The organism is Arthrobacter sp. UYEF3 (assembly GCF_040546245.1).
Lineage (GTDB): Bacteria > Actinomycetota > Actinomycetes > Actinomycetales > Micrococcaceae > Arthrobacter.
The window spans coordinates 1-57,671 of the sequence record NZ_JBEPNK010000025.1; the positions used below are offsets into that span (position 1 = coordinate 1).

Annotated in this window: 47 protein-coding genes, 2 pseudogenes and 2 riboswitches (1 of these 51 running past the window's edge); of the genes and pseudogenes, 20 read left to right on the forward strand and 29 right to left on the reverse strand. The window is 64.4% G+C overall.

The genetic code is table 11. The features are described 5' to 3' along the window. Positions 1-226: 226 nt before the first annotated feature. Positions 227-329, forward strand: a riboswitch (TPP riboswitch). A gap of 56 nt (positions 330-385) precedes the next feature. Continuing rightward, positions 386-1,150 carry a 3-oxoacyl-ACP reductase gene (locus ABIB14_RS15170; protein WP_354236747.1) on the forward strand — a complete coding sequence of 255 codons (765 nt, stop codon included), beginning with the start codon at positions 386-388 and terminating at the stop codon, positions 1,148-1,150. A 29-nt stretch (positions 1,151-1,179) separates the two neighbouring features. Beyond that, positions 1,180-2,478: an LLM class flavin-dependent oxidoreductase gene (locus tag ABIB14_RS15175; protein WP_354236748.1), complete on the forward strand. Its 1,299-nt coding sequence runs from the start codon at positions 1,180-1,182 to the stop codon at positions 2,476-2,478. Between the two features lie 172 nt (positions 2,479-2,650). Here the strand turns inward: ABIB14_RS15175 and ABIB14_RS15180 are convergent, their stop codons facing one another. The 6 genes from ABIB14_RS15180 to ABIB14_RS15205 all read right to left on the reverse strand — a co-directional run bounded on the left by ABIB14_RS15180 (position 2,651) and on the right by ABIB14_RS15205 (position 7,390). Continuing rightward, complete coding sequence (locus tag ABIB14_RS15180) at positions 2,651-3,478, reverse strand: ABC transporter ATP-binding protein (RefSeq protein WP_354236749.1); 828 nt, start codon at positions 3,476-3,478, stop codon at positions 2,651-2,653. Next, the gene (locus ABIB14_RS15185; RefSeq protein ID WP_354236750.1) at positions 3,471-4,220 is read right to left on the reverse strand and encodes an ABC transporter permease; all 750 of its coding nucleotides are present in this window, start codon (positions 4,218-4,220) and stop codon (positions 3,471-3,473) included. The genes ABIB14_RS15180 and ABIB14_RS15185 overlap by 8 nt, the downstream gene beginning before the upstream one ends. A 162-nt stretch (positions 4,221-4,382) precedes the next feature. Beyond that, positions 4,383-5,432, reverse strand: coding sequence for an ABC transporter substrate-binding protein (locus ABIB14_RS15190; protein WP_354236751.1), 1,050 nt, complete (start codon positions 5,430-5,432; stop codon positions 4,383-4,385). 164 nt (positions 5,433-5,596) lie between these two features. Continuing rightward, positions 5,597-6,259 carry a thiamine phosphate synthase gene (gene thiE / locus ABIB14_RS15195; RefSeq protein ID WP_354236752.1) on the reverse strand — a complete coding sequence of 221 codons (663 nt, stop codon included), beginning with the start codon at positions 6,257-6,259 and terminating at the stop codon, positions 5,597-5,599. Beyond that, positions 6,256-7,059 carry a hydroxyethylthiazole kinase gene (gene thiM / locus ABIB14_RS15200; RefSeq protein ID WP_354236753.1) on the reverse strand — a complete coding sequence of 268 codons (804 nt, stop codon included), beginning with the start codon at positions 7,057-7,059 and terminating at the stop codon, positions 6,256-6,258. Before thiM ends, thiE begins: the two co-directional genes overlap by 4 nt. Continuing rightward, positions 7,051-7,147, reverse strand: a riboswitch (TPP riboswitch). (Overlaps the previous gene by 9 nt.) A 33-nt stretch (positions 7,148-7,180) precedes the next feature. Beyond that, positions 7,181-7,390 (reverse strand): hypothetical protein, encoded by a 210-nt coding sequence (locus ABIB14_RS15205; protein ID WP_354236754.1) that lies wholly within the window; start codon positions 7,388-7,390, stop codon positions 7,181-7,183. A 494-nt stretch (positions 7,391-7,884) separates the two neighbouring features. On the opposite strand from ABIB14_RS15205, the gene ABIB14_RS15210 reads away from it, so the two are divergent. Further along, a complete protein-coding gene (locus ABIB14_RS15210; protein WP_354236755.1) occupies positions 7,885-9,090 on the forward strand; it encodes an alanine racemase in 1,206 nt (401 codons plus the stop codon). Positions 9,091-9,431: 341 nt separating this feature from the next. Here ABIB14_RS15210 and ABIB14_RS15215 read toward each other — a convergent pair whose 3' ends face one another. The 3 genes from ABIB14_RS15215 to ABIB14_RS15225 all read right to left on the reverse strand — a co-directional run bounded on the left by ABIB14_RS15215 (position 9,432) and on the right by ABIB14_RS15225 (position 13,374). Next, on the reverse strand, positions 9,432-10,406 hold the full coding sequence (locus tag ABIB14_RS15215) for an aldo/keto reductase (RefSeq protein WP_354236756.1): 975 nt from the start codon (positions 10,404-10,406) through the stop codon (positions 9,432-9,434). A gap of 1,222 nt (positions 10,407-11,628) precedes the next feature. Continuing rightward, positions 11,629-12,570: a multidrug DMT transporter permease gene (locus tag ABIB14_RS15220; protein WP_354236757.1), complete on the reverse strand. Its 942-nt coding sequence runs from the start codon at positions 12,568-12,570 to the stop codon at positions 11,629-11,631. 276 nt (positions 12,571-12,846) lie between these two features. Next, positions 12,847-13,374: a YbhB/YbcL family Raf kinase inhibitor-like protein gene (locus ABIB14_RS15225; protein WP_354236758.1), complete on the reverse strand. Its 528-nt coding sequence runs from the start codon at positions 13,372-13,374 to the stop codon at positions 12,847-12,849. A gap of 711 nt (positions 13,375-14,085) precedes the next feature. On the opposite strand from ABIB14_RS15225, the gene ABIB14_RS15230 reads away from it, so the two are divergent. Both ABIB14_RS15230 and ABIB14_RS15235 read left to right on the forward strand, forming a co-directional pair. Next, positions 14,086-16,296, forward strand: a complete 2,211-nt coding sequence (locus ABIB14_RS15230) for a glycosyltransferase (RefSeq protein ID WP_354236759.1) — start codon at positions 14,086-14,088, stop codon at positions 16,294-16,296. Beyond that, complete coding sequence (locus tag ABIB14_RS15235) at positions 16,293-17,597, forward strand: glycosyltransferase (RefSeq protein ID WP_354236760.1); 1,305 nt, start codon at positions 16,293-16,295, stop codon at positions 17,595-17,597. Before ABIB14_RS15230 ends, ABIB14_RS15235 begins: the two co-directional genes overlap by 4 nt. A 643-nt stretch (positions 17,598-18,240) precedes the next feature. Here the strand turns inward: ABIB14_RS15235 and ABIB14_RS15240 are convergent. From ABIB14_RS15240 to ABIB14_RS15285, 10 genes are all read right to left on the reverse strand, one after another. Further along, positions 18,241-19,008 carry an SCO1664 family protein gene (locus ABIB14_RS15240; protein ID WP_354236761.1) on the reverse strand — a complete coding sequence of 256 codons (768 nt, stop codon included), beginning with the start codon at positions 19,006-19,008 and terminating at the stop codon, positions 18,241-18,243. Continuing rightward, entirely contained in the window at positions 19,008-19,562 is a 555-nt protein-coding gene (locus tag ABIB14_RS15245) for a DUF3090 domain-containing protein (RefSeq protein ID WP_354236762.1), read from the reverse strand. Before ABIB14_RS15245 ends, ABIB14_RS15240 begins: the two co-directional genes overlap by 1 nt. 24 nt (positions 19,563-19,586) lie before the next feature. Further along, positions 19,587-20,279 carry an MSMEG_4193 family putative phosphomutase gene (locus ABIB14_RS15250; RefSeq protein ID WP_354236763.1) on the reverse strand — a complete coding sequence of 231 codons (693 nt, stop codon included), beginning with the start codon at positions 20,277-20,279 and terminating at the stop codon, positions 19,587-19,589. Positions 20,280-22,403: 2,124 nt separating this feature from the next. Continuing rightward, the gene (locus ABIB14_RS15255) at positions 22,404-23,957 is read right to left on the reverse strand and encodes an amino acid permease (RefSeq protein ID WP_354236764.1); all 1,554 of its coding nucleotides are present in this window, start codon (positions 23,955-23,957) and stop codon (positions 22,404-22,406) included. Between the two features lie 59 nt (positions 23,958-24,016). Next, positions 24,017-25,456: an aspartate ammonia-lyase gene (locus ABIB14_RS15260; protein ID WP_354236765.1), complete on the reverse strand. Its 1,440-nt coding sequence runs from the start codon at positions 25,454-25,456 to the stop codon at positions 24,017-24,019. An 8-nt stretch (positions 25,457-25,464) separates the two neighbouring features. Further along, positions 25,465-26,562: an asparaginase gene (locus tag ABIB14_RS15265; RefSeq protein WP_354236766.1), complete on the reverse strand. Its 1,098-nt coding sequence runs from the start codon at positions 26,560-26,562 to the stop codon at positions 25,465-25,467. Positions 26,563-26,579: 17 nt separating this feature from the next. Continuing rightward, entirely contained in the window at positions 26,580-27,332 is a 753-nt protein-coding gene (locus ABIB14_RS15270) for a FadR/GntR family transcriptional regulator (RefSeq protein WP_502909682.1), read from the reverse strand. 700 nt (positions 27,333-28,032) lie between these two features. Further along, a complete protein-coding gene (locus tag ABIB14_RS15275; RefSeq protein ID WP_354236767.1) occupies positions 28,033-29,139 on the reverse strand; it encodes an ABC transporter substrate-binding protein in 1,107 nt (368 codons plus the stop codon). 68 nt (positions 29,140-29,207) lie between these two features. Further along, positions 29,208-30,080: an ABC transporter permease gene (locus ABIB14_RS15280; RefSeq protein WP_354236768.1), complete on the reverse strand. Its 873-nt coding sequence runs from the start codon at positions 30,078-30,080 to the stop codon at positions 29,208-29,210. Next, positions 30,077-30,934: an ABC transporter ATP-binding protein gene (locus ABIB14_RS15285; RefSeq protein WP_354236769.1), complete on the reverse strand. Its 858-nt coding sequence runs from the start codon at positions 30,932-30,934 to the stop codon at positions 30,077-30,079. The genes ABIB14_RS15280 and ABIB14_RS15285 overlap by 4 nt, the downstream gene beginning before the upstream one ends. Positions 30,935-31,310: 376 nt before the next feature. On the opposite strand from ABIB14_RS15285, the gene ABIB14_RS15290 reads away from it, so the two are divergent. Together ABIB14_RS15290 and ABIB14_RS15295 are read left to right on the forward strand one after the other, a co-directional pair. Further along, positions 31,311-32,966 (forward strand): ATP-binding protein, encoded by a 1,656-nt coding sequence (locus ABIB14_RS15290; RefSeq protein ID WP_354236770.1) that lies wholly within the window; start codon positions 31,311-31,313, stop codon positions 32,964-32,966. Continuing rightward, complete coding sequence (locus ABIB14_RS15295) at positions 32,944-33,618, forward strand: response regulator (RefSeq protein WP_354236771.1); 675 nt, start codon at positions 32,944-32,946, stop codon at positions 33,616-33,618. The genes ABIB14_RS15290 and ABIB14_RS15295 overlap by 23 nt, the downstream gene beginning before the upstream one ends. Before the next feature lie 372 nt (positions 33,619-33,990). On the opposite strand, the gene ABIB14_RS15300 is transcribed toward ABIB14_RS15295, so the two are convergent. The 3 genes from ABIB14_RS15300 to ligD all read right to left on the reverse strand — a co-directional run bounded on the left by ABIB14_RS15300 (position 33,991) and on the right by ligD (position 37,969). After that, positions 33,991-35,703, reverse strand: a complete 1,713-nt coding sequence (locus tag ABIB14_RS15300; RefSeq protein WP_354236772.1) for an ABC1 kinase family protein — start codon at positions 35,701-35,703, stop codon at positions 33,991-33,993. Positions 35,704-35,708: 5 nt separating this feature from the next. Next, positions 35,709-36,251, reverse strand: coding sequence for a PadR family transcriptional regulator (locus ABIB14_RS15305; protein WP_354236773.1), 543 nt, complete (start codon positions 36,249-36,251; stop codon positions 35,709-35,711). A gap of 494 nt (positions 36,252-36,745) precedes the next feature. Further along, the gene (gene ligD / locus ABIB14_RS15310) at positions 36,746-37,969 is read right to left on the reverse strand and encodes a non-homologous end-joining DNA ligase (protein ID WP_354236774.1); all 1,224 of its coding nucleotides are present in this window, start codon (positions 37,967-37,969) and stop codon (positions 36,746-36,748) included. A gap of 204 nt (positions 37,970-38,173) precedes the next feature. On the opposite strand from ligD, the gene ABIB14_RS15315 reads away from it, so the two are divergent. After that, entirely contained in the window at positions 38,174-39,355 is a 1,182-nt protein-coding gene (locus ABIB14_RS15315; protein ID WP_354236775.1) for a cytochrome P450, read from the forward strand. Positions 39,356-39,362: 7 nt separating this feature from the next. Here ABIB14_RS15315 and ABIB14_RS15320 read toward each other — a convergent pair whose 3' ends face one another. After that, positions 39,363-40,619, reverse strand: a complete 1,257-nt coding sequence (locus tag ABIB14_RS15320) for a phospholipase D-like domain-containing protein (RefSeq protein WP_354236776.1) — start codon at positions 40,617-40,619, stop codon at positions 39,363-39,365. A gap of 129 nt (positions 40,620-40,748) precedes the next feature. Here ABIB14_RS15320 and ABIB14_RS15325 point away from each other — a divergent pair, with 129 nt between their 5' ends. After that, the gene (locus ABIB14_RS15325; protein ID WP_354236777.1) at positions 40,749-41,141 is read left to right on the forward strand and encodes a nuclear transport factor 2 family protein; all 393 of its coding nucleotides are present in this window, start codon (positions 40,749-40,751) and stop codon (positions 41,139-41,141) included. A gap of 39 nt (positions 41,142-41,180) precedes the next feature. On the opposite strand, the pseudogene ABIB14_RS15330 reads toward ABIB14_RS15325, so the two are convergent. From ABIB14_RS15330 to ABIB14_RS15355, 6 genes and pseudogenes are all read right to left on the reverse strand, one after another. Further along, positions 41,181-41,362 (reverse strand): annotated as a pseudogene (locus tag ABIB14_RS15330) (substrate-binding domain-containing protein); the annotation flags it as partial. A gap of 673 nt (positions 41,363-42,035) precedes the next feature. Continuing rightward, entirely contained in the window at positions 42,036-43,598 is a 1,563-nt protein-coding gene (locus ABIB14_RS15335; RefSeq protein WP_354236796.1) for a long-chain-fatty-acid--CoA ligase, read from the reverse strand. Positions 43,599-43,621: 23 nt separating this feature from the next. Next, a complete protein-coding gene (locus ABIB14_RS15340) occupies positions 43,622-44,818 on the reverse strand; it encodes an acetyl-CoA C-acetyltransferase (RefSeq protein ID WP_354236778.1) in 1,197 nt (398 codons plus the stop codon). Between the two features lie 35 nt (positions 44,819-44,853). Beyond that, entirely contained in the window at positions 44,854-46,110 is a 1,257-nt protein-coding gene (locus ABIB14_RS15345) for an acyl-CoA dehydrogenase family protein (RefSeq protein ID WP_354236779.1), read from the reverse strand. A gap of 129 nt (positions 46,111-46,239) precedes the next feature. Next, complete coding sequence (locus ABIB14_RS15350; RefSeq protein ID WP_354236780.1) at positions 46,240-46,980, reverse strand: TetR/AcrR family transcriptional regulator; 741 nt, start codon at positions 46,978-46,980, stop codon at positions 46,240-46,242. A gap of 442 nt (positions 46,981-47,422) precedes the next feature. After that, on the reverse strand, positions 47,423-48,451 hold the full coding sequence (locus ABIB14_RS15355) for an FUSC family protein (protein WP_354236781.1): 1,029 nt from the start codon (positions 48,449-48,451) through the stop codon (positions 47,423-47,425). Between the two features lie 160 nt (positions 48,452-48,611). On the opposite strand from ABIB14_RS15355, the gene ABIB14_RS15360 reads away from it, so the two are divergent. The 11 genes and pseudogenes from ABIB14_RS15360 to ABIB14_RS15410 form a co-directional block, all read left to right on the forward strand. Continuing rightward, positions 48,612-48,902, forward strand: coding sequence for a 5-methylcytosine restriction system specificity protein McrC (locus ABIB14_RS15360; protein WP_354236782.1), 291 nt, complete (start codon positions 48,612-48,614; stop codon positions 48,900-48,902). A 144-nt stretch (positions 48,903-49,046) separates the two neighbouring features. Further along, positions 49,047-49,211: a hypothetical protein gene (locus ABIB14_RS15365; protein ID WP_354236797.1), complete on the forward strand. Its 165-nt coding sequence runs from the start codon at positions 49,047-49,049 to the stop codon at positions 49,209-49,211. Positions 49,212-49,351: 140 nt separating this feature from the next. Further along, on the forward strand, positions 49,352-50,620 hold the full coding sequence (locus tag ABIB14_RS15370) for an ROK family transcriptional regulator (RefSeq protein WP_354236783.1): 1,269 nt from the start codon (positions 49,352-49,354) through the stop codon (positions 50,618-50,620). A 139-nt stretch (positions 50,621-50,759) separates the two neighbouring features. Further along, positions 50,760-52,235, forward strand: a complete 1,476-nt coding sequence (locus ABIB14_RS15375; protein ID WP_354236784.1) for an MFS transporter — start codon at positions 50,760-50,762, stop codon at positions 52,233-52,235. Positions 52,236-52,251: 16 nt separating this feature from the next. Continuing rightward, positions 52,252-53,916, forward strand: coding sequence for an amidohydrolase (locus ABIB14_RS15380; RefSeq protein WP_354236785.1), 1,665 nt, complete (start codon positions 52,252-52,254; stop codon positions 53,914-53,916). A 58-nt stretch (positions 53,917-53,974) separates the two neighbouring features. Beyond that, positions 53,975-54,184 carry a hypothetical protein gene (locus ABIB14_RS15385; RefSeq protein ID WP_354236786.1) on the forward strand — a complete coding sequence of 70 codons (210 nt, stop codon included), beginning with the start codon at positions 53,975-53,977 and terminating at the stop codon, positions 54,182-54,184. A gap of 257 nt (positions 54,185-54,441) precedes the next feature. Then, positions 54,442-54,681, forward strand: a complete 240-nt coding sequence (locus ABIB14_RS15390) for a hypothetical protein (RefSeq protein ID WP_354236787.1) — start codon at positions 54,442-54,444, stop codon at positions 54,679-54,681. Continuing rightward, on the forward strand, positions 54,678-56,210 hold the full coding sequence (locus ABIB14_RS15395; protein ID WP_354236788.1) for a sodium:solute symporter family protein: 1,533 nt from the start codon (positions 54,678-54,680) through the stop codon (positions 56,208-56,210). The genes ABIB14_RS15390 and ABIB14_RS15395 overlap by 4 nt, the downstream gene beginning before the upstream one ends. Positions 56,211-56,552: 342 nt before the next feature. Further along, positions 56,553-56,681, forward strand: a pseudogene (locus ABIB14_RS15400) (helix-turn-helix domain-containing protein); the annotation flags it as partial. Positions 56,682-56,763: 82 nt separating this feature from the next. Further along, positions 56,764-56,907, forward strand: a complete 144-nt coding sequence (locus ABIB14_RS15405; protein ID WP_354236789.1) for a hypothetical protein — start codon at positions 56,764-56,766, stop codon at positions 56,905-56,907. A gap of 258 nt (positions 56,908-57,165) precedes the next feature. Further along, positions 57,166-57,671, forward strand: partial view of an alpha/beta fold hydrolase gene (locus tag ABIB14_RS15410; protein ID WP_354236790.1) — the 5' portion only. The gene runs 409 nt beyond the window's last position; only the first 506 of its 915 coding nucleotides appear in the window; it begins with the start codon at positions 57,166-57,168; its stop codon lies off the right edge, out of view.

Genomic DNA, 57,671 nt, shown 5'->3' on the forward strand with positions numbered 1-57,671 from the left:
AAACCGTCTACCCCGGCACCAGCCTGGTACTGCAGTTCGGCATCAAAAACCGCCACTGACATCACACCGAATATGTGACCATGTCAGGAGCCCTGAGGTACGGGAAGCCCGGCAGTCGCGCCGCGGTGTCCGGCACGACAGCCGTTTAGGAAACAGTTCGGGCAGGGCACGGCGGCAGCACGGCCAGGTGAGGGCGCTGGTTTGGTCGGGGGTGGGTATAATCGATCCCAGTGACACGGGGTGCCGGGCGGCTTGTTGGCCCGGCTGAGATGACACCCGTTGAACCTGATCTAGTTGACACTAGCGAAGGGATGTCCTGCAACGGTTCGCACGGTCCTAGTGCCCGGATCGCATCCCTTCGCCTTATCCGAAGGTGAAGAAACTGATGGAACTGGCAGAACAAATCGTTCTTGTGACCGGCGGTGGCCGCGGTCTGGGCAGCAGCATTGTGCAGGCGTTCGCGGCCCGGGGGGCGCGCGTGGTTATCAATTACCGCTACAGCGCCGAAGCCGCCGGGGAACTGGCCGCCGGTTATGGCCCCGAGCACGCTGTTGCCCTGCAGGCTGACGTCACCGACGCCGGTCAGGTGTCGGTGATGCTGGAGCAGGCCCGGTCCCATTTCGGTTCCGCCGTCACCACTGTGGTCAATAATGCGCTGGCCGATTTCTCGTTTAACGGTGATGCCCGCTCCGGTGCCGGGGATATTTCATGGGCGGATTTTGAAGCACAATTCGGCGGCAGTGTCCGGGGGGCTTTGAACACGACCCAGCAGGCTTTGGAGGGGATGCGTGGCCACGGGTTTGGGCGCATCATCAACGTCGGGACCAATCTGTTCCAGAACCCGGTGGTCCCGTACCACGACTACACCGCGGCCAAGGCCGCCCTGCTGTCATTGACCCGCACCATGGCCAAGGATCTGGGGCAGCACAATATTGCCGTGAACATGGTCTCCGGCGGCCTGCTGCGCACCACCGATGCCAGCGCCGCAACCCCGGAGGAGGTCTTTGACTACATTGCCGCTTCGACACCCCTGGGTAAGGTCACCACCCCGGCCGAGTTCGCCGATGCCATCTTGTTTTTCGCCTCGCCCTGGGCGCGGTCGGTTACCGGGCAGAACCTGGTGGTCGACGGCGGACTGGTCATGGACTAGGCGGCCTGGCGATGAACGGGAAACGGCAAATGCATCTGAACGCTTTCCTGCTGGGAGCCGGCCACCACGGTGCTGCCTGGCGGCGGCCCGGATCGCCGCTGGAGCAGATCGGAGAGATCGGTTACTATGAGCGGCTCGCACAAAGCGCCGAACGCGGCCTGTTCGATGCCGTGTTCTTCGCCGACGGGCAGTCCGCCGGTGACGTCGGCGAAGGTCCGAGATGGTTTCTGGAACCGTTGACTGCGCTGGCGGCCATGGCCCGGGCAACGGAAAACATCGGGCTTATCAGCACCGTCTCGGCCACCTTTTATTCCCCTTTTCATGCCGCCCGGATGCTCGCCTCCCTGGATCACATCAGTGCCGGACGCATCGGGGCGAACGTGGTCACGTCCATGTTCGATGCTGAAGCCCGCAATCATGGGCTGGAAGCGATGCCCGACCACGCGCAGCGCTATGGCCGCGCTGCAGAGTTCATTGAGGTAGCGCTGGGGTTGTGGGACTCGTGGGCTGATGATGCGCTGGTTCGGGACAGGGCCGGGTTCTACGCCGATCCGGCCCTGGTCCGGCCGTTGCATCATGAGGGGGATCACTTCCGGGTGGAGGGGCCCTTAAATGTGCCCCGGGGCCCGCAGGGACGCCCCGTGCTGTTCCAGGCCGGTGCTTCCGGTGCCGGCCGGGATCTTGCCGCCCGGTACGCGGAAGGGATTTACGCCGTGGCCTACGATCTTCCCAGCGCCCAGGCCTACTATGCGGATATGAAACAGCGGATCGCTGCTGCCGGGCGTAATCCGGAGAAGGTAGCGATCATGCCCGGATTGGTGACGTATGTGGGCTCCACCGCGGCCGAAGCCCGGGCCAAACAGGACCGGACGGATGCGCTGCTGCCCACCGGAGAATCCCTGACACGGCTGGGCACGTTCGTGCAGCAGGACTGTACCGGCTGGGAGCTGGACGCCCCCGTGCCGTCCCTGCCGCCGGCGGCAGAATTTACTGGGCCGCAGGGCCGTTATGCCACCATATTGCGCATTATTGAAACTGAACGTCCCACCGTGCGGCAGTTACTGGGGCGCCTGGCCGCAGGAGGGGGCCACTGCACGATGGTCGGCACGCCGGAGCAGATCGCTGACCAGATGGAGCTCTGGTTCCGCTCCGGGGGCGCTGACGGGTTCAACCTGATGCCCCCGCTGCTGCCCGATTCCTTGGACGAGTTCGTCGATGACGTCATCCCGGTCCTCCAGCGCCGGGGACTCTTCCGCACCCGCTACACCGCCTCGACGCTGCGCGGGCATTTCGGGCTGGGCCGCCCGGCTGTCGGCGCCCCTGCGTAAGAGAGCCACCACGGCATGGCGGCGGTTCCGATCATCCGATACCGTCCGGGACAGGCCTCGAACAAGGGGGCTTTGTCCCTCGTGAGGACACCGAGGCTCCAAGCGGGCGTATTGGATAGCCTTCCGTCAGGAACGTTCGTCCTCCCCTGGAGTCCCCTCTCGCTTTGTCCTTTCAGGCCCGAGGCCTTCCGTGGGCAGCATCCGTGGTGTCGTTGAGGTTGCCGGGCCGGTGAAGGGTTTCGAGGAGTTGAAGTTCGTAGTGGGCGAACCGGGCCGATGCCATCATCGACAGCTGACGTGGTCTGGGCAGGTCGATGGGGAGGTTTAGGCGCACGGAGGCGGGCCGGGGGCTGAGTACGACGACCCGGTCGGCCAGGTAGATCGCTTCACGGATGTCGTGCGTGATCAGGACCGCGGTCCAGGAGTTGTGGGACCAGACGTCTTGAAGCCACGCCTGCATGTCGGTGCGGGTGAGGGAATCGAGGGCGCCGAAGGGCTCATCCAGTAATAGGACGTCACGGTCCTGGACGACCGTGCGCAGCAGGGCGGCCCTTTGCCGCATTCCTCCGGAGAGCTCAAAGGGATGCGAGTTCTCAAAACCGGACAGGCCGAAGGCCGGGAAGAGGCTGGCGGCACGTGCCCGCGCGGTCTTTTTGCTTCCGCCGCAGACTTCCAGACCCAGAGCGGTGTTCTGAAGGATAGTGCGCCAGGGAAAGAGGAGGTCTTTTTGCGGCATGTAGGCAAAGTGTTCACGTTCCCCGGTGACGGGGCGCCCATCGATGAGGATTTCGCCGTCACGGGGTTTTTCCAGGCCGGCCATGATGTTGAACAGGGTGCTCTTTCCGCAGCCGCTGGGACCGATGATGGCAAGGAATTCTCCTTGCTGTGCGGAGAAATTGATGTTGTTGATGACGGAACGGGATTGTCCGTGGCTCAGCTCGAAGGATTTGTTAATTGCACGTACTTCGACCCTGGGTGCGGCAGCGGTGGGTTCAGACATGGCGGTTCCTGCGTTCCTTGGAGTGCCAGGGGATGATCAGCCGCTCGGCGGCGTAGGTCAGCATGAACAGGCCCACACTAAGGAAGGCGGTGACTGCGACTGCTGCCAGTACGAGGTCGGTGCGGAACGAGTTTTTCATCGTGGCCATGTAGATACCTAGCCCTTCCCGCGCGCCAATGTACTCGGCGAAAATGGCGCCCGTAACAGCGTAGGCAATGCCGATCCGCAGGGCGGTGAAGAAGGAAGGAAGAGCCGATGGAAGGCGTACATAGACGAATTGCTTCCACCGGTTGGCGCCCATGCTGCGCAGCAGATTGCCCGCGTCACGGTCGGTGAGGTTGAAGCCGTCGATCAGGCCGACGGTCACCGGAAAGAACGTGACCAGAGCGATGACCATGATCTTTGGCATCAGACCGAAGCCGAACCAGATGATCATCAGCGGGGCAATGGCGATGATCGGTATGGTCTGGGATGCCACCAGCAGGGGCATCAGGGCCCGGCGAAGCCACGGTGAGAAGTCGATGACGACGGCAAGGACCCAGGCCAGGGTCAGGGAGACGGCGAAACCAAGAATGGTTTCCTGCAGCGTCGGCACCGTGTTGGCCCAGATGATCTCGCGCGCCAACCAGCCTTGCTCCACGATCCGTTGCGGAGATGGAAGTACAGTTGGTTTCAGGCCGCCGGCAGCGACTGCGCCCTGCCAGGTTGCCAGGAGAGCGAGGACAATCACGGCCGGGGGCACAGCGGTGGTGAGCGTCCTAAACCGGCGGGGAGACCCCGTTTTCCGGGTGCGGCCCGCTTTCCCCCCACACCCCGCTCCGTCTCCCGGACTCTCACTCACAGCGTTGCCTTTCTGCCGTTTCGGTCCCGCGGCCCGCGTGCGGGACAGGGGAGAGCGCGGGAGCTATTTGCCGGCCAGATACTCATCGGTGAACAATGCCGTCGTGTCAAGGGGTTTGGAGAGGGGTTTGCCGCTTTCATCGGCCAGCAGGGCGTTCTCGTAGAGGAAATCCGCCAGCTGCTTCCACTGATCCGCTGTTTGAGTGCCGACCTGGCCGTTGGCGTCCTTTAGGTAGGAAGCACTGAGTTCTTCCTGGCTCTTGTAGACCAGCTGGTCGTTGGCGAAGATACCGGGGTTGGCGTCAATAAGTATTTTCGCGGCAGCGTCGGGGTCGGCTGCGGCATATTGGTAACCCTTTTGGAGGGCCTGGACGAACTTCCGGGTCACGTCCGGGTGTCCCTTGATCCATTCCTCGTTGCCTTCAATGATCACCGAATACTGGTCCGGCACGCCGTAGTCATGCAGGTTGAAAAACTTCATCGGAGTGCCGCGGAGGGAGGCGTCGATACCTTCCCAGGTCTTGAAGGCTGAGGTGAAGTCGACCCTGCCGGCGTACAGGGCTTCGTATGCGGACGTGCCCAGGGTGACGCGACCGAAGTTGCCTGTTCCGCCGGCGTTCCTGATGGCATCTGCGGCTTCGGTAGGGAACGTGGCACTGGGCCCGGCCGTGCCGAAGGTTTTACCGTCGAGGTCTTTAGGGCTGGCAATGTCCTTCCGGCTGGCCAGGACGCCGATGGCTGTGGCATCGTGTTGGAGCACCGACATGACCGAGGTGTTGGCCACCCCCGCTGCTGCGGCGAACGTCGCCGTGTTTTGGAAGCTGATTCCGAAGTCCGCCGCACCCGAGTTGATGAGGGTGTCGGTGGAGGACTGGCTGTAGGGCAGTACCTGGACGTCGAGTCCGGCGGCGGCGAAATAGCCTTTGTTGAGCGCCACGTACAGCCCGGTGTGGTTCGTGTTGGGCGTCCAGTCCAGGGCGAAGGTAATGGGTGTGGTCCCGGAAGAAGCCGGAGTGGAATTTCCTCCCGCACCGGCGCAGGCTGACAGGGCTGCCATGGCGGTAAGGGTGAGGGCGCTGGCCGCGCCCACGAGTAAGCGTCGTCGTTTGTTCACGAGAAGTCCTTATCCCCGCGTATGCGGAGCGTTTGCTGGTGCCGGATAGATGGTGGGCCGGTTTTTGCCGGGATTATCCGACCGCGCGGTGCCGCGATTTAGGAGCGGCGCGAGAACCGGAAATGGAGATATGGCTGGGCGGGGTATGTCGGCGGTTTCTGTGTTCAGTGGGTCCATTCCTTGAGAAAGTCTTTGGCGCTGCGGGCAGGGTTTTCGGCGGCACAGATGGCTGAGACCACGGCGATGCCAGCCGCTCCGGCGCGCCTCAATGCCCTGACATCGGCCGGGGTTATGCCGCCGATTGCGACGCAGGGCAGCAGCGTAGCGGCAGCGATAGCGGCGAACCCCTCGATGCCCAGGGGCGCCGGATGGTCCGGTTTGGTCGACGTCGGACGGATCACGCCCACGCCCAGATAGTCCACCGTCCCTGATGGCAGGGCGTGCAGATGCGCGAGATGTTCGGCCGTGTTGGCGCTCAGCCCGATCAACGCGTCCTGGCCAACAATTGCCCGGACCTGGGGTGCCGGAAGATCGCTTTGACCGATATGGACGCCGTGGACAGCCGCACCGCCCGCCCGGGCGGCGAGAAAAACATCCACCCGGTCATCCACCAACACTGTGGCCCGGTCACCGACGGCATCCGCGGTACGCATCACCAGATCGTAGAACCGGGCGGCGCTGGCTGTTTTTTCCCGGATCTGTACCATTCGCACGCCTCCGGCAACAGCGGCGCTGACCGTCTCCACCACTCCGCGTTCCCCGCACAACTGATCATCAGAAATCAGATAAATCCCCGGGGTGAAGCCAGCCCTTCCGGCGCCCGTCATGAGATAGCCACTCTGGACCGGATTATTTCGGCATCCACAGACCCCAGCGCATCCAGGAACGCGAACGCGAAACTGCCCGGGCCGCAGGCGCCGGCAGCGGCGATTTCGGCAGCGACGGTATACACTGCGGTGGCTGCAGCCGTCGCAGCCATACGGTCGCCATCCACGGCCAAAAAAGCTGCGGTGACCGCACCCAGTGCACAGCCACCCCCGGTGACCAGGGTCAGATAGGGGTGGCCGTTACCGATCCGGATCACGTCGATGCCATCAGTAATCAGATCAACGGCCCCGGAAACGGCCACGACGGAACCGTGAACACTGGCCAGGCGGCCGGCCGCTGCCAGCGCACTTTCGGGACTATCGATGGCATCAACACCACGGCCACCTGCCCCCAACCCGGCCAGTGCGATAACCTCTGAAGCGTTGCCCCGGATAGCGGTCGGGGCGTAAGAGAGCAGTTCACTGGCAAGGGCAGTACGCACCGGCAGGACACCGACTGCGACCGGGTCAAGAACCCACGGAGTGCCTGCCTCCTGAGCGGCCGAGGCGGCTTCGACCATGGCGACCCGTTGCTCCGCGTGGGGCGTACCCACGTTGATCAGAACTCCGGAAGCTATCCGGGCAAACTGGCCGGCTTCGGTGGGGACATCAGCCATGGCTGGCGCCGCCCCGAGGGCTAGAAGCACATTCGCGGTGAAGTTTGTCACAACCGTGTTGGTCAGACACTGCACCAATGGCCCTGTCTCCCGCAACCGGGCGAGCATCGTGCAGATATGGTCAGGTGTCAGGCGAACAGTCATCCGCAACATCCCTTCGCTAGTCCGAACTAGATCAGGTTCAACGGGTCTTATCTCAGCCCTGTTACCCAGGGCACCCCGTGTCACTCGAGAAAGCTTACTCCCACACAGGCACAGGCGCGCATCAACCGGAGAACCGGGGGTTGCCGGGGAGGAACTGGAATCCCGGGCAGAAGGTGCCGTCGTCGATGAAGACGCGGACGGGCTGCTGCATCACAGGTTCGGGGTCTTCCATGAGCTCGGAGAGCCGGTGCAGTAACTGCCCGAGGGCCGGCGGCGTAAATTCTGCCCGGATACCCTCCCACGTCTGATCGTTAATGGTTTGGTCGTTCAATTTTCGGTTGTCTCTTCGCCGTCGCTGATGCTTTCGAGGAGCCACATGGTGGAGAGTGGGTTCCGGCGCAACGTGAAGGTCCGCAGGGCGGAGCCGGAAGTTCCCTGGCGGACGTGGACCCCCCAGTATTCGATGCTGACAGGTCGCCGCGGTCGACGGCGGCAGCGCGTCGAGGACACGGTGCCGACCAACCCGAGCGGTTTACCTCCGAGGAGAAGGCGCCGGTGCCCTGGGAAGAGCACCCGCTGGTTCTGCCCACGCTGCCCAACTCGAACGGCACGCCGCCAAAGCCACTGAGATCAGCAACGACTGGCTATCCGACGGGCCACACCCAACCCCAAAGCGCCTCCCATGGGCCACAGGATATGACGTCCCGCGCGCTCAGACTGCAAAACCGGTCCCCACTCAAACTGCCAGAGTCACGGACCCCTTAAACCCAAGTAGATTGTCGGAGGCAGAAAGCGCCTTTTGGGACCGAACGACAGGGGAATAGCGTGAGCGAGCTGATCAAGAGCCAGACCGGAGCTGATGGAGACTTTGCGGCACAGTTCGCTGCCGGCCCGGCCTACCCGCAGCTGCGGCTCGATAGCGCGGCCCTGGACCGCAATATCCGGGTCATGGCGGCGTGGTGTCGCGAGCGCGGCGTGGATCTCGCCCCGCACGTCAAAACAACGATGTCGTCGCCGATCATAGAGCGGCAGCTGGCTGCCGGCGCGGTCGGCGTAACCGTCGCCACCGTGGATCAAGTCGCTTCGGCCCTGGGCTGGGGACATGACCGCATTCTCGTTGCCAATGAGATCGTCGACAGGCTCGGGCTACTGCGCGTCCTTACGTGGCTGGAGGAAGATCCAGGCCGGGAAATCCGTTGTTTCGTCGATTCTGCGGCCGGGATCAAGGCCGCGGCGGCGGTGTTCGACGGCGGGACGGTCGCCCTCGAGGTCCTGATCGACGTCGGAACCCCCGGCGGTCGTACAGGAGTTCGCAGCGTGGGCGAGGGCCTTCGCCTTGCCGAGATGGTCCGGGACACGCCGGGCCTGAAGCTGGTCGGCGTCGCCGGTTACGAAGGCGTCGTGCCCAACAGCAGGGCCGAAGATACGGTTACGGCAGTGGACCGGCACTGCCGGCTCGTGAGGGACACATACCTGGGAACCGCGACCTTCTTTGAGACCGCCACGCCCATCTATTCAATGGGCGGCTCCGCGTTCCCGGACCGGGTCACTGAGTTCCTTCCTGACGGCGGGCAGGTCCCTGGAACCAGGACTGTTCTCCGATCAGGTTGCTACGTCACCCACGATCACGGCACGTACGCCGCCGTGAGCCCCGTTCCGGGCCTCATTCCCGCGCTTTCCGTTCGCGCCGTTGTCCTGTCCACCCCGGAAAAGGGTATCGCCGTCGTCGGTGCAGGCAAAAGGGATCTTCCGTACGACGCCGGACTGCCCACTTTCCTGTCGGCGCGGACGGCGGAAGGAGCCACAAAGGATGGCGCAACTGCAGCGGTGCGGAATCTCTTCGATCACCACGCAGTCCTTACCGGAGTAACCGGTCTGGAGGTCTCCGATACTGTGGACTTTGGGATATCCCATCCCTGCTCCGCGTTTGACCGCTGGCCCGACTACGTCGTCACCGACGGGGACGGGCAGGGCACTGACGTGTGGCGCACGGACTTCGGCAGATCGTCTTTGGCGAGGACGCAGTCTTGAGGAGCGTCGGGTTGTTGCGACCTGGAATGCCGTGCCCGGCGCGCCGTCAATCCGCGTCCGCCAATTCTTTGCAGTGCCGTGTCAGCACCTCGAATTACTCCTGAAGGGAGCATGGACTGTGCCGGGATCGAAAGGGTTAGTTTGGTAGCCAGCTGTCGGGATTTTTTGGCGCCTGGCCTCTCCCTCAGGGAGTGGTCAACCAAATGGCGGACGCAATGCCGAGCAGACAGACGTGGCAAACCAGTTCGACCTTGGAGCTGAAGACACGAGCGACGGTATCGTCCTACGGGAGTGGCCGTTTCGGATTTGGAAATAGCCCGCTCGTCGGTCTGGTGGGGTGCTCAGTATCCGGCGACAGCGTGGGGGACGTAGGGACGCTCCAGTTCGGCCTTTTCCTCGGGGGTGAGCGTCAGTTCCAGGGAGGCGAGAGCGTCCTGGAGGTGGGCCGGCTTGCTCGCGCCGACAATCGGTGCACTGACGACGCTGTTGGAGCGGACCCAGGCCAGGGCGACCTGGGCGCGGGGCACTCCGCGGCGTTCGGCGATGACGCGCACGGCTTCGGCGACCGCCCTGTCGCTTTCCTCGGCGGTGTAGAGCGTCTTGCCAAACTCGTCCTTCTCCGAGCGGTTGGTTTTCTCGTCCCAGTCCCGTGTGAGCTTCCCGCGAGCCAGGGGACTCCAGGGCAGTACCCCTATCTTCTGGTCCGCGCAGAGGGGGAACATTTCGCGTTCCTCCTCCCGGTAGACCAAGTTGTAATGGTCCTGCATGGTGACGAAGCGGGTCCAGCCGTTCAATTGCTGCAGGTACAGCGCTTTGCTGAACTGCCAGGCGGCCATCGAGGATGCGCCGATATAGCGGACCTTGCCGGCTTTGACGACGTCGTGAAGGGCTTCCAGGGTCTCCTCGATCGGCGTGGCGGGGTCCCACCGGTGGATCTGGTACAGATCCACGTAGTCCGTTGCCAGCCGGGTCAGGCTGGCATCGAGTTCCGCGAAGATGGCCTTGCGTGACAGGCCCCGCCCGTTCGGGCCTGGCCGCATTACCCCGTGCACTTTCGTGGCGATGACAGTCTCCTCCCGATGGGTAAAATCGGCCAGGGCCCGGCCCATGATTTCCTCGCTCGAGCCGTGGGAGTACACGTTGGCGGTGTCAAAGAAATTGATGCCCGCTTCCACGGCCTGGCGGATCAGCGGCCGGCTTTGGTCCTCCGGCAGCGTCCAGGGATGCGGACCCCGGTACGGGTCCCCGAACGTCATGCATCCCAGGGCCAGCGGCGAGATGTCCATGCCGGTATTTCCGAGCTTGATGTATTCCACGTTCGTCCTCCGTCAAATAGACATAGTCATAGTCCCGGGCCCTGGCACGGCCCTTGCACTCCACGCTAGGTGAAAAACGGCCCGCTGTGGGCGCACGCAAGGTGTCCCGGCGATCCCACCGTCACAGCGTCGCCGGCAGAGGCAGACGCCGTCGGGTTTTAGGGCACCAGCGACTACTTCGGGGCGAGGCTCTGATTGTGGGCGCCGTGCTGTGGCGGGGGCTGGTGCGGCCGCAATGGCTCCCTTGTTTTCGTGCGTCTGCCCTATCCGCGGACAGGGTCTGAGGGACGCCGCCGGTCGTGCAGCTGTCCGCCGCTCGAATCATGAATTATTTTAAGGGGTGGAATCATTATGCGGAGCCGAGAGACTCAGTGCGCCGTGCGGGCTTGCCGGGAGCCTGCAATGAGCGCGCAGGACCCGGTGCCAGTCGAGGTTTGTATCTTCCAGCAGGATCAAGCCTTTTTGGGCAAAGAAGCGCCGCACCTGTCAACGCGAGGTGCGGCTGTTTGGAGGAGGCTTTGGTGGGGAGAATTGGGGTGTGGACAGTGTCCACACTTTGGGTCTCGGAGTGATCCGTACCGCTGCCGGACTGGGCCGGATTCCGTATGTTTCGACGGGAGTCCCGCGTTGGCAAGGGCTGGAGTCCGGTTCGAGTCCCACCTCGGGCACGTGTTTCCGCAGGTCAGAGGCCTGTGGGCCGCTGACTGTGGACAAATTGTTCATATTGGGCCCCTTTGGGGCTTTTTTGTGTTGGCCGGGGCTGTGGCCCGCTGCCTCCATGCGTACCTGGTCAACGGTTCGGGCGTTTGTTGCTTCTTCATGGATGCCTGCGGCGTCTAGTACATGACGCTGGTGACTGGCGGGGCGATGTGCCGTAGGACGGTGCATGCTTGCTGGACTGTTCTTCGTATCCGTTCATTGCCTGCCTATTGGGGGACGACATGACCGAACGGTATGGCGCCGTGGCGGACGATCTGGGTCGCCAGTGGGCGGAGCCGACTCCGCACCGGCGGCAAGGCCTACCGTGGGATGCCGACGCGGAGGACCGCGGCGAAGTGCATGGAGTCCGGCGCCAGCTGGAAGTCATGGTTTTGGTCTCCTGGTCGGCAGCACATTTGTTCCCTTTTCGCTGCTGACAGCGGTGCCAACCAACCCCGCCTTGCTGCCCCTGGGGCCTGGTCTTGAGTAGGATCTTCGGCTCGTCACGGGGTGAGGTTGATCCTCATCGCTCCGCCGGCTTGGGTGACTCTCTCTCCGGGGGCCGGGTCTCTGGCGCCGGTTTGACGGTGGCGAGGAGGATGACGCCGGCGACCGCTGTTGCGCCGGCGAGGAGAAATGCGATGAAGGCTTGTGGCGGGGCCGTGTCTGCTTCCCCGAGGATGGTGATCCCGATGGTGACAGCCACGAGGGGATCGATGACTGTTAGCCCGGCGACGACGAGGTCGGGTGTTCCGCGGGTGTGTGCGTTCTGGACCAGGAAGGTCCCGGCCAAGGCGGCAAGGATCAGGCCTGCCAGGCAGGTCAGGGACAGCCATTCGAAGTCGCCCTGGAACAGCCTCGCGATGACGGTCTTGGCCAGAGCCGCGACAAAGCCAAATAGGACGCCGGCCCCGCCGGTGAAGACGACGGCGCCCCAGCGGTGCCGCCAGAGGCCGAAACCCGCTGCCATCGTGGCAAGGACGACGCCCAGCACGGTCAGGATGGTGAGGAGGTGCCGGTCGCTGACCCCGACGTCCTGGGCGGACGCAGCCGCCGCGGCAACGAACGCGCCAACCCCGCCTACACATAAGCCCACGGCTGTGAGGGACCTGCGGCCCGGGGACTCGTTCGTCATCCGTGCGGTGGCTAACGTGGTGACAACCAGGGCCACCGCGCCGATGGGCTGAACGACGATCAGCGGCGAGAACCGGAGGCTTGTTAGCTGAAGCAGTACCGCGGCTCCCAGCATGGCTGACCCTCCCAGCCACACCGGTTTCCGCAGGAGGGCCTGCAGGCGGCCACCGCCCATGCTTCCGGCCGCACGCCCGGGCGCTGGGCCCTGGTTCTCCACGGCCCGGTGTTGAAACAAGGTCCCCAGGGCGAGCAGAACGGCCCCGGCGAGGGCGATCGGGATGCCGAGCCAGTGATATGACGTCAACGCCTGAACGCCTGCGGTCGGGGTCATAATGTGACCCTACCGAATGCCGCCGCCATGATGCACCTGCGCTTCTTGCCAACCTCTGCCGGCACGGGACCCTGATTAGGAACCATTTTTCCTGGGGTCGTCCACGGACGTGAAAAACTCCTGCGGGTCATCGCCGCAGAGCTCCGGGCGTTAGATCATCATCGGGCCGTACCAGCAACCCTGCAACAAGGTCCGGCTCGATTCCATCATCAGCTGCAACCCGGCAGATGCACGTCCCCATAGCAGCCGGACGTGCACCTGCCGCAGGGAATGGGGTTAGGGCCGCTCGAACGTACCGATCAGCCGTGCGCGGCCGATGGCGTGCGAGAAAACGTTGAACCCCAGGTAGGCGGGGCTCGCTTCAGCGGGGATGTCGAGCTTCTCGACATCCAGCGCGTGTACTACCACGTGGTAGTGGTGCTCGCCGTGTCCGGAGGGCGGCGCCGCACCCACGTAGCCGCGGAAACCGGCGTCGTTCGCCAACTGCACAGCGCCCTGGGGCAGGCCGCTCTCCGCTGCACCGGTGGGCAGGGAAGTGGTCGACGCCGGCAGGTTGAAGGCAGCCCAGTGCCAGAAACCGCTCCCAGTGGGAGCGTCGGGGTCCAGAACCGTGACCGCGAAGCTCTTGGTCTCCGCCGGAAATCCCGACCACGACAGCTGCGGGGATCGGTCCTGGCCGCCTTCAATGCCCATCTTCCCGCTGCGCTGCGCCGGGGGAAGGGTCACACCGTCCGCGATGTCGGTGCTGGTTACCTCAAATTTCGGAAGCCGGGGAAGTTCTTCGTAAGGGTCACGGGATGTCATTTGGGTTGTTCTCCTCTTCACTAGGCTGAGCACCCAATTCTTCCCTAGCGGGTGGGCTAATGCACCAATGACCGGTTCCGACGCTCCGGGACACGGACTAAATGGCGAAATCTGGAACCGGGACTCGCCCAGGGAAGCGGCCCATTCAGCGGTCCATGCCGCCTCCTTGGGTGGAAGGGGCTTCCCGACCGCCTCGCCCGCAGGCAGACCAACCGGCCGATAATTGACCTGCTTGGAGCAGAGGCGCATGCGATGCAGAAGTCAGGAGCCTCATCTGAGCATTTCCAAGCAAGGTGATACGGCTAAGCTGCACCACTATGGTCCTTGGGTCTATCTCCGCGGTTTCGCAAATGTGAACGAGCGGCCGTGACGAAGTGCGCGTAGCCGGGGTCGGCTCCGTTAACGATGAGTGTCGCGAGCCGTTCGTCCGCGGGCAGGTCTCGATGAATGAGCTTACTCCCGGTGGCGTCGTTTGCGGACGGTGTCACATGAGTCAGTTCAGTTGCTTCGTTCGCCGTCCATACGCCTTGGGTGCCGGACCCGGCGGCCCCGCTGTAGTGCGCTGATTCGGTTATCCGCCAGAAGCACGCAGTTACCCTTTGGGAGAACGTGTGGCCCTCCGTGTGGCTGATTTGACCTGTCGGTGATTAGGATCAGGGGTGTAGTTCACATGCAGAGCTGGCGAGAGCTTATCCCTGAAGAGGTACACGCGTGAGGGTTCAAAACTGTCTTGACGCATTGAAAGACGCTGCTCGTCTCGTTGATGCCCTACGACTGGCCGATGATCTGGCCGTCCAAGCGAGCCAAAACGGCGGTGTGCGAAACATCCGCATACTCCGCAGCGCCATCAGTTCGAAGGACCAGATTGTCGCGATTGCAGCAACTCATGCGCTGGCGCAAATGGTTGACGAGGAGGCCGACATTGTCCTTTCCGAACTCCTCTCCAGCGAACATGGTTTTATTCGCGAGCACGCGGCGTGGGCACACAGGTCCCGCCTTCCTCGCCCAGAATCCATGGGACGGCTTGTTGGGCTCGTCGCTTCGGGCGGATTTGCGGGGATGTTGTCCCAGCGAACCCTTGAAGCGTGGGGTTTTTCCGCGCCAGAAATCGTCTCCGTCTCCCTGGAAAGCGCGCTCCTTGGGGTCACGGAAGTAGAGAGCCGCTATCGGTTGGTGGAGACACTTGGCTTGGTGCAACACTCCATCGCCACGACGTTGTTGCTGCGGCTGGCAGGTGACAGTAGCGAGGATGTGCCCGTCCGCGTTGCCGCCGTCGCGGCCCTGGGACAACGAAAGGGCCAGCCAAAAATAGTCGATCTGCTGAGCATTTTGGTGGAGAGCGGAGGTCATCTCGCCGAGGTAGCCAAGCTCTCCTTACTGGACCTCGATGTCCTTGAAGGTCCAGATATAGGAGAGGCCATTCCGCAACAAGGGTCAAACCTGACGGTCGCCCAGCTTTTTCTGCACGCCGACATCGACGCGCACCTAAGCCATTCCGGCAGTGGAGACAACGGCGGAATCGCCACTTTGTTGGTGCGTCTGGGGGACGCCCTCGTGGCAGGCCAGCAGCGCCATCCGGATGACTTCAGTGGGAGCGAGGGCCATTGCCTGCAGGTTGAACGTGTACTCACCCTTTCAATGGGTGACACGGAAGCGGCATCACAGAGTATGACAGCACTGGGGAACACCGAGCACGGTCACCTCTACGGCCGTATCCCGTTGCTGCAGGACCCCAAACAATCAGCGAATGCGTGGCCGTTTTTGGTCGCTGCCCGTCGTGGCATCAGCCGCATACTCCGGGCCGCCGGACGTGTTGACGTGATTCACCTTCGGATGGCGGATATCGGCAGCCTGGCTGCCTTCGACGTCGCCCGGACCCTCGATATCCCGGTGGTCTTCACGGTGGCACCGGATCCGCACTCAGTCATCAACTCCATGGATCATGCAGGAACCCTCAACCGGGAGAACTTCGGGACTACCGACGAAATTGAACATTTTTGGTTTCGTGCCCGACTCGTTCAACGACTCGCCGCCAATTCAGCCCATACCGTGTTTTTCCCCCGACCAAATCTTCGGCACGACATCATCGAGCTGATAGGAATTGATATTGGCAAGGAACCCCAGCGGCACACCATTGTCCCCGAAGGCATCGATCTGGGAGTGGTTGACCGGGCGGTTCTTGAAGCCGAGTCCTTGGTTTCCGGGCAACCAGCGAGTCCGGCGTTGCTGGAACTTCGAGAACTCCTCAACGATCTCCCAGCCGAACGCCGCGGGCTGCCCTTGCTGACCAGTGTTGGCAGGTTGCACCGGGTCAAGGGGATGTCCACCATTGTTAAAGCGTGGGCAGGCTCTGATCTGCGTCACCGGACCAACCTTTTGATCATTGGTGGAAATCTCCAAAACCCGTCAGCGGACGAACGCGAACAGCTTCAGCTGATCAACGGAACAGTCAGTCCAGAGGAACAACGCCTGGAGGGTTTGTTGATTGCCGGTCACCGCCCGAACGACACCGTGGCCCGATGGGTCGCCGCAACCCGCACTGGGATGCCTGGCTTCGCGGCTCCGAATGGTGTGTACGTCTGCGGGAGCCTCAAGGAAGAATTTGGCATAGCGCTGTTGGAGGCCATGGCCTCAGGTTTGCTGGTGGTTGGGCCGGATGCCGGTGGTCCAGCGACGTATGTGGAACAGGGGCTAACCGGATTTCTCACAACAACCTGGGACACCGCGTTACTCAGTGAAGCCATCAGTGTTGCACTGGCGTGCGCAGCCAATGAAGTCACAGATGCCCGGGCTGTCTACGCGCGCAGTGTTGTCCAAGATCGTTTCACGATCGAAGCGATGGCCCACACGCTGACCCGGGTGTATTCCGACGTGCACCACAACGATGTTGAACTGCGACGAGAATTGATAGCCAACCCATGACACTTTTGATCATCAGCCCCGACTACGCCTCACACCTCTATCCTCTGGCTGCCTTGGGAACCAGTTGGTTGGCCGCTGGCGAGCGGGTTGTGGTCGCGACCGGACCCGCCACGGCATCCATCGTGGAATCCTTTGGGTTTGAACATGCCTTCCTGCAACTTAGCCGTGGCTCAAACCCTGGGGTGATCCGCGCCGAAGAACAGCCTGAAGGTGAGGATGATGCACTACGCGGTTTTTTCTCGGCCACGCGCAACGGCATGATTGGGACTCTTTCCTTCCAGGCGGAAGCCCGCATGAACGATCTGATGTGGGAGCCTGTCAAGACGGCCAGGGCAGTGCAGTCGATCATCGAGGATATTGAACCTCAGACAATCATTGTCGATCATTTGGCCTTCAGCGCGCGTCTGGCCATGGTTGCTGCAGGGCACCATCACATCGACGTCGTCCTGGGCCATCCCACGGCATTGCCATTGCCCTTGGCAGCGGAGGTCTACGGGTATCCTCCGGCGTGGCCGGCTTCGTTCTCTCCGGGTGAGACCGAACTGGAAGAGCTGAAGAACTTATGTGTGCAGGTCAGTGAATCGTTTACCGCTGAGTGGAACCTGGCGTTGGCCCAGCTGGCTCCCACGCTACCGCCCTCACCCGACGCCTTCGCCGAGCATGGGGACCTGCTCGTTTTTAACTATCCTGCAGAGTTGGTGCCAACGCAACGGATGGAGCTCCTGTCGCAACACATATTCCTGGGCTCCTCCGTGCGTGCCGAGCCCACCGTCCCGCACGTCGAACAGTGGATTGCCTCCACCAATGAGCCTTTTGTCTATGTGAGCTTTGGCAGCTTTCTTTCGGTGCGCTCCGACGTCCTCACCAAGGTCGTCACCGCACTGCGGGAATCCGGGATCCGAGCTGCCGTGGCCTACGGTTCAGCGGATTTCACGACGCTCGGTGAAATGCCGGAGCATTGGCTAGTGGGTGAATTCCTGCCGCAGGTGACTTTACTGGAATCTGCCGCCGCCGGCGTAACCCACGGGGGCAACAACAGCGTCACTGAGTCCATGACGTTCGGCGTGCCGTTGGTGGTTTTGCCTTTCTCCACGGACCAGTTCGCCGGCGCCGCGGCCCTTGAATCCACCGGCTTCGGTGCAGCCCTCGCACCGAATACTGCCACCGTGGAAGACATCAAAAGTGCTCTTGGAACCATGCTGGACCTTCCAGAGGACAAACGTGCGGCGCTGCATGAACTAGGGCGGGCCCTGCGTCAAGGAGACGGGCCTACCCGGATTCGGACTGCCAGGAATGCATAGTTTGTGGCCGCTGCCTAGGCTCGCTGCGGGGTTCGCATCGCAGCGAACCCGTGCTCGCGCATCTGTTGCTCGCAGGCACCAAATCGCGCAGGGATGCGGGAACGTAGCCGCTGTCGCGGGCCGAGGCCCGTCCTGCCGTCCTTCCCATGAATCTGGACCCAGCCCGCACCTTCCCCCTGGGGACGGTAATGTGCGGGAGGGCGAAGGGTGCGCGTCGGTCCTCCGGCCGTTTCCGTGAACAACGACGCCGCGATGGGCGCCTGTCCATGGATTTGAGTGCAGGTTGGCCCACGTTTCGAGGGCCGGATGCAACCGGTCCAGAATCAGGTTCCTTGCCGAGTTGATCGAGGTGACCGGTGTTGGGTTCCGCCTGACCTTCTCCCGCTTCACCGGACGATTCGCCCCGGACCAGGTGCCGGTCTGGCGGAGTCGTGCGAGGTCGTGCGGCGAGCGGTCGATGGTTTCGATAAGTGCGGCCGGCAGTTCGGTGACTCTGGGGCAGGGGCCCGCGCCGGGCCCCTCCCGATCCGGGATCTCTTTGATTTTCGGTGCGGGTGAGGTCCAGCGTCTTTGCCTGCCGAATGAGTTCTGTAGGGCATGGGGAGCGGTACTTGAACAAGTTCTTGCCTCGGCCGTAATTCCCTTAGAACAGCGGCCAGGGCACCGCCGACATCTCACCGCTCGGAGCCGGAAACCTCCCTGCCAAGCGCAACCGGGCGCAGCGCGCGGCGAGCGATGCGATTTCTTCGGCGCTGAGCAAGTCCGCCAGGTTTCGGCCCAGCTCACCGTGCAACCCTTCGCTGACACGATCGATGCCGTCGCGTTCCTCGGTGGTAAGTGCGTCTCCCAGCCATCCCCACAGCACCGTGCGCAGCTTGTGGTCACGGTGAAAGGTGAGCCCATGGTCCACGCCGTGCCGGTGTCCGTCCGGCATGGCAAGAATGTGGTCGCCTTTGCGGTCGGCGTTGTTGACGACCATGTCGAACACCGCCATGTGTCTAAGCGCTGGCGAGTCTTCGTGAACGAGGGCGACCATCCGTCCGTTCTCATCTCGTCCCTCGAGAACGTGTTTCCAGCCTGTCTCCGGCACGTGGTCCGTCGCGACCAGGTTCACGGCGCTTTGGGCGGGGTCTTGCTCCTGCCAGAGCTGCACCATTCCTTCGCCCATCGGACCGTCGCGCAGCCAGGTGTGCGGCACGACGTCCCAGCCGAAGACCTGCGAGACCAGGTAGGCGGCCACCTCCCGGTGAGCCAGGGTGCCGTCGGGAAAATCCCACAGCGGACTTTCGCCTGCTATCGGCTTATAGACGACCACCACGTCGCCGATGCTGCCCAGGAATGTGGCGTTTGAAGCCGTCGTGATGCGGCCGGTGAGCGTCAGCTCGGCGGTCACTAGGTCCGGCGTTGGCATCAGACCTCGGGAAGGGTGCAGATGTGCCCGTCGGCGTCCATGGGGTAACCGCAGAGCGGGCACATCGGACGCCCGGCGCCCACGATCTCACGGGTGCGCTTGGCGAATGCACGGGCGGTGCCGACCGGCATTCGCACCAGCAGCATTTCGGTCTCGTTAGCGCCGTCCTCATCAAGCGATTCGTCGTTATCATCAGCATCGACATCGGTGATGGGGTAGGCCTCTATTACGACCTGGGCCGTGGTTGGGTCCCAACCTAAGCTCAAGGCGCCGGTGCGAAACTGCTCCTGAACGGTCTCGAGCTGGTCATTGTCGACAAGTTCAATGGGAGTACTCGTGGGAACGCTGAAGCGGTTGCCCTCGACGGAGATGAGCTGGTCGAGAATTTCGTCGATCTTCTCCGCGAGCAGAGCCGACTGCTGCTTCTCCAGGGCAATACTCACGATCTGCGTCCCTGCGCGTACCTGCAGGTAGAACGTGCGCGCCCCCGGAAGGCCGATGGTGCCAACGACGACCCGATCGGGCCAGGCGAACTCATGAACACGTGTAGGCATGTCAGTATTTTAGGCACATGTGGTTCATGGCGCCTTTTGCCCTGCACCGCCGCCCACCGGCGCATCACCGGAGAGGATGCCGTTCGACAGCCACGACAGATCACCGGCGTCCGTGTTGGTCGCGTAGACACTCGGCCGACTAGCGCCGTAGCGCACGATCGATACGGAGGCAGGGCCGACGCTAATACGCTGGAACAGGTCAAGGTGCATGCCGAGCGCGTCGGCGAGGATTGACTTGATGATGTCGCCGTGACTAACCGCCACCCACACGGCCCCTGGCCCGTACTCGGCTTCGAAGGCTGCATCGTGGCGTCGAATCGCTGCCACCGACCGAGCCTGCATCCCGGCCATGGATTCACCGCCGGGGAAGACGACGGCGGACGGTTGCGACTGCACAACCGGCCACAAATCCTCGGTCGCGAGATCACTGAGCGTGCGGCCCTGCCACCGGCCGTAATCGCACTCGGTGAGATCAAGATCGACCGGCGCGTACGGCGCGCCAGACTGGCGATCGAGGATGAGCTGGGCGGTCTGCTGACAACGCTCAAGAGGGCTCGACACCACCCCGACGACGGGCACGGCCGCGAGCCGGTCTCCGGTCAGAGCCGCCTGGTCGCGCCCGATCTGGTCCAGGCTGACGCCGACGGCCCGACCGGCCAGCAGTCCAGTGGCATTGGCTGTGGTGCGGCCGTGCCGCACGAGAATAACTGTCGCCATCCACCCAGCCTAACCACCCGCTCGATGGCGGTGTGAACCGTACCGGGTCCCGCGTCGAAGTGGCAGATAAAGCACTGGCGGAACCTTTCAAGCACGCCGACGCGCTCAAAGCCGCCCACCCGGACTCGGCACGCATCGACCAGCCCATGGCCGACGCAGCAAAACCGGAAGAACCGGCACAGCCAGAACCCCTTACCTTCTTAGTAGCCCCGCATGGAGGACGTCCTGTACCCGCTCCGCGTCGGATCCAGTAGTTCCCGCTTCCCAAAGCGGGTCGTGTGCCATTGGTGGTGGTGGACCAGACCGACCACGCGCTGTGCGCCCAGGACCAGGGTACGTCACTATATAAAGAAGACGGCGGGCTACGACGCGGCCCGAACGGCCCGCCTCAAATGCCTACTAGATGGCGGCTTGCGCCAGCGCAGCGCCCAACTTGGTTCGGAACTGCTGGCACGCCTGGCGAAGAAAGGTCCCAAGGGACTTCATGTCCGCGACTTAGGAGTGCGTCATAAAGCGTGGGGAGCGTTTCGACCGTGCGGTTGGGGCATGCCCCGACCGCACGTCGGGCAGGGCGTGCCCTTGTGCCAGGCTGGGGTTGCACGCCGTATTTCCTGGCGCCCGTCGCCGGGGGGTGTCCCTATGCAAAGTCATACCGGGTCCAGAGACCGAGTCCCCGGCCTTCGGGGACTCAATAAATGTAACGGGGGGCTTAGAGCTCAATCTGACCCGCGACCGAAGTTCCAATATCAGTTGCTAGCCCGCCTGCCGCTCAGCCAGTTGAGCACCTCCTGGGCAGGGAAAAGTCGAACGCTGCGGTCGGGTCCGCTGCGCAGTTGGCGGTGCTCACCTTGTCGAGGGCGTGCCGGGCTGTCGGTTGGTCATGCAGGTTGCTATTCGTTCCTGCATGAAACGTTTTGAAAGGAGGAACCCGCCGTCATGACGTTCACGGATTCCCAGCATAAGGGCCGCCCCGTAGTGCGAGGTTTGTCCGAGGCCGGGCCGGTTCCGGAGGCCCATTCTCCATGTCGGAGTGAACCCGGCGGGCAGGACACAACCGCCGTGCCCGGACGGCCGTTTAAGCGGACTGGTTGGGGGCGCCGGAATGGGCACAAATGAGGGTGTGCATAATGTACACACTCTGGGCGCCGGACTGGGCCGGATTCGGGATGTTTTTGGTGGAGTTCCCAGTATTTGCGGGGGCGGACGTCCGGTTCGAGTCCCACTTCGGGCACGTGTTTTCGCTGTGCAGGGGCTTGCGGGCCTCTGAGTGTGCACAAGTTGTTCACTTAGGGATTTTTTGTTGATGGCCGTTGCTGTAGCCGGCTTGCTTCTTTTTCTCAGCTGGTAGACGGTTCGGTTCGTTGTTACTACTCCGTGGTCTTCGGGGGCTGGGCAACATGACCTGATCGGGTGGGTCGAAAGAGTAGCGTCTGGTGCGTCACGAATTCGGGGGAGCGCCGGCATGACGCCGTGCGTGGCGTTGTTCCGGTTAGTCATCTGTCGGTGGAGCGGGCCTCTGAGACTTCGATGTCCTCGTTCGCGTTGCGAGAGCGGTCTTCGCTTACGACAGGCTCGAAGCACGGGTTTACTTCGAGCGTGCGGTCTCAGTGGTATCGCGCGTCGGTGATGACCCTAGGCAGCGTTGGGGATCGAGCGTCACCATGGGGACGGGCCGCCGCCGTCGATGACGAGCGCGAGGCCTTGCTTCGCACCGGCACCGCCGCGAGGCGACCGTACCGACCGTTCAACCGACAGAGCGGTGTCCGGCGACGGGTCCCTCACCGGACACGGGATCAGTTCTATGCGCTAAACCTGTCCAGGATAGAGACAAGCCGCTCAAGGGTTATCACCGGCGCAGTGCGCGTCGGCCTCGACGATGTTGAACGTGGAGTGGGGGAGTTGCTGAGCGATCTCATAGGCAGGCCGCAAAGGCGAGGCAATCCAGGTGCCCACGAATGACAAAAAGGTGTGGAATGTGGTGGACGCGACTGGTGATCGCGTCGCGGGGAATTGAGCTGCAGGCAGCAGACGGGCTTAAACCACGACGGCGTCATCAGGGTTCCGTACGAACCGAACCCGGGTGCCGCCGTCGGACGCTACTTCAAGGGGTGAGGCAGGGGGGATCTATTTGCCGTCCTTGCCGGCACCGGGAGCCGGGCGGTGGGCGACCAGCGGGTACGGGCCGGTGAAACCCTCACGCACCGCGGCGAGCTCCAGAATCCGGTCGCGGCAGAGGCGCCAGCCCAGCATCAGAGCGGGAATCACCACCACCAGTGACGCGATGGTCCACGTACCCACGGGGGAATCGAAGGCCATCAGCACCAGCACCGCGGCCAGGAACGCGAGCGTGACCCAACCCGTAACCGGGGAGCCGGGCATCCGGAAGGCCGGGCGCCGCAGTTCGCCGCGTTCGGAGAGCTTGACCAGTTGCATCTGGCACAGGACGATCATGCCCCACGAGCTGATAATGCCCACCGAAGCAATGTTCAGGACGATCTCGAACGCCTCGGCAGGAACCACAGCGTTCAGCACCACACCCAGGCAGGCCACTGCAGCAGTCAGCGCGATGCCGCCGTAGGGGACGCCGGCCTTGTTCATCCGGCCGGCGAACTTCGGGGCCGACCCGGTGACGGCCATGGAACGCATGATGCGGCCGGTGGAGTACAGTCCGGCGTTCAGGGAGGAAAGGGCGGCGGTGAGGACCACCAGGTTCATGATGGCATCCACACCCTCAACCCCGATGGAACCGAAGAACGTGACGAACGGGCTTTCGCCGGCCTTGTATGAGGTGTACGGGAGCAGCAGCGAGAGCAGGATCAGGGAACCCACGTAGAAGACCGCGATACGGACGATGACCGTGTTGATGGCCTTGGGCATGATCTTCTCGGGATTTTCCGTTTCGCCGGCCGCCGTACCGATCAGCTCGATCGAGGCGTAGGCGAATACAACACCCTGCATCACCACAATGGCGGGCAGCAGGCCGTTGGGGAAGAAGCCGCCGTTGTCAGCGATGAGTGTGAATCCGACTTGCTGGCCGGCCACCGGAGTGCCGAAGATGACGAAGTAGACGCCGACGACGAGGAAGGTCAGCAGGGCCACGACTTTGATCAGCGCGAACCAGAACTCAAGTTCGCCGAACACCTTGACGGAGATCAGGTTTAGGCCGAGCACCAGGATGAGCGCCGCCAGCGCCCACGTCCACTGCGGAACATCGGCAATGGGGGCCCAGTATTTCTTGAAGAAGTTCATGTAAAGTGCGACGGCGGTGATGTCCACGATCGCCGTCATGGCCCAGTTCAGCCAGTAGAGCCAGCCGGTGACGAAGGCGGCCTTCTCGCCAAAGAACTCCCGGGCGTAGGAGACGAAGGAGCCTGAGGACGGGCGGTGCATGACCAGTTCGCCGAGGGCGCGGAGGATCATGAACGCGAAGAAGCCGCACACCGCGTAGCTGATGATCAGGGCTGGGCCCGCCGTAGCGAGCCGGCCGCCGGCGCCCATGAACAGGCCGGTGCCGATCGCGCCGCCGATCGCGATCATCTGGACCTGGCGGGGTTTGAGCCCCTTGTTGTAGCCCTCGTCCTCCCGGTGCAGGGTGGCTTCGGAGGCGTGCGCGTGCGCTGGAATGGTGTGGTCGGAGATGGCCTGCTTTTGGGCAGTGTCCTGCTGTGGCTGTGTCATGGGAGTCCTTTGGTTTCCTGTTGAGGAGGAGCCGGAGGTGCTTCGGTGGTTGTTGGCGTCTACTTGCTGAGGTTGGCGAGTCTTTCGGGGCTGAGGAGTTCCTGCAGCCGTTCGGCCGTGAGCAGGCCATGTTCCAGGACCAGTTCGGCGACACCCTTGCCGGTGGCGAGGGCTTCCTGGGCGATGGCAGTGGCGGTGGCGTAGCCGAGGTGGGGGTTCAGGGCGGTGACCAGGCCGATTGACTGCTCCACCGTGAGCCGGAGGTGTTCGGTGTTGGCGGTGATGCCCCGGACGCAGCGGGTCGTGAGGGTGCGGCAGGCGGCTTCCAGGTGGGAGATGCTCTTGTGGAGGCTGTGGACGATGATCGGTTCGAAGGCGTTGAGCTGGAGCTGCCCGGCCTCGGCGGCCATGGTGATGGTGACGTCGTTGCCGATGACCTCGTAGGCGACCTGGCTGACCACTTCGGGGATGACCGGGTTGATCTTTCCGGGCATGATGGAGGAACCGGACTGGACGGCGGGGAGGTTGATTTCGCCGAAGCCGGCACGCGGGCCGGAAGAGAGCAGCCGGAGGTCGTTGCAGATCTTGGAGAGCTTCACGGCGACGCGTTTGAGGACGCCGGAGAGGTGCACGAAGGCGCCCACGTCCTGGGTGGCTTCGATCAGGTCCACGGCGGTAACCAGGGGCAGGCCGGTGATCTCGGCCAGGTGCCGGCAGGCCGCTTCGGCGTAGCCGGCGGGGGCGTTCAGGCCGGTGCCGATCGCGGTGGCGCCGAGGTTGATTTCGTGGATCAGGAGGTCCGCTTCGGCCAGCCGGAGGCGGTCTTCGCCGATGGTCACGGCGTAGCTGCCGAATTCCTGGCCGAGGGTCATGGGGACGGCGTCCTGGAGTTGGGTCCGGCCCATTTTGACCACGGCGCGGAATTCGAGCGCTTTGGCCGCGAACGCGTCCTCAAGTTCAGCCAGGGCCGCGAGCAGTTCCCGGACGGCGAAGATAGTGCCCAGCTTCACGGCCGTGGGGTAGACGTCGTTGGTGGACTGGCTGAGGTTCACGTGGTCGTTTGGGTGCAGGCGCGCGTAGTCCCCCTTGGGGTGGCCCAGGATTTCCAGGGCGCGGTTGGCGATGACCTCGTTGGCGTTCATGTTCGAGGACGTCCCGGCGCCGCCCTGGATTACGTCGACGACGAACTGACTGGTGAGCTTCCCGTCCATGACATCCTGGCAGGCCCGTTCGATGGCGGTGGCGCGATCGGCGCCGAGGAGTCCGAGCTCGTGGTTGGTGCGCGCTGCTGCTTGTTTCACGGCGGCCAGTCCACGCACCAGGTGCATGTTCGAGGCAAGGGGCTGGCCGGTGATAGGGAAGTTCTCCACCGCGCGCAGGGTGTGGACGCCCCAGTACGCTCCGGCCGGGACGTCCCGGTCACCGAGGAGGTCGTGTTCGGAACGGGTGGCGGCCAAAGACTCGGCAGCCCCTATGGTGGTCGTGTCGGTCGTGGTCATAGGGGTCCTCACGGGGCTTCGTTGACGGGTTTGGACAGAAAATCTGTAGCCTGCAACAGGCCAACCTGACGCCCGCCGCCCAGGACGGGCGCGGTGCCGATGCCGGACAGCGGCCCCGTGTCCATGCCGAGCGCCTCGAGCAGTCTCACGGTGGCGGGCATCCGGGCGCGGTCGCCGCCGTCGGAAATCTTGACTGCTACGGCGCCGCCGTCCGGCAGGCCCACCAGCTGGATGCCCTCAAAGCCGTCCTTCGCCACCGCGCCGGGGAGCAGGCGCATCAGTTCGGTGACGTCCCGGCGTTCGCCGGCGACCATGTCAGGGTGCTGCTGCATGGCCAGTCCGACGGCGGCCTCGGCACACAGCGGGGCGGTCCCGCCGATGTCGGGAGTTCTGCTGGCACCGGCGCCGTGTGCAGCGCTGCTGGCTGCGGCGATGCGCCCGAACGCGCGGGCCATACCGCGGAGGGTCAGCGCGAAGAGCGGGGTGCCGCAGCCGTCCGTGCTTAGGCCCAGCGGCTCCTCGCCTGTGAGTTCGGTGACCGTGCGGGCCACGAGCTGCTGCAGCGGGTGGGTCGGATCCAGGTAGCCCTCGACCGGCCAGCCGTTGATGATGCACGTGGCGGCCATGGAGGCGTGCTTGCCGGAGCAGTTCTGGGCCAGCTGTGTGGCATGGCCGCCGGCCCGGAGCCATTCCTCGCGCTCGGTGACGCCATAGGGGAGGTCCGTGCTGTTCTGGAGGTCGCCGGGGGTGAGGCCGTGCAGCTCGAGGATCTGCAGGGCGCCGTCGCGGTGCTTTGCTGCGCCGGAGTGGCTGGCAGCGGTCAGCGCCAGGAGGTCTGCCGGCAGCCGCAGCCCGGCTCGGACCAGGGCCACGGCCTGCAGCGGCTTGAGTGTGGACCGCGGGTAGAAGGGGGCCAAGGGATTGCCGGCTGATGCCAGGGTGGATCCGTCCGGTGCTGTGGCGATGACCGATCCGTAATGGACGCTTTCCGCCAGTCCGTCGCGGCTCGCCACGACCAGGGCGGCGTGTTGCGGAAGTCGTTCAGCCATAAACGGTGGGGTGCCGAGGGCAGCGGTCCGGGCAGCGGGAAAGGCAGGGGTCGGCATAGCGTCCTTGGGTGCAGTTACTTATTGAGGATGGAATCGAGCGCGGCGCCCACGGCGCGCAGGTGTTCGGCCATGGCCGCCCCGGCATCTTCGGCGGAGCCAGCCTCGATGGCGGCGAGGATGTGCTGGTGTTCCACGTCAGAGGCCTGCTGCCGGTCCGCCACCATGTTCAGGGTCTCGGACTGGAAGGCCAGCGCGCCCCGAATATCCGCCACAATGCTGGCGAACACCTTGTTGCCGCTGGCGCTGGCGATGGTGGCGTGGAAACTGGAGTCCAAGGCCACCCAGGACTCGGGGTCTGTTTCCGTGGTCATGGCTTCCACGACGTGCCGGAGTGTTTCCAGTTCTTCGTCGCTGCGGCGCAGGGCGGCTAGGCCGGCCGCCGGCACCTCTATATGCGGGCGCGCTTCGGTGAGGTCCCGCGCCGAATACTGCCCCAGCGTGAGGTCGTTGGCCACCTTGTTGGCGACTACGAAGGTCCCCTTTCCGGTCTTGGTGACGGTGAGGCCCAGGGCGGTGCAGGAGCGGAGCGCTTCCCTGATGACCGAGCGACTGACGCCGAACTGCTGGGCGAGCGTGGCCTCGGAGCTGAGCTTGCCGTCCACGGCAACCTGGCCGGACTCAATGTCGGTGCGGATCGCGTTAAACACGGCTTCTGCAGCGCTGAGCCGGGCCAAGGGACGGGCCAGTCCCCGGCCCGAGGAGACTGCGGCTGAGTGGGCGGCGGACTCTGCAGGCTGTCCTGCTGTCCTGCTGTCTGACAGGTTCACGCTTAAAATATGGCACGAGTCACACGCGCTGTCAACGTGTACGGATCGCCCCTTCCGCAAAGCATCTGTCATTTTCAGACATACCGAGGCGTGTTTTGCGAACGATCGTTATCGGACGCCATGCAGACTTTGCCCGTCTAATCGACGCATCCAAAGCGACCTGTCATGGGTTGTCCTCAATTATGGCGGGATCGACGGCTGCAGAGAGGAATTCATGTGCGCGTCGGATTGACCGTCACCCTGCTCCCTCTCGCGTGGGCGCTGTTCGCGCACCGGGCTTTTTGGGCTGCCTGTTGCAGTGGAATGCGGGACAGGCGCCCGCACGCGCCGGCAAATGGCCGCCAGGCAGTGTTGGTGGTCTGCTCGGGGACCGGTTTCTAAACCCGAAAACGTCGTTCCCGCACGGGTGCAACCAGCCCGGGGGCCAATGGGCGGCTGAGCGGTTCGGAGCGGCTTTTTCGTGGATCGTACCGCAGGGGAGCCGGTGGTGTCCTTCTGCTATCGGCGTTGAGGGGGCGTGAATGCCTTGGCCATTTGCTTTCGAATCTCCGACGGGGGTGGGCGATGTACGTCTCCGCAGTTCGTCTAACGGTGCCGGAGAGAGGTTCGATCGGCCTGCGTGGTGCCCCACGCAGGCCGATCGGGAGTGTCACTGGTTGGGCGTTGGGAGGCCCATACTTTTATCTAGGATTAGATGAGTTCACCCGTCGGCACCGGCAGGGGTGGTGGTGGTGGTGATGCCCAAGAGTTTGTTGGCAACGTCTGCGTACTTGTTGGTGAACGTGTCCGAGATGTTGACCTTGGAAGTGTCGACGCCGATGGTCTTCTCCATGTCGAAGATCGTCTTGGGGCCGCCGGCGGGCATGATCCCGTCGGGCAGGAACTGACCCTTGTCCTTATCCAGCGCGGACACATACTGGTCCTTGCTGATGGTGCTGTTCTGGACGTAAGAGGTGGGCAGCTTGTCGGCGATGTCTGCTGCCGAGTGGCTACTTATCCAATGCATGGTCTCCACCAGTGCGTTGACGACTTTCTGCGCCGCGTCCTCGTGGGTCTTGACCCAGTCGGATTGCGCCAAGAGGCCGGCGGCCGGCGCCTCACCGCCGAGGGCGGCCTTGGCTCCCTCAGCGGTGGCGAGGTCGATCGTCGAAACGGCGAGGTTCTTGGTTTCGAGGGCACCCACGGTCGGCTGTGTGGTCATGACGCAGTCGGCGGTGCCGCGCTGGATGGCCGCGATCGCGGTTGCTCCGGAGCCGACGGCGAGCGTGTGGTAGTCCTTCGTCGAGAGACCCGCCTTCGAGGCGAGGAACTGGGTCAGCTCATCGGTTCCGGACCCGAGGTCGGTGACCCCGATGGTCTTGCCTTTGAAGTCGGCTGCGGATTTGACGTTGGCATTGGGGCTGCACATCACCCGTTCCCCTGGGGCCCCTGAGAGCTGAACGAGGTTGATTACGTTTTTGCCCTTGGCCTGAAAATCGATCGTGTGGATGTACCAGGCACCCGTCATATCGACCTGACCCGAGGCCATCGCGTCCTCGGCTCCGACGCCGCCGTGCTGCTCGGTCGAAAGCTCGACGTTGACTCCGTATTTCTTGTAGTAGCCCAGCTGTTCAGCGAGCTGGTAGGGCAGGTAGATCTGCTTGTCGATGCCGCCAACCATGAGCTTCACGGTGGGCATCGAGCCGGTGTCGGCGGCAGTGCTGCCGCTTGCGGGGCCGCCGCCGCTTCCGGAGCTGGTTCCACAGGCCGCGAGGCTGAGTGCGATCACTCCGGCAGCGCCGACGGCGTAGATCTTGTTCGTCATCATGGATGTACGTTTCCTTTGTTTATGTTGAGGATTTGGCGTTGGGTAAGTGGAAGGGATGGCGGCGAACGTCAGATCGCCTGTGCTTCAGATCGGCTCGGCGGCCGCCATTTGAGCAGCGAGTTCTCCAGCAGGGAGATAAGGTATTCCGCGCCGAGGGTGACCCCGGCGATGATCACCATGCAGGCGAAGACAGTGTCGGGATTGAAGGTCCCCTGTGCCTGACTGATGATCAGCCCGATTCCGTGCTGGGCGCCGAGCACTTCGGCGACGAGCGCGCCGATGATCGCGAAGCCGAACGCGCTATGCAAGCTCGCGATGATCCACGTCATCGCCGACGGGATGGTCACGTGGACCGCGACCTGAAGCGGCGATGCACCCAGCACGCGCACGTTCCCGACCAGGTTCTGGTCCACCTCACGGACGCCCTGGAAGGCGTTGAAGAAGACGACGAAGAAGACCAGCACCGCCGCGAGGAGCACCTTCGGGAAGGTTCCGAGCCCGAACGCCACGATGAAGATCGATCCGAGCACGATCCTGGGGATTGAATTCACGATCCGGATGTAAGGGCCGACGACGGCTGAGAGGTACTTGTTCGAGCCCAGGAGGATTCCGAGCACGACCCCGACGAATGTGCCGAGCAGGAAGCCCATGAAGGCCTCCTGCACCGTAATCCAGAGGTTCTCCCAGATGGTGCCAAATGCCGTGCCCTCAGTGAAGAGTTGGACCAGGCTGGTCCAGATTCCGGACGGCTGGCCGAAGAAGAACTTATCGACCCAGCCGACGGCCGTGAACCACTGCCATCCCCCGATCACGATCACCGCCACGACGATCCGCCCGATCCAGATCCACATCGTGCGCCGTTTCATGGCGCGCCTGGCGGAATCCTGTTGCTCTGTCGGCTGCTCGTGTGTGCGCGCGCCGCGGTGGGTTGTCGTTGTCATGCTGGTGCACCTGCCGTTTGCTTGTAGGCCCGGGTGACCTCATCTTTCAGGGATTCCCAGATCCGGCCCTGCAGTTCCAGGAAGCGCCCCTCGTGGCGGATCTGCTGGACATCACCGCGCGGTCTGGGAAGATCGATGTCAAAGACGTCCTTGATCGTGCCGGGGCTGCTGGTCATGATGACCACCTTGTCGGCGAGGGCCACCGCCTCGTCGAGGTCGTGGGTAATGAACAGGACCGAGGGGCGCAGTTCTTCCCAGAGCTGCAGCAGTTCGTTCTGCATGATCGCCTTGGTCTGCACGTCAAGGGCGCCGAAGGGCTCATCCATCAACAGGATCCGCGGGTTGTTGATCAGCGCCGCGGCCATGGCGACGCGCTTGCGCATGCCGCCGGACAACTGGTGCGGATAGCGGTCCTCGAAGCCGGCCAGGCCAACGCGGCGCAGCCAGTCCATGGCCAGCACGGTGGCTTCGCGCTTGGGCGTGCCGAGCAGGACCGGGCCGATCAGCACGTTGCCAAGGACGGTCTTCCAAGGGAAGAGCGCGTCCGCCTGGAACATGTAGCTGACGCCCTTCGTGACGCCGTCCACGATCTGATCGCGGACGCTCACCGAGCCCGCGCTTGGCTGCTCCAGGCCGGAGACTTGCGCCAGGGTCGTGGACTTCCCGCAGCCTGTCGGTCCGACGATCGCGCAGAACTGGCCCGGTTCGACCCTGAGGTTCACATCAGTGATGGCAGTGAATATCTCGCCCTTGGGCGTGAGGTAACGCTTGGTCAGCCCGACGATGTCGATACCTGCCGCTTCCTCCGCTCTTCCGGCGGCCGCGGGCGGCCGGTGGTGATGGTTAGCATCCATGTGCTAAGACCTCTCTGTCTTTGGGTTCATGTGAGCACTCGCTATGAGACGCGCCGCTGAGGTGTCTCAGGGAATCGAGACGGTCCGGTGTTTCTCCCGGTTCAGCGGCATCGCGGAGCTACGGTTTTGGCTGGCCTTCAGAAGCCCGTCGGGCCGGAACCCCGGCCATTCGGGCTGCTTCTTGCCGTTCTGGGATATCGTCGTCACTCCAAGGAGTCGCTTCCTTGCGTGATGCGGATCACGGAAACTATGTGAAGCTTAGAAAGTGATTGTCCGTGCCAGAAGTCTTCAGTAAGTTGTTGCGCCTTAACAGCAAAAGTGCACGTTTTGTGCTTTTTCTGCACACCGGCAAATCCCGTGCAGGCGTGCGGTTCCGGTGAGCCGCGCGTCAGCCGCACCGCGCCCGGGGACCGGCGGTCTTTCCTTGACCCTGACCTCGCAGATCCTCCTTGGCTCGCTCTCGCTGCTGCTGCTCACTGTCGTCCTGGGCGGGTTTCTGTTCACGCTGATCAGCAACCAGACCCTGGAGCGGCAGTACCAGTTGCGGGCCCTGGGCATCGCAACAACCACCGCGCAGATGCCGGAAATCCGCTCCGCCCTGGCGGCAGGGGATCCCAAGCACATCATCGACGGGCTCGCCCGGGACATCACGGGCGCCGCGCAGTCCGCCTACGTCGTGGTTACCAACCGCGACGGCATCCGGTTCTCCCACCCGGACCCGGCACTGGTCGGGCACAAACTGGAGGAACCCGTCGCAGTACTGGACGGCCAAACCCAGGTGGGCTTCAACCAGGGCAGCCTGGGGAGGTCTGCCAACGCCAAGGCCCCGATCTTCGGGGCGGACGGCTCGGTGACAGGCCAGGTGTCGGTGGGCATCGAGGAGACCCAGGTGTTCGAGAACGAGGTCCAGAACATCTGGCTGATAACCGGGTTCTCTGCGCTGGTCCTTGCCCTGGGCGTCGGCGTTTCGCTGTTGCTCTCCCGCCGGATCAAGCGTGTCACCTTTAACCTGGAGCCGGCCGAGATCGCCTCCCTGCTGCAAGAGCGTGAGGCGCTGCTGCACGGGATCCGGGAGGCCGTCGTCGGCCTTGACGACGACGGAAGGGTCACTGTGATCAACGGCGAGGCCCGGCGGCTGCTCCAGATCGAGGGGGCAGCACTGGGAAAACCGGTTGCCGAGCTCATTCCGGACGGCCGGCTTCGGGACCTGCTCACCGGCAAGATCCCCGGCGCGGACCAGGTGGCGCTGACCGAGGACGCCCTGCTGGTGGTCAACCGCATGCCCGTAGCCAGCGCCGGTCGGAGCATCGGTTCCGTCGTCACCCTGCGGGACCGCACAGAGATCGAGAGCCTGGTCCGGGACCTTCACTCCGTCCAGGGCCTGATGGAGGCAATGCGCGCCCTGGAGCACGAATACGCCAACCGGCTGCACATCGTCGACGGGCTGCTGGAGATGGGGGACGTGGAGCAGGCCAAAAGCTACGTCTCGCAGGTATCCGCCATGTCCACGTCGCTCGGCGAAGGGCTGCGCGCAAGGATAGCGCCGCCGGAGCTGGCAGCCCTGCTGCTGGCCAAGATCACCGTTGCCGCCGAACAGGACGTACACATCGAGGTGAGCCCTGAGTCCCGGCTGGACCACCCGCAGGTTGACCAGACGGAACTGCTGACCATCGTGGGCAACCTCCTGGACAATGCAGTGGACGCGCTGGCCAACACGCCCCGGCCGCGCACGGTCACGGTAGAGTTTGACGACGCCGATGGCGTTTTCGTCGCCGTGCGCGACAACGGCCCCGGCGTCCCGGCAGAGAAGATCGACCAGGTGGTGGTGGACGGCTACTCCACCAAGGACCCGCGCCCGGGCATGCGGCGTGGAATCGGGCTGGCCCTGGTGGCCAGGATCGTGCACCGGGCCGGGGGAAACTTGGACGTGTTCCCGGGGCCCGGCGGTAATTTTGAGGTGTGGCTGCCGGTAAACCCGCACCACCGGACCATGACAGGAGGGGCGGGCATTGATCAAAACATTGGTAGTTGACGATGATTTCAGAGTCGCCGGAATCCACGCGGCCCGCGTGGCCAAGGTTGAGGGCTTCGAATGCGTGGGCCACGTGTATAGCGCCGCAGCCGCGCGCGAAGCAATCGCACGTCTACACCCGGACCTGCTCCTGCTGGACGTGCACCTTCCCGACGAGGACGGGCTCTCCCTGCTGCGGTCCCTCCAGGCGGCAGGAACCCAGGTTGATTCCATCATCATCACTGCCGCCCAGGACCTTCCCACCGTCAAGTCAGCCATGAGCAGCGGCGCAGTCTATTACCTCGTCAAGCCCTTCAGCTCTGACCGGCTCCGCTCACAGCTGGAGGCGTACCAGAGATGGCGGCAAGAGTTGGCGTCCGCATCAACCGCCAACCAGGCAACCGTCGACAGCCTTTACAACGCCCGCTCCGCCGGAATCAGACCCGCGGCCCCGGCCCCGCGCTTGCAGCCCACTATGCAAAAAGCGCTCGACGCCGTCCGTGCCGCCGGCGGTCCCGTCAGCGCCGCGGAGATCTCTGAACGGCTCGGGATCAGCCGCCCGACCGCCCAACGCTATCTCAGCGCACTCGAACGCAAGGGCCTTCTCATCCTGGACCTCACCTACGGCGGCACGGGCCGGCCGCTGAACACCTACACCGTGCCGCAGACCTGAGCGGTTGAAACCCAGGGTGAGCATCTCACAGCTCCGAACCCAGGCAAGTGAATCTGCAGACCAGAAGCGCCGCCGGGGCGCAGCCGATTCATGCCCAATTCCTCGGTCCCTTCACCGACGGCCGGGGACGAAACGAAAATACCGGCTGAGACCCAACCCGCGATATGCCCCACTGGTGGGCGGGGCCGCCTTTCAGCCCATCCTCCATGACCCGGAGCGACGGACGGGCAGTCGGCGGCATCAGCCACTCCGGTGGTGCTTAATCATTCGACGTTGCAACACTCGGCGCAGCTCTGGTGACGATCACTGCCCAGCTGGCACGCAAGCTGGGCGTCTGAGCGTGTGGGCGTCCGGAGATGGCTGGAGGAGAACTCAGAGGCCGCGGCGCCCCACCCCAAGCGCGTGCACCAGCGGAAGGACCGAGGCGATCATGAGCACGCTGCCGAAGATCGTGTCGTCCGCCCGGACGACGGACCCTGCGATCAGCAGGGCACCGAATATCAGTGCCGATGCCGATCGTTTTGCCGTGCTGTTAAGACGTGCCATCTGCCGTTCGAGGCGCGGGTTGGTAACCGCCAGGGAACCGTCCTCGAGCCGGGTGACGAGCCCGTCCAGGCGTTTCGGGAGGCGCACGGCGACTCCGGCGGCGTCGAGCACCCGCTGAGCCACATCCTGGACGATGTTGCCGCGCTCCTCGCGCAGCAGCTGCGCTGCATACGGCTCGACCGAGTCCCACAGATTGAACCGGGCATCCAGCGAGCTGCACACACCCGAGGTCAGCGACATCGCCCGAATGATGAGCAGGAAGTTCTCCGGCAACTGGAACGGCAACGAACGGACCAGGTCGCCGAACTCCGTCGCAAAACCAAGGAATTCTCGCGGATCCACCTCCCGAAGCTCGGCGAAGCCCATCCCGCCAAACCGGGCGAAGAGATGCGTCATCGCCCGTTCAAGCTCGGCCGTGTCGGCCGACGGTACCAGCACACCTACATCGCTGATCGCGCTGACCAAGCCCTTCCCGTCACGTGAGGCGGCCGCGATCAGTAGTTTCCGCAGGCCGCTGCGGGTAGTTGGTGGAACCTCGCCCATCATGCCGAAGTCGATGAACGTCAGCTTCCATGGGCGCCCCGCGGACGAATCCGTAACCGGAGTGACAAAAATATTGCCTGGGTGCGGATCGGCATGGAAAAAGCCGTTCGTGAACAGCTGGTCGAACATGACAGATGCGAAAGCCGGGGCAACGTGTGCCGGATCGATGCCCGCCGCAACAAGCGCCTCGGCGTCCGTGATCTTGATCGCGGTGACATCTTCGAGGGTAAGCACGCGGCGGCTGCTCCGTTCCCATACGACATCGGGCACAGCCACCGTGCCGTCGTCGGCGAAGTCAGCGGCAAAGCGCTCCGCGTTCACCGCCTCATGCAGGTAGTCGATCTCCTCGAGACTGGTCTGCGCAAACTCCTCCACCAGTGCTGGCATGTCAGCACGATCGGACACGAGGCGCACGCGGCTGAGCCAGCCGCCCACTTTGCGTAGCGCAGCCAGATCGACATCGACGATCGCGTCTATGCCCGGTCGCTGCACCTTCACGACCACATAATCCAGCCCGGTGTCGGCGGCATCAGTGTGAAGAAGCCGTGCCCGGTGCGCCTGTCCGAGGGAGGCGGCGGCGATCGGTGTCTCCTCGACCGAGGCAAACACCCGGTCCAGCGGCGCACCCAGCTCCGCCTCGGCAAGGGCGCGGATTGCAGGGAACGGGACGGGGGGCACCTCGTCCTGCAGCCCCTCAAGCTCCCTGGTGATCTCGGGCGGGAGCACATCGAGCCTGGACGACAGGAACTGACCAACCTTGATCATCAATCCGCCCAGCTCCACCGCGAGCACGTGGAAGCGCTGCGCGAAGCGCCGCATCCTCCTCGCCCGGGTGCGCTCGGCAATGCTGCCTAGTCCGACGCGGGGGAGGAACAGCTCAAACCACCAGGTCACCGCGAGATGCCAGGCGGCGAAGCGCAAAATTCGACGGTAACGGGCCCGGGTATTCCCGGCGCCGGGTGCCGGATCTGCTCGGTCCCGGCGAACCGACGCCACCCCCGTCAGTCCTGGGCGAGGATCGAATACAGCCGGCGGCGTGCCTCGTCGAGCACTGCCACGGCCTGCTGCACCTGCTCCGGCGAGCCCGTGCGGCCCACCTGGGACGCGGCCTGCGCGAGCTCGACGCCGGCCTTGGGCAGTGCCGCGAATCCGGTGCCGGATGCCTGGCCGGTTGACTCCCAGGGCGTTAACGGATCGGCGCGGGCCGCTTCCTCCCGGCCCGCTTCGGTCAGCGAGTAGATTTTGCGGCCGTTGGACTCCTCGGCAAGGATAAACCCCTCATCGGCCAGCAGTTGCAACGTGGGGTAGACGGAGCCGGCACTCGGCTTCCAGCTGCCGCTGCTGCGCTGTTCGATTTCGCGGATGATCTGGTAGCCGTGCATCGGCCGCTCGGCGAGCAGGGCCAGCACAGCCGAGCGCACCTCGCCTCGCCCGGCGCGGGTGCCCGCGCGCTTTTCAAACCTTGAACGCAGGTCTTCAAACGCCTGCCACATACCGTCGATATTGGGGCCGCCAAATCCGCCCGCGGGATATGAATTACGCATGCTGCTCTCCTTGAGTGGGCGAACGATAGTTAACGATACGTCCCGATATACGCGAAAACCAGTAGTCGCCGCGCACACCCGAGAACTGCGGTGGGGGTAGACCGCCGCTCGAGTGCGAGATCCTGGACCCGGTGTGCAGTGGCTTCCTGTTCGGGCCGCAACGGGAAGACCACCAACGGCACCGCGAACTACAGCGCCCGCACGGTCGAATTCATCCCGGTGTGGGAAAGAAACGCGTCGGCGTGACGCAGGACCTGTCGCTGCGGAATGGGAGGGTCGCCCCGCAACGTCCATTGGAATCTCCCCCTGCCCGGAGGCATCCACGCGTTCTCCGATCGCCTTGCAGACGTGCCCGCGGGTCACCTGTTTAACGACGTCGGGGGCCGCCCTACCAATAGCAAATGACCCAGGCCCTGCCCGGCGGGGAATTCGTTGAGCCGCTGTCCGATCTCCTTCCAGGCCGCCAGAAGGCTCGGCCCCAAATGCCCCCTTGGCTACCCTCTACCAGCCCACGGATCGTAGTCAGCGATGAGCTCCTCCTGCGGCGGACGCTCATCTTCGGGGACGTGCTGCAGGTTGACACGCACCCGGTACCAGAGCGAACTCGATCCGCGCATCCCGTCGAGGAGTATGTCCGCAGGATGCAGGAGCGGGACGAGATCCGCGTGCCGGGTTTTCCATTCGTCGAGCGCTGCGAGCGCCTCTGGCGTGGTCTTGGCGCGTGCCACCTCAATAAGGGGCATCACCGACTGCCGGCGGCCGGAGCCGTCGCCGCCGCGGGGCGGCTTTTCGGCCGGGCCGAGCTCGGCGGCCAGGGCGATGAGTGAGTCGAGTGAACCGGCCGCGGTGTCGATGCCGGCGTGGGGGTCGCCCAGCGCCGCGAAGCGCTCAGGCACCGTGGGCACGGTGAACTGTTCCGGGCGGGTGGAGCGGACCTCGTCCCAGCTGAGCGGCGTCGAGACCCGGGCGTCGGGCAGGGGCCGGATTGAGTAAGCCGATGCCACCGTGCGGTCCTTGGCGTTCTGGTTGAAGTCCACGAACACACTCTCGCCGCGTTCCTCTTTCCACCACCGCGCGCTGGCGAGGCCGGGGGCGCGCCTCTCGACCTCGCGGGCCAGGGTCTCAGCGGCGAGCCGCACGTCTCGGAAGGACCACTGCGGTGCAAGGCGCACCAGGATGTGGAGTCCCCTCGAACCGCTTGTCTTCGGCCACCCCACCAGTCCGACGTCGTCGAGCACCTCCCGCGCGACATAGGCGACGTCGACGATCTGCGCCCAGTCGACTCCCGGCATCGGGTCGAGGTCCACCCGCAGTTCGTCGGGGTGCTCGAGGTCCTCCGCCCGTACGGGGTGCGGATTGAGGTCCAGGCATCCAAGATTCATGACCCACGCCAATCCAGCGGCATCCCGGATGACAGCTTCTTCGGCCGATGTCCCCGACGCGTAGTGCAACGTCACCGTGTCGATGAAGAAGGGGTGGTTTTCCGGCACGCGCTTCTGGAAGAACGGTTCAGCGCCGATCCCCTTCGGGAAGCGTTTGAGCACCATGGGTCGTCCGCCGGCACCCCGCAGCGCACCTTCCGCGACGGAGAGGTAGTAGCGGACCAGATCGAGTTTCGTCAGCCCCGATTCGGGGAACACCACTTTGTCCGGGCTCGAAATGCGAACCTCGTGACCTGCAACGGTGAGGATCTCCGGGGGAGTCTTCGACGGGTTCATGCCGTCACGCTAGCAATGATCAGATGTCCCAACCAGACCAGCCGGACAGACTGCTCCCGGAACCCGGCAGCGAACCCGACGCCGCCAGTCAGGGTCCGCGGCCCTGCGGCTCTTCAGATGCACCTCCGCCGGTATTAGGGTGGGGCCTAACGATGGAATAAAGCCGCCCGTCCGTGCGGGCGGGCAAACCAGGAAGGGGCGCCCATGTTGCGCCTGCCGGTAATTGAGAAGCCGCTGAATCCGTTCCCGCACTACGAAATGATGCGGAACAGCGAACCTGTTTTCCAGGACCAGGAAACCGGGCTGTGGCATGTTTTCCGCTATGACGACGTGCAGCGGGTCCTTTCCGAGCACGCCACTTTTTCTTCCCGGATGTCAGGCGGCGATCCGGCCGGGACTGGCCAACTCTTCGCTGCCAGCTTGATCAACACCGATCCGCCGCGTCACCGCCAGCTCCGTTCCCTCGTCACGCAGGCATTTACGCCGCGGGCGGTGGAAGCCCTCGCCCCGCGCATCTCGGAAATCACCGATGACTTGTTGGCTCCGGTCCTCGCTGCCGGGTCCTTGGATCTGATTGGAGAACTGGCGTATCCCCTGCCGGTGATAGTCATCGCTGAACTGATGGGAATCCCGGCGGCGGACCGGGACCGCTTCAAGCAATGGTCCGACGTCATTGTCAGCCAGGCCCGGCCGACGCCGGACGTGCCCGGCCAGGTTGCACCGCAGGAGCACAGCACTGCCGGCGCGGAAATGGCTGAGTATTTCATGGGCATGATCGAGGAGCGCCGACGGCATCCGGGCAACGACCTGATCAGCAAGCTGCTGGCGGCACAGATCGACGGGGAGCAGCTGAGCGTCGTCGAACTGCTCGGGTTCTGCGCCCTGCTGCTCGTCGCCGGCAACGAAACGACCACGAACCTGATCGGCAATGCGGTGCTGTGTTTCACGGAGAGTCAGGGCACGACCGAGCAGCTCAGCGCCGAGCCGGGCCTACTCCCGCATGCGCTTGAAGAAGTGCTCCGGTTCCGGTCCCCGGTCCAGTCCATGTACCGCATCACGGCCACCGAGGCGACGTTGGGCGAACGCCGGATCCCCGCAGGGTCGCCGCTCGTCGCCTGGATCGGATCGGCGAACCGCGACCCGCTGCAATTCCCGAACGCGGAGGCGTTCGACGTCGCACGGTCCCCTAACCGCCACCTCGCCTTCGGGCAGGGCATCCACTTCTGCCTCGGCGCACCGCTGGCACGGCTGGAGGCCGGCATTGCGTTGCAGGCTGTGCTGTCGCGCCTGCCCGGGTTGGCGCTGGACCCTGGTGCGCGGCTGGAGCGCATGGAAAGCTCCATAATTTACGGCCTCAAGGAACTGCCCGTGACCTGGGCGGCCTAGCGTCGCGTCAGAGGACTGACCGGAGCGGTACCAGGACCGCTTCGCTGAACCGGGCAAGCGGGGAGCGGTGCTGCCATTCCTCCAACGTCAGCACCCTGCAGTTCCGGCTGTCGACGTCGAAGATTTCCTGCATGTCTGAGGCAAATGCTTCGTCATGGATTTCGAGGTTTATCTCGTAGTTGCCCGTCAGGCTCAGCCTGTCGATGTTGGCGCTGCCTACGGTTGACCAGGTCCCGTCGATGGTTGCCGTCTTGGCGTGGATCATGGCGTTGCGGTAGAGCAGGATGGTCACGCCGTCCCTGAGCAACGATTGGTAGAAGCCGCGGGAGAGCCAGTCCGAGAGGATGTGGTTTGAGTCCTCGGGGAGGATCAGCCGGACATCTACACCGCGCCTGCTGGCAGCGAGCAGTGCCTTGAGGATTTGCTGGTCCGGGATGAAGTAAGCCGTGGTGACGAAGATGTGGGCCTGGGCCCGGCTGATAGCCTCCAGGTAGACCCCGCGGATGGGGAAGACAAGGTTCGCCGGAACGTTGCTGACGGCGCGGATCCGCGGCTCCCAGACCTCCGGCGTTGTGTGCGGGATTTCGGGACGGCGTCCCTTGGCATTGCCGTTCCAGAGGTTCACGAAGGCCTGGCGGAGATCCCACACGGACGGGCCGACGAGCCGCAGATGCGTGTCTCTCCATTCGGTGGCATACAGGGAACCGATGTTGTAGCCGCCTACGAAGCCGACCTGGTCATCGACGATCAGGAGCTTGCGGTGGTCCAGCCCGGTGCTGCGCACGGTGTTGACGAGCATCGAGGGACGGACCACGGGGAAGCAGTACACTTCGATGGCCGGGTGGAACCTGAAGAACGAGGGTGGCACGACCAGGTTGGCGAACTGATCGTAAATAACAAAGACGCCGACGCCCCGCTCCGCCGCTGCGTTGAGCGCGTTCCTGAACTGCCGGCCTGTGTGGTCGTTCTTCCAGATGAACGTCTCAATGAATATGTGCGTCTTCGCGTCGCTGATCGCCTGGAGCATGTCCCGGTAGAGGTCGGCTCCATAGGTGTACGTCGTGACGCGTGTGTCAGCTATGGCCCGGTCGAAAGTGCCGGGGTGCGGGAATCCCGTGCGCTTGCTTCGACCCCGTTTCTTGACTATGTCCAGAACGACGAGCCCCCCGATCACCGCGCCTTGCAGTGCCGCAAAAGCCAGCACTGAGCGAGCCACCGTCTTTCGGGCGAACCTGGCAACGGGCGCTGGGAGCAATTCATCCATCTGGCGAGCCTAGCGCGTGGTCCGTCCGGGGGCCGGTTCCGGACACGCTGAACCCGTCGACAGGGACCGGAAGCAGGACTAACCTTAAGCCGTCCCAATCCCGAAAAGAATGACGGAGAGGTGTCCATCATGGGCGCTAAAGAAAACGCTGAAGTAGTCCGCCGCGGATACGAAGCGTTCAATGCGGGGGATATGGCTACACTCAACGAACTGTTTGCGGAAGACGCTGTCTGGTACGCAGCCGGCAACGGCGTACTGTCCGGGACGAAGCAGGGACGCGACGCCGTCCTGTCTTATTTCGGCGAGTTGGGAGCGCGCTCGCAGGGCTCCTTCCGAGCCGCGGTCGAGGACATCGTTGGGGGTGAAAACCATACTGTCGCAATCCAGCGAAGCCACGCAACCAGCAGTGGAAAGACCTTGGACGCCGCTTCCACTGTCGCCTTCGTGCTCCGCGACGGCAAAGTCATCGAGGGCAGGGAATTCTTTGAAGACTCGGCCGCGGCGGACGAGTTCTGGACTTAAGCTCCGCAGGGATACGAAACTGGTTGACGCCAGCCGGTGTCATGGCGGGAGCGGAGCCGGTCCCGTGGAGCCGCGGACCGTGAGATGCGCGGGCATCACGGAGCGTTGGCGGGTGCCTCCAACGGGCACGGGTTCAGCTGTGCCAGCAGCATGGACACGGCCACCCGGCCGGGCTGGTCGATGGGAGACGCCATGGTGGTCAGCGGCGGGTTGCAGAAGTTATCCTGCCGGCCACGCTTGCCCCGGAACTGCTACAGGACCTGCTCCGCGGTGAGCTCGGTTTCAACGGACGGATCCGTCGCAGATGAGCAGATGATCGGGCGAACGCAGACATGATCGGCAGCGCCGCGCACCGGGCGGTGGCGGCGGAAATTGCGGACAAGACGGTTACCCTCGTCTAGGACACCGCGAACAACCTGCCGATAACCCCACCCCGGCGACGCACAGGCGGATCCGCTGGCCTACCTGGACACGGTCAGGGACGAGCAGGAAAGCCCCGGCTTCGAAGTGCACCTGTTCAAGACGGCGGATTAGCGTGAAGCCGCGGGGGAGACAGGCGTGAACTTCTTGTCCGTGAGCCGCGTTCGTATTCGCCAACGTCAAGGGCTTCGCGCAGGAGGCGTCCATCCGGATCAAGTGGTCCACCCTGATGTCCGTGGAAATCCCGTGATATGTCACCAAGGTTCCCACGCTGTTCGTGTCGCTGAATCAGCCGAACCACCTCATTGAGGTGCCGATGGTCAGACCGTCATCCACGCCCATGCCGGGACCCGGGAGGCAATCCGGGCCACGGTCGAGAAGATCCAGGGCACGTCCGAGTTCCAGGGCACGTTCAACGGGAACGTGTTCTGCGATTCCTTCGATACCAGGCTCTGACCGACCCAGTTGGGCCGACTAGCGTCCGTTGGACTCGGTGGCCAGGTTCCGTTTGAGGATCTTTCCGCTGGGGCCGAGCGGGAGTTCCGTGAGCAGCCTGATGACGCGCGGGTACTTGTAGGCGGCGAGTTGGGCGCTGGCGAACTCGATCAGCTCCGGCTCGGTGGCCGTGGCTCCCGCATCCAGCACGATCGCGGCGGCGATTTCCTGGCCATGGACATCGTGCGGAACTCCGTACACGGCCGCGCTGACCACCTGCGGATGGGTGAGCAGGATTTCCTCCACCTCGCGGGGATAGACGTTGTAGCCGTTGCGGATAATCATGTCCTTCTTGCGGTCCACGATCCGCAGATAGCCGTCGTCGTCCTTCGTCCCGAGGTCCCCGGTGCGGAACCAGCCGTCGACAATCGCCTCGGCGGTGTCCTCGGGCCGGTTGAGGTAGCCCTTCATCAACAGGTGCCCGCGGATGACGAGTTCGCCCAGCTCGCCGGCGGGCAGCAACTCGATGCTTTCAACGGCTTCTGCCCGGGCGATTTCAATGTCGACGCCCCAGATTGGAACCCCGATGGTGCCTGGCCGGGGCGGTGTGCCGACGTGGTTGAAGGCGGCGACGGGCGACGTTTCGGTGAGGCCGTAGCCTTCGTGGATGTCAACGCCGTAGACGTCCCGGAACCTGTCCATAACAGCCAGCGGGAGGGAGGCTCCGCCGGAGATACAGTAGCGCAGCGCAGCCGGTCGGACGGCAGTGGTCTTGGCCGCTTCAAGAAGCGCCACATACATGGTGGGCACCCCGATGAAGATGTTCACGTTGTGCCGCTCCAGTAACTGGAGGGCGCCCTCGCCGCTGAATCGGGGCATCAGGACGACGGTGGCGCCAGCGCGGAGCCCCGCGTTGAGAACCACCGTCTGGCCAAAGGTGTGGAAAAGCGGCAGCCCGCCGAAGAGGACGTCACCGGGCTTGAAATCCATCACGCTCGTCAGCAGGACGCTGGTTTGTTCCACCAGGGCGAAGTGGGTGCCGAGGGCTCCCTTTGGCTTTCCGGTGGTGCCGGACGTGTAAAGGATCGTGGCCGTGTCCGATGGACGGCACGGGACATAGCCGGGGATGGGCTCCGACGCCGCGGCTTCGGCCTCCAGCCGGGGCAGCCCGTCGTCGCCGGGCGCCATCACCGTCAGCACATCGATCCCGCCGGCCGCGGCGCTAGCGGCCCCCTCCTTCAGCAGCGGGGCGGCGCAAACCAGCAACTTGGCGCTGCTGTCCTGGAGTACGTATTCGATTTCGCGGGCCTTCAGCAGGGCGTGGACCGGAACCACGATGGCTCCGAGCGATAGGACGGCGTAGTACACCCTGGCGAAGTCCGGAACGTTGGGAATCAGGACGGCGACGGCGTCGCCGGGGCCGATGCCGCGCGCACGCAGCGCCCCGGCGTAGGCACGGGTTTGGCGCCACAGCTCGCCGTAGCTGGTCTCGTCCTCGCCGACGATCAGCGCGATGCGCTCCGGCGTCCTGCGGGCGGCCTCGGCCAGGATGGCCGCGACGGAGATGGTTGCGAAGCCGTCGGCGGAAGGGGTGTTGGTCATGGCCTGCTTCTTCGTTGGGATGTTCATGCTTTGAGGATCAGGGCGTCGCCCTGGCCCCCGCCGCCGCAGAGGGCAACGACGCCGGTGCCTCCACCGCGGCGTTTCAGCGCCAGCGCCTGGTGCAGGACCAGGCGCGCGCCCGAGGCGCCCACCGGGTGCCCGAGGGCGATGGCGCCGCCGTCGGCGTTCACGGCGTCGGTCTCGATGCCCAGGTCCTTGGCGGACTGGATGAGGACCGACGCGAAGGCCTCGTTGATCTCCACGAGATCGAGCTCCTGCGCGGTGAGCCCCTCCAGCTTGAGAGCGCGTTCAATAGCGCGGGCGGGCTGGGAATGCAGGGAACCGTCGGGGCCTGCCGTCTGGCCATGGGCGCCGATTTCGGCGATCCATTTCAGCCCCGCGGCTTCAGCCGCCGCCTTGCTGGCGATCACCAGGGCCGCGGCCCCGTCGGAGAGCGGGGAAGCGGATCCGGCGGTGATGGTTGCGCCCTCGTCCTTGGAGAACGCGGGCCGGAGGTGCGCCAGGGATTCGGCAGTGGTTTCCGGTCGGATACCCTCATCGTGCTCAAAGGTCACTGCGGGGCCCTTACGCTGGGGGACCTGGATCGGTGCGATTTCTTCCGCGAACACGCCGGCGGCGCGGGCCGCTTCGGCGCGCTGATGGGAACGGGCAGCGACGGCGTCCTGTTCGGCTCGGCCGATGCCGCGCTCGGCGTTGCCGGCGTCGGTGGCGGCGCCCATCAGGAGGCCGCTGACCGGGTCCTGCAGGCCGTCGTGGTTCAGGGAGTCGAGCATCGGAGCGTCGCCGATAACGACGCCGGCGCGGAGTCCGGGCACGAGGTGCGGGGCGTTGGTCATCGACTCCTGGCCGGCCGCCACGATGAAGTCGGCTTCCCCCGCACGGATCATCCGGGCGGCGTCGATGACGGCCGTGAGCCCGGACAGGCAGAGCTTGTTGATGGTTACCGTCGGCACGTCCCAGCCAATACCGGCGGCCAGGCTGGCCTGCCGCGCGGGGCCCTGGCCCGCGCCGGCCTGGATGACCTGGCCGACGATGACAGCGCCGATTTGTTCCGGGGCGACGCCGGTCCGTTCCAGTGCGGCCCGGATCGCGTGGGCGCCCAGGTCGCTGGATGAGAGGGGCGTGAGGCCGCCGCGAAACCGGCCGAAGGGGGTCCGGGCACCTCCGAGGATGACGGGGATATTTTCGTTCTGGTTCATGAGAAGTCCTTTCGAAAGTGACGGGGCGGCGTGGATCATACGAAGGCTGAGATACCGGTGATGCCGCGGCCGATGATGAGGGCCTGCATTGTCTCGGTGCCTTCGTAGGTGTGGATGGCCTCGATGTCGGCGAGGTGCCGGGCAACACGGTTCGCCAGCAGGATGCCGTTGCCGCCGAGCAGGTCCCGGGCGTTGGAGGCGATGGCCCGGGCAATGCGGGTGCAGGTGTACTTGGCAAGCGAGGCCTGTTCCGGCGTGAGCGCGCCCTCCTCATCGAGCCGCGTCATCTGGACGACCATCAACTGCATCGTGGCGAGTTCGCTGAGCATCCGGGCCAGGCGTTCCTGCACGATCTGGGAAGCGGCGAGCGGCCGGCCGAACTGCAGGCGCTGCCGGGCGTATTGGACCGCGGTTTCATAGCAGGCGGTGGCGTGGCCGACGGCGGACCAGGCAACGCCCAGCCGGGTGGCGAGCAGGACGCGCGCCGTGTCCTTGAAAGTCCGTGCCCCGGGAAGCACGTTCTCGTCCGGGACAAAGACGCCTTCCAGCCGGATGTGCGCCTGCCAGATGGCACGCAAGGCCAGCTTGCCCTCGATCTTCGTCGCGGTGTAGCCGGGGGTGTCCTGCGGGACCAGATAACCGTGGACCCGGCCGTCCCCGCCCCGGGCCCAGACGACGCTTACCCCGCCGACGGAACCGTTGCCGATCCACTTCTTCTCGCCATTGAGCAGGAATCCGCCGGCCGTTCCGGTGGCGGTGGATTCCAGGGCGACCGCGTCGGAGCCGTGGGTGGGCTCCGTCAGCGCGAACGCGGCGTATTCCGTCCCGGCCGCGATTGCCGGCAGCCAGCGTTCCTTCTGCTCGGAAGAGCCGCACTCGGCTATGGAGCGGAGGGCGAGGCCGCCCTGGACCGCGATCATGGTCGCCACCGAGCCGTCGCCCCTGCTGATTTCCATGGTGACCAGTCCGGCCGCCATCCTGCTCATCGCAGGGAAACCGTCCACCGGAACTCCGTCGCGCAGCAGGTCCAGTTCGCCGAGGCGCCGGAGAAGGTGCAGCGGGTAGTCGCCGCGTTCCCAATAGCCGTCAATGACGGGAAGTACCTCGTCTTGGACGAAATGCCGCGCGCGGTCCCAGTACTCCCGGTCTTCGGCCCCGACGCCGGTGAAGACCGACGCCGGATCGGTGCCGAGGGCCTCGGTGAGGACGTAGTCCGGTTCCTCCGTGCCGGTGGGGAAATTGCCCGCGGCGGCCGTGGCGGTGAGCCCGGAACCTGGCGTCGTCGTCGTCATGTCTTAGTCCTCAAGTTCAGCGGCGGCTGCTGGCCGACCGAGTCCTGTGGCCCACGCCACGTCGATTAAGGATGCAATGAAACGCGGTTCCACGTCAAGAAACGCGGTTTCAGTCCGGTCCTGTCGGCCTCAGCGCAGGGCATCGCGGACCGCCTGCGCGACCGTCTCCTTGTCCGCGCCGGCGGTCAGGACGGTCACGACGACGGTCGGGGACGGCTGGGCGGTGGCGAGCGGGCCTAATAGAACCGGCCGGAAGATGCCGGACAGGGCGTGCAGTTCGGCAGCCAGCGCGGTGGATCTCTCCCGGGCCGCAGCGTCGGGTTCCACGTCCCCGGGCGCGCCGGAGGCGGGTGCCCCGTCCTCGGGCGCGCCGCGGAGCCACTGCCGGAGGAAAGCGTTGTGCACGGCGACCACGGCCGCGGCGAAGGCAACCGCCGTGTGCTCGTGACGCACGCCGCCGGGCAGCCTGGCCGTCAGGTGCTGAAGGAAGGCCCGCTCGTACCGGTGGGAGGTAACCAGCTCCCTGTCCCGGAGCGCCGGAACGGCCTGCATCAGCTCGTACCGAGCGCGCGAGGTTTCGCAGCTCCGCAGGTTGTGATCGAAGACCAGGAGCGCCGCGTCTTCAATGGCGGCCAGGGGCTCCTGCCGTGATTCCGCGAGCCGTTCGATAACCTGGCCGAGGATCCGCTCGTGATCGGCGAAGACAACGTCCTCCTTCGACCCGAACTTCCGGAAGAACGTGCTGCGGCTCATCCCCGCGGCCTCCGCGAGTTCTTCAACGGACGTAGCGTCGAAGCCTTGCCGTGCCAGCAGCCCGATGGCGGCGGCAACGGGCCCGTCGGCCTGGTGGATTGTACGGTGCGAGGTCATGCGCCGAAATCTAGCACAGGCCGGACTTGCGGCCCTCGGCGGGGAGCGGGGGAGCTTCCGTCGAGGTGGCTGCCGCAGCAGACGGGCAGCCGCCGTTGCGTCATCTGAACGTGTGGACCCGGTGCTGGCGTTGGTGTGCGGGCCCGCCCCCGGTGCTGTCCAATGCGGCGGATGACCTGCCGGACACAAAACTGTTGTTCCGGCAGAGCCGCTGACCCCGGCGCCCAGCCGGGACTGCCCGACGTCGACGGGCATGGCCGCGGCCGGCACGCCTCAAGGCCCACCTGGCGCATGATCTGGCGCCCCAGCTCGCGCAAACACTCGATCCGTTTCGCGGCCAGGTCGGCGTAGAAGCGCCGGTAGGAGTAGTCGCCGTCGGATTCCTCGAAATTGTGTCGGATCCGGGCGATCAGAGGCTGCCGGGGATGACGAGGCATGCTCTCTAGTTCCTCGTTTGGGCTTTTGGTTCGCGAACGAGAATGGCTACCGCCATGCCGATGGAGGCTCCGATGAGGGTTTCGATTGCCCTGTCCGTCACGAGTGCTTGTCGGCTGATCGGGTGGGCGAGTTGGCTCATGATCAGGATGGCGGGGGTGAAGAACATCATGGCCAGCCCGTAGTGGCGCATCATGAAAAGTTCTGTGGGGAAGAGCAAGACCATGAGCAGAAACGTCAGCGTCGTCCGGTCGAACCCGGGGAGCAGGATGAGTGCGGTGAGGAGGATTCCCGCAAAAGTTCCGGCGACCCGGTGGACGCCGCGAAGGATGCGGCTTTTCCTGTTCGTTGCAGCGAGGGGTACAGCTGCTCCGGCCATGGCCCAATTGGCGTGCCCTGCGCCGCCGAGAACGCCGAGCGTACCGGCAGTGGCGACAGCGATGAGGTAGCGGGCCGCGTGCACCCGCATAGCACGCGGCTGCGCATTAGCCGCTGTCGTAACCTCCGGCGCCGGGGCGGGGGACCAGATCCGGTTCCGGACCCATCCCGTAATGCCGACCAGCATGGAAAACGCTGCGGAGGCTGCGCAAATGCTTATAGCGAGCCAGAACGGGACAGTTGTCGGCACCGATGCGCAGGCGCCGAGCGCGAAGATCGCGTAGAAGGGTCCCGAGGGTTTGAGGCGCAGCCTGTCCGCAGCCAGTGATGCTGCCACGGCGAACAGCGACTCGACAACGACGAGGAGCCAGGGCTGGGCGCCAGCTATGGAGAGCCAGACACCAACAGCTAGGCCCGAGGTGAGAAGGAGCGCAGCGTGCCCCTGGTGTACGAGCCGCGGGCGGTAAGTATCGTTGCGTCCATACATGGCGGTGAACCCACCGAAGACGGCGTAGATGCTTAGGTCCGGGCGGCCGAGGGCGAGCAGACCCAGAAGCGGGACGCTGATACTTAGACCAACACGAAGGGCCGGGAGGTGGTGACCCCGCGCAGGACCTATCCGGACGACTTCCTTCGCGTGTTTAAAAACCTGCTGCACGTCGCCGATTTTATCGGCAAAATCTAACCGGCGCTGGCCAGCCTTGCCCGAGGCCTAGTTCGACTCCAGGTTCCGCACAGTCCAGTGGAACGGCTGCCGCTCCCGCCCGGGGACACTGTTGCGAACGCCTCCAATTGAGAATCTTGGCATTGGTGTCCTGGTGCCACATCAGATCAGGACAGCTTTACGCAAAATGACGGAATCACTGGACGGGGTCACCACCCTGACCAGCGGACACGAGCGGCCCCGCATCCAATTCACGAGACTCGACTCCAGGTATAGGGGGGCCCTAGTCTTTGCAGAGATCATCCTCAAAAACTCCTCCCTCGAACAAGACAGCGGAGAGATCACCACTACAGCATTCCTGTTTGACATGTGGAGAACTTTTGAAGACTTCGTCACCACCGCTTTGGCCCAGGTGAGGAAGAACGCCAGATCCACGAAGTCGTAGGAAGCACAGTGTCTATCCACTGTCACGCAATCGACCTGAACAAGCACCCGCCAGGCCCCCTGGAACTAATGTCACGGTTGGCCGAAGCGATCGCCGTACAGGTCGCATCTCCAATGCCGCCGAATGCTCTGAGCACCTCCGGCCCTGACCTACCTTTCACAAGCTGGTCTGGTTAAGGGTCCCAGCCGCGGGAACGTAATAATCACTGACGAGGGACGCGCCGCCCTGGAGGCGAACCCCTCGCGGATCTACCTTAAAGACACCCGAGGCGTACCCGGCCTACCTGAAAATCAGAGACCGTACCCTTGAGAAAACACCGCCTGCCTCCATGCACGTTGACGATCAGCCGATCAAGGCGACGCCACTCCCTCGGTGGGTGTGGATCGTCTTAGAGGGAAGTTCGTTAGAGTTTTCCATACTTGGAGCTTTCCTACCTTTGGAGTTTTCGGATGTCCTCTGTTTTGCGCCCGTTGCCGATTGGGAATGCTGGCGGCTCCATTATCAACCTGCGCGAACATAACCTGTCCCGGATGCTGGCGGCACTCGTTTCGTCCGGCCCGCTTTCCCGGGCCGAACTCGCTTCGCGCTGCGGTCTGGGTGTGAGCGCACTAACCAAGCTGATTGTCGAATTGCGCGAACGGGACCTGGTGGTCGAAGCCGCCGAAATCGCTCCGCCCGGCATGGGCCGGCCGATCAGCCCAATCAAGTTGGCCGGCCACCGGTGGGCGCTGGTTGGTTTGATGCTCGACAGGCGATCCATCGGCATGTCCGTCGGCATGCTCGACGGTACTGTTATCAGTTTCGAGGAGCTTCCGGTGCCGGAGACGACAGGGATTGAAGCCTATCTTCCCTATCTGGAAGCGGCACTGGAGCGGGCAGCCGGGCGCTGCCATGGGGACGGCCGCCGGATCCTGGCCGTGGAACTGGGCATTGCCGGGGCAGCGGACAGCGGAGCGGGGGAAGTGGTCCGCTCCATAGTGAACGGGTGGTCCCGGTTTCCCCTCCGTGACGCCGTCCGCGGCATGCTTAGCGCGCTGCCGCGCGGGGTAGCCGGAAGCTTTTTGGTCCGGATGGACCGCGAAACAAACTATGCGATGCTGGCGCGTCTCCATCGGCCCGGGGCTGCGGACCAAGGACGTACGGCAGCCTATTTGGGCGGCCGTTATGCCGTTAGCGGCGGCATCTTCAGCAGGTCAATGGTGGAACACGGCTTCTCGGGCCTGGCCGGCGAGTTCGGGCATGTGGTCGTGGACCCATCAGGGAGGCAATGCTGGTGCGGGCGCCGGGGCTGCGTGGAAACCAGGCTGGGCTTGGCAGGGCTGTACGAACGGTGCTCAAACAGGGAGGGATACGGCAACCTGGCAACGCTGGCGGCGGAGCGTGCCCGCATGATCGAAGAGCTGCTGAACCTTGCCGACGAAGGCGACCCGCGGGTTCTGGCCGAACTCGACGACGCCGGCCAGTGGCTGGGCATCACCGTCGACACGGTAGCCGCGGTGCTTAATCCACAGGACTTCATTGTGGATGGATACATCGCCCGGCTTGGCCGGTATGTGGAACGTCCGGCCCGCCGGCAGCTGGACAGCATCGGCGCGCTTCCCTCCATCTCTGCGCTCCGATTCCGCTTCGAAGACGGCAGTGAACAGCCCCTGCACCGGGGGATGCTGCTGGCCGCCGCCCAGGCGATAGCCGCGGAACCCTCGGTCGCCACCGCCTGACCGACGGCATCCGGGGCCCCGGTCAGTCCGTTGGCATCGGTTGTGGTGGAATTTGCTCGACATAATCCACGGCGTGGAATATGATGTGACTCACGGCACTATCACTCCCGGATCTCTCGTCCCCCGTAAAGGAACATCAATGTCGAGTACCCAGCAGACCCAACCTCCGGCGCGGAGCAATCCGGGCCGCATTCCGGTGTCTACCCCTGCGCCGCAGCAGTGGACCGGGCGTCAGCGGCGCTCCCGCCGTCCCGTGTTGGGGGCCATGATTTGCGTGGCTCTGATCGGCGGGCTGCAGGGGGTGGATCCGGCGCTTCATTCGGTTGCCATGCCTCAGGCCGCACGGGAGCTGGGGATGGACCCGGCTGTCGCGTCGTTCATCAAGAGCATCGGTACCATCATCCTGGCCGCCAGCATGCTCGGCGTCGGAATTCTCGGTGACCGGTTTGGCCGACGCCGGGCACTTGTGGCGGGAACGCTTCTGATGGGTGCGGCCGCGGTCATTACTGCCACAGCGGCCACTCCTTTGATCTTTGGTTTGGGCCGGGCCCTGATGGGTGTGGCGACCGCCACCTCGTTTGCCATGTGCCTGGCATTCATCCCGACTCTCTACCCGCGGGAACAGCTGCCCAAGGCTTTCGGGCTGTTCTTCGGTGCAGGGGCCTCTCTGATCGTCGCGGCCACCGCGCTGTCCGGGACCGTTCAGGGCCTGTTCGGCTGGCGGTCCACCTACCTGGCGACCGCGGCCCTGTGTCTGGTGCTGGGCGTGGCCGCACTGCGGTTCATGCCCGAGAACCGCGCCTCCGTTCTGCGGCGGTTTGACGCGCCCGGCGTCTTACTGGCCGCCGTGGGCCTGGTGGCGCTGGTGTACTCCATCGGCCGTGCCTCAACCCTGGGCTGGGGCCACCCTCTCGTGCTCGGTGGGCTCGGCGTGTCTGCCATGGTCCTGGCGGCCTTCGCACTCTGGGAGCTGCGCTGCAAGCATCCTGCGTTCCCGGTCGAGTTGTTCCGGCTTCCGGCCTTTACCGCTGCTTGTTTGGCAGGGGTGCTGTTCAACTGGGCAGATGCCTCTCTGCTGGGACAGTACCCGGCCCTCGCGCTGCCGGCCGGGGTGCCTGCGGCGGCGGTTTCGGCCATCGTGGCACTGATGTATGTGGGCATGATCTGCGGCGCCCCCGCGGCCGGGATCGCCCAGAACCGCTTCGGGCTGAGCAACCGGACCATGTTCACCTCCGGGCTGCTGTTGTGTGCGGCCGGGCTGGCACTGCAGGTGCTGCTGAAGAACCCGCACGATCTGCTGCTGCCCGCCGCCGGTCTGTTCATTGTGGGGTTCGCCGTGATGTGGATGCAGAACCCCCAGAGCGCGGTCATCATGGGCTCCGCCCCGGCAGACCAGCTCGGTGCGGTCGGCGCGGTAAAGCCCGCCGTCGGGCAGTTCGGCTTCGGACTCGGTTTTGCCCTGGCCGGCCCCATCGCCGGCATCTTCATGGACGGCCCTGCCCTGACGGCGCAGGCCTACGGCCTGGGCCTGGCCTCCCAGGCGGCGTTCTTCGTCCTCGCCGCAGCCCTGATCTTCATACTGCTCAAGCCCCGCTCCGCCGCCGCGGCAGCCTGACCCGGAAGGAACACCCATGCAGGCAACCACTGTCTTCATCAACGCCAACATCCACACCGTCGATCCGGACTTCACCACCGTCCAGTCCCTGCTCCTGGCAGACGGCCGGGTCCTTGCCACCGGCGGCAACGAGGCGATGATCGCGTTGGCCGGCCCGGACACCGAGATCAGGGACATGCTCGGGCGGACCATCCTGCCCGGCTTCGTCGAGGCCCATGGACACCCCACCGCGGAAATGAACTTCATCGGCCCCGACGCAATCGATATCCGGGCCTCGGTCTGCGGCAGCGCCGAAGCGGTGCTGGAGAAACTGCGAGAGGCAGTCGCCGCCGCGGAACAGGCCGGCCCGCAGGCGTGGGTTGCCGCCTTCGGCTGGGATCCCCTGCTGCTGCCGGAGCTGCCCCGCATCAGCGGCGCCTTCCTCACGGGCCTCTCTCCCACGGTGCCGCTGTCGGTCATGCACTATTCGGCCCACTCCTCCTGGGCCAACCAGACAGCCCTCACACGGCTAGGTCTGGGCCCCGTCACCCCCAACCCGGGCGCATCGGAATACCTGCGTGATGCGGCCGGGAACCTTACCGGAGAGGCACTGGAACTGCCGGCTTCCATGATTCTCATGGGCCCTGTCATGGACGCCGGGCCGGGCAAGTTCTCCGACTTCCTCGACCACGAACTGAACCGTATGGCGGCCGCGGGTGTTACCACCACCGGGGACCTGGCCTTCCACCCTGACTCCTACCCGCTGATGCAGAAATACCAGCAGGAGCGCACCGCGCCGGTGCGTATCCGCTCCTACGAAATGTCCGGCATCCGCGCCGACATCCCCGCCCCCGGCCAGGACGGCCTCGCCGGTGTCGATCCGGCGCTGTTCCGTCCTGTCGGGATCAAGGTCTGGACTGACGGTTCCCCCTGGGTGGGGAATATTGAAACAAGCTTCGGATACGAAGAAAGCCCCGCTACCGAGAGCATCGGCGTCCCTGCCGGCCACAGGGGCTGCTCCAACTACACCAAAGAGCAGCTTTTGCAGATCTGCCGCAGCCACTACAGCAAGGGATGGCAGATGGCCTGCCACGTCCACGGGGACATCGCCGTCGACACGGTGCTGGATGTCTACGAACAGATCCAGCGTGAATTCCCCAGGGAAGACACCAGACTCCGGATGGAGCATTGCGGAACCATCACCCCGGAGCAGGTCAGAAGGGCGCACCGGCTTGGTGCCACCATCTCCTTCTTCGTGGCACATATCCATTTCTATGGGGACATCCTGCTCGAACTGTTCGGGGAACGTGCCGAATCCTGGACGCCCGCCGGTGCCGCGGCGGAGGCCGGCATGCGCTTCTCGCTGCACAATGATCCCCCGGTCACCCCGGAATCCCCTTTGCTGAATATGCAGGCGGCCATGACCAGGCTGGCCCCCTCCGGAAAAGTGCTCGGCCCCGGCTTCCGCATCGACATCCGGACGGCCATCAAGGCCCAAACCATAGACGCGGCCTGGCAGCTCTTCTCCGACCACGAACTCGGCTCCCTGGAACCCGGCAAACTGGCCGACCTGGTCGTCCTGGACGCGGACCCGCTGCAGACACCGCCCGAAAAGGTCGGCAGCATTTCCGTTCTGGAAACCTGGACAGGAGGACGACGGGTCTACGCCAGTGCGGAGGTCACCGCATCCGCAAACAGCTAGAACCACCCCGAAAACCGGAAGCGGCCCCGCACGGACCCACCAACAGAAAGACTCCCGCATGACCACCTCACCGGCCCCCACGACAATCACCGCCTCCACCGTCAACGAAGCAGACACGCTGTTGGATATCGTGGTCGAGGAATTCCAGAACCTGGCAAGGCAGGACCGCAACTGTGGCATCCTGGTGACCAAAACAGGACCAGGGAAATTCACCGTCGAACTGAGCGACCACATCCCCTACGGGCTTACCCTAGAAGCGTGCACCTGATCCACGGGCCAGGCAACCGGCCCATCCCCGGTTATCAGCGGCGGGTAAGCCCTGCTCCGAGCCCGTCTCCCGGGAGCCGCCCCCGCCCGGGGACCCTCGCACCGCCGGGACGTGCACCGGAGAAGGCATAGGAGCCTGATCCACACATAACGTCAGAGCAGTCATCCCCGGTCTCCGGACCAGGGCATTCGACCAGCAATACATCTCCCGCCAAGACGGGCTCCGCCAGCAAAACCGGGCCCAGCCAAGGAGTTGCCGTGAATCCCAATCCCAAGAGCCTGCTATTAGCACTTGTCCTGCCGTTCGTCCTCATGATCACCGGGGTGGCTGTTCTCGGTCCATCCGACGCCCGGATTTTTGGCGTCCCCGCGATTTTTCTGTTCGTGTTCGTGATGTTCCCGACGGCTTCAGCCCTGATGGCGGTTGCGTGGCGCCGATGGGACCGGCACGACATCTACGATGAGGAAACCCCAGACGTTGAGGGGCCGGCAAAATGACCGCGGTCGCCGCCTTCGCACTTGTCCTGGTCCTGGCCATGGCGCTCGGCATCTACTCAAAACGGGGCGTAAAGACAACGGAGGACTTCCTCGTCGGCGGCCGCAGCTTCGGCGGCTTGCTGCTCTTCATTCTCGTTGTCGGAGAGGTCTACTCCATCGGGACGGTCGTCGGTTTTCCGGGCGGCGTGTACGCAGAGGGCGCCGGCTTCGCCGTCTGGTTTATGGGATATATCCTGCTCGGCTACCCGATCGGCTACTTCCTCCTGCCGCTTCTTTTCAAGGCCGGACGACGCTACTCGGCGGTGACGCTCCCGGACATTCTCCGCGGCCACTTCAATTCCCGTCCGCTCGAGCTTACGGCCGCACTGCTGTCCGTTATTTTCCTGATTCCCTGGGCACAGCTCCAGCTCACCGGCCTGACCGTTGCGCTCACCGGCCTGGGCCTAGGCTTAACGCCTGTCGTCACCGTCATGATCGGCGTCACCATCGCCCTGGCCTTCGCTTTACTGTCCGGCATCAAAGCGCCGGCGTATGTCAGCTTCGTCAAGGACTTCGCACTGGTCTTTGCCATTATCGCTGTGGCGGTATTCGTCCTGGCCATGAACTCGTCGATCCCGGACATCGCGACCCAAGCGGATGCGCTTTCGGGCCACACAACCATCGGGCCCGGGCGACCGATGCTGCACACCATGTCGACCATGCTCTTTCAGGCGGTCGGGTTCTATATGTTCCCCTTTGTCGTTCAGGCCATCATGAGCTCAAAGTCGGCCAGGACCATAAAGCGAACCCAAATCGGCATGCCGCTGTACATGTTGATGTACCCGTTCCTGCTCATCACGGCGTACTACTCGATTTCAGCGGTCCCAGGACTGACCGGCGCCAACACAAATCTCGCCTTCATCGAAGTTGCCCGCGCCCTCTTGCCGGAATTTCTTGTCGGCATCGTCGCCGGCGCCGCCGCTCTCTGTGCCATCGTTGTTCTGGCCGCTTCCGCACTGAGCATCGGAACACTGGTTGCGCGCAACGTCCTGGTGGCCGTACCCGAAAAGCGCCAAAAAAACTATGTCCGCGCCATCATCGCCGCATACCTGCTGATTTCAATCGTGCTCACACTGGTCGTACCCAATCTGATGGGCACCCTCATCAACACCGCATACTACGGCTTCACCCAGCTCATCGTACCCGTCGCCCTGCTGATCTTCGGTTCCAGAACCCGTGCCGGAGTGATGGCGGCAGGCCTCGCCGGCGGTGTGCTGGCCACACTCGGACTCTACATCTCCGGCATCGACCTGGGCGGCCTCAGCATCGGCGTTCCGGCACTCGCCGTTAACCTAGCCATCGTCACCCTCGGGCGACTCATCTGGCCGCGGACGACGCCCACGGAAGCCATCTGGACCCGCGGCCACCCCCGCAGCGAATGGGCCCGGACCCCGGGCCCGGATTCAAATCCCACTTCTTCAACCCGTTCCGGCCGGCAGGGGAAAACCATTGACACAAGTGCCGAGGAGCTCGGTCCATGGATGAAGTGAGGCGCGGCTGGTTTGCCACGGCTGTGCTTTTGGATCACGGCAGGGACGAGGGTTGGGGCTGACGACTCACATGCTTCTCGGCGTATTTGGTGGAGCCCAGTCTTAAGTCCTGCTGGAAGAACACCTCGAACATATCCTGTACACCAACTTCAGAAGAGACAACCAAGCTGTCGCTGCGCTTAGCAAATCCTTGGCGCCGGATATTTCACGTTTTCACAAGCCGCCCTTACCAGGCGCGGGAGCTGCACCGACCGGGCATAATCGAGGCGATGCTTGAGCGAGCGGTGAGGACGCGACTCCCTCAGAACTCGCCAGTTCAGGCTGTATCGCACAGCGAGACCCGACAGCCATATTCGAAGCGCCCTCCGCCTCGCCTAAGGAGGCGAACCCGCCGCGCAGGTCGCCCGCGACCTCGGAATGTCCCGCGCAACATTTTATCGACGGTCCCGGGCACTCACTGCCTGGTTGTAGGTTTGGCGCAGCATCCTTTGCTCTTTCCCCGCGCCGCGCGTGCTTGGACCCGACGCTGCTCGGTCGTGTCCGGGGTTCCAGCATGGAAAGAGAAGCGTCCGGGGAACTGGAAGGGCCTACGTCGATCAACGAACGGCTCGACGAACCAATCAGCAGCGCCTCCGCCCAGCTGGTGTTGCCCGTCCTGGACCAGGTGACGCCCGGTCAGTTCCGTCGCGTGTCCTGACCCGCACCGGCTGCCTGCTGCCGGCCGAACCAGTTCAAGGACGGTAGCCCGGACGGCGGCGCGACGGAGGCCCCGTGCATGCCGGTCCCGGGCCAGGCGCTTGACGGGCTTTCGTTGTTGATCCGTACCGGAGCACGGAGGATCATTTCCGCTCCGGCACTCTGTAGTCCCAGGGTTCCGGCGTGGGGGCCTGCAAGACCGGTCCATCACCCCTGCGGCTGCGAATCAGTTCTCAGAGACCAAGAGCGGAAGGTGACCATGAGTGTTCAGCAGGTACCCACCCCCACCGGCGCGCCCACGCTTCGGCGGCAGATCCTCCCCACCGGCCTGGGTCCCTGCACGGTGCGTGTCCAGCAGGGCGTCGGAGGCCGGTCTCACGCTTCCGGCACAGCGGACGTATACCTTCACGGAGCCGCCGGATCCTGGACTACCTTCCGGCCATTACATTCCGCGGCACCGGGCCATGACCGGGTGCTGATTGACCTGCCGGGCTGGGGCGAATCCACGAAGGGTACCCGGCCGGAACATCTCGGTATCGAGGCGATGGCACGCGCTATCACCGAGGCCCTGAAGGCGCTGGGCTACCGGCGGTGGAACCTGATCGGCCACTCCATGGGAGGCTTCCTGGCATTGCATATTGCCGCGGCCTGGCCGGAGCGGACGGCCAGCGTAGCCACCATTTCAGCCACCACCTTCGGAGCGGCCGAGGCGGCCCGGAGGCCACTGCGCAGCCTGTCCAGCTTCCCGGCGTTTACCGGCATGCT

Bases quoted from the DNA above. Each gene is read 5' to 3' on its own strand.
- ABIB14_RS15175 (WP_354236748.1), top strand. From the start codon at position 1,180: ATGCATCTGAACGCTTTCCTGCTGGGAGCCGGCCACCACGGTGCTGCC.
- ABIB14_RS15395 (WP_354236788.1), top strand. From the start codon at position 54,678: ATGACCGCGGTCGCCGCCTTCGCACTTGTCCTGGTCCTGGCCATGGCG.
- ABIB14_RS15405 (WP_354236789.1), top strand. From the start codon at position 56,764: ATGGAAAGAGAAGCGTCCGGGGAACTGGAAGGGCCTACGTCGATCAAC.
- ABIB14_RS15180 (WP_354236749.1), bottom strand. From the start codon at position 3,478: ATGTCTGAACCCACCGCTGCCGCACCCAGGGTCGAAGTACGTGCAATT.
- ABIB14_RS15275 (WP_354236767.1), bottom strand. From the start codon at position 29,139: ATGATGACGAACAAGATCTACGCCGTCGGCGCTGCCGGAGTGATCGCA.
- ABIB14_RS15235 (WP_354236760.1), top strand. From the start codon at position 16,293: ATGACACTTTTGATCATCAGCCCCGACTACGCCTCACACCTCTATCCT.
- ABIB14_RS15345 (WP_354236779.1), bottom strand. From the start codon at position 46,110: ATGACGACGACGACGCCAGGTTCCGGGCTCACCGCCACGGCCGCCGCG.
- ABIB14_RS15225 (WP_354236758.1), bottom strand. From the start codon at position 13,374: ATGACATCCCGTGACCCTTACGAAGAACTTCCCCGGCTTCCGAAATTT.
- ABIB14_RS15285 (WP_354236769.1), bottom strand. From the start codon at position 30,934: ATGGATGCTAACCATCACCACCGGCCGCCCGCGGCCGCCGGAAGAGCG.
- ABIB14_RS15370 (WP_354236783.1), top strand. From the start codon at position 49,352: ATGTCCTCTGTTTTGCGCCCGTTGCCGATTGGGAATGCTGGCGGCTCC.
- ligD (WP_354236774.1), bottom strand. From the start codon at position 37,969: ATGAACCCGTCGAAGACTCCCCCGGAGATCCTCACCGTTGCAGGTCAC.
- ABIB14_RS15240 (WP_354236761.1), bottom strand. From the start codon at position 19,008: ATGCCAACGCCGGACCTAGTGACCGCCGAGCTGACGCTCACCGGCCGC.
- ABIB14_RS15220 (WP_354236757.1), bottom strand. From the start codon at position 12,570: ATGACCCCGACCGCAGGCGTTCAGGCGTTGACGTCATATCACTGGCTC.
- ABIB14_RS15265 (WP_354236766.1), bottom strand. From the start codon at position 26,562: ATGCCGACCCCTGCCTTTCCCGCTGCCCGGACCGCTGCCCTCGGCACC.
- ABIB14_RS15260 (WP_354236765.1), bottom strand. From the start codon at position 25,456: ATGACCACGACCGACACGACCACCATAGGGGCTGCCGAGTCTTTGGCC.
- ABIB14_RS15385 (WP_354236786.1), top strand. From the start codon at position 53,975: ATGACCACCTCACCGGCCCCCACGACAATCACCGCCTCCACCGTCAAC.
- ABIB14_RS15340 (WP_354236778.1), bottom strand. From the start codon at position 44,818: ATGAACCAGAACGAAAATATCCCCGTCATCCTCGGAGGTGCCCGGACC.
- ABIB14_RS15280 (WP_354236768.1), bottom strand. From the start codon at position 30,080: ATGACAACGACAACCCACCGCGGCGCGCGCACACACGAGCAGCCGACA.
- ABIB14_RS15255 (WP_354236764.1), bottom strand. From the start codon at position 23,957: ATGACACAGCCACAGCAGGACACTGCCCAAAAGCAGGCCATCTCCGAC.
- ABIB14_RS15245 (WP_354236762.1), bottom strand. From the start codon at position 19,562: ATGCCTACACGTGTTCATGAGTTCGCCTGGCCCGATCGGGTCGTCGTT.
- ABIB14_RS15315 (WP_354236775.1), top strand. From the start codon at position 38,174: ATGTTGCGCCTGCCGGTAATTGAGAAGCCGCTGAATCCGTTCCCGCAC.
- ABIB14_RS15335 (WP_354236796.1), bottom strand. From the start codon at position 43,598: ATGACCAACACCCCTTCCGCCGACGGCTTCGCAACCATCTCCGTCGCG.
- ABIB14_RS15320 (WP_354236776.1), bottom strand. From the start codon at position 40,619: ATGGATGAATTGCTCCCAGCGCCCGTTGCCAGGTTCGCCCGAAAGACG.
- ABIB14_RS15375 (WP_354236784.1), top strand. From the start codon at position 50,760: ATGTCGAGTACCCAGCAGACCCAACCTCCGGCGCGGAGCAATCCGGGC.
- ABIB14_RS15380 (WP_354236785.1), top strand. From the start codon at position 52,252: ATGCAGGCAACCACTGTCTTCATCAACGCCAACATCCACACCGTCGAT.
- ABIB14_RS15325 (WP_354236777.1), top strand. From the start codon at position 40,749: ATGGGCGCTAAAGAAAACGCTGAAGTAGTCCGCCGCGGATACGAAGCG.
- ABIB14_RS15250 (WP_354236763.1), bottom strand. From the start codon at position 20,279: ATGGCGACAGTTATTCTCGTGCGGCACGGCCGCACCACAGCCAATGCC.
- thiM (WP_354236753.1), bottom strand. From the start codon at position 7,059: ATGACTGTTCGCCTGACACCTGACCATATCTGCACGATGCTCGCCCGG.
- ABIB14_RS15170 (WP_354236747.1), top strand. From the start codon at position 386: ATGGAACTGGCAGAACAAATCGTTCTTGTGACCGGCGGTGGCCGCGGT.
- thiE (WP_354236752.1), bottom strand. From the start codon at position 6,259: ATGACGGGCGCCGGAAGGGCTGGCTTCACCCCGGGGATTTATCTGATT.
- ABIB14_RS15350 (WP_354236780.1), bottom strand. From the start codon at position 46,980: ATGACCTCGCACCGTACAATCCACCAGGCCGACGGGCCCGTTGCCGCC.
- ABIB14_RS15305 (WP_354236773.1), bottom strand. From the start codon at position 36,251: ATGCGTAATTCATATCCCGCGGGCGGATTTGGCGGCCCCAATATCGAC.